This window comes from Rossellomorea sp. GCM10028870, assembly GCF_042666755.1.
Taxonomy (GTDB): Bacteria; Bacillota; Bacilli; order Bacillales; family Bacillaceae_B; genus Rossellomorea.
Genome location: NZ_JBHTGN010000001.1, coordinates 1,224,379 through 1,282,049 on the forward strand (window position 1 = coordinate 1,224,379; position 57,671 = coordinate 1,282,049).

The following is a 57,671-nucleotide window of genomic DNA, read 5'->3' on the forward strand; positions in this document are numbered from 1 at the left end:
GTTGATTGTGGATTTTGACCTGTGATAATGTTTCCGGCCACTTGGATATGATCGGTCCAATTTGCTGTAGCAACAAATTCTGCTCCAAGCTCGCGCAATCGTGTTTCTAAAAGGAAAGGCATAAAGCGATCTAGTGTCGTTTCCTTCTCTTCTTCATCTGTAAAAGCTGTAACTGCTTTCCCTGCTACTAATGGGGTTCCATCTGATAATTTCACTCCGACTAGTCCAGCGGGTCCGTGACATACAGCCGCTACCACTTTATCCCCTTCGTATAATTCTCGAATGATATCTTGAAGTTTTGAATTATCCGGCAGATCAAACATCGTCCCGTGCCCACCTGGTAAGAAAATAGCATCAAATTGAGAATGATCTATGATATCTTCAAGTTTCAACGTGTTTTCCAGATACTTCGCTGTGTCTAATATGTCTTGAGGGGTATCCCCCTCTAAGCTGCGGGCATCAACCGGTGCTTTTCCACCCAGTGGACTTGCTACTGTAACGGAATACCCTAAACGAGCAAATTCAACATATGCTTCACCAAATTCCGATAACCAAAGTCCTGTTTTATGATCCTCATTCATCTTGTCAGCCGTTGTAACGACCATTAATATATTTTTACTCATTATTTATCCCTCCAAATTTATATTTGTTTACCTTACGAAGTTAATTGTAATGGGGGATGATACATAATACAAATTAGTTAATTTGGTTATTAGTATAAATATATTTATAGCTTTAGTCGAAAAGTTTTTATACTTGTGGGTTCTTACCAGTGACGTTGACTCTACTTCAAATTCAGACTATATAAAAAAGCCCATCCTTTTAAATAAGGATGGGCTTCTTTGCCTACACATTCAAATCCCGCTTATCATAAAACACAAACGTAGATACTGCCAGCACGCCTATCAAAACAACTGATATTCCTACGAATCCCGATTCCAAACCACCATCCATCACATTCTTCGCTTCAAAGTATTTGAATGGTGTGAGATATTTCAAGCCTTCGAGTTTTCCGCTCAAGTCTATGGCAAAGGAAAGGATGAAGGTGGCTAATAAAACACCTGTTGCTAATGTAGCGGCTTTTCCAGGCATTTTGGTCAAAGCTGCAATCGCTGTTCCGATTACTAAAAATAGTACTTGTAATATAAACATTCCTACCATGGTCATTCCAATATCGCTGATGATGTGCTCTCCATCACTATAGCTTCCTACTATGAATAAAGAAGCTGACCATGTGATGATCAACAGAATCCCGACTTGCGTGAGAGCTGCCAACAATTTAATCACTATGATTTTCTTCCTGGGCAGGGGTTTAACAAACAAAAACTCTACGGTTTTATCCCTTTCTTCCTTTGAGATGATTGTTGCACCAATCATTGCAGCATGAATGGTAGAGAGCAACACTATATACAGAAAGAGCACTCCATAAAATCCACTGGCCGTCGACATATCGAGACTACCTACGCCTAGAAATGCTTGGAGTGATTTAGGCATTTGGGCCATTAGCTCATTCATGGATTGACCTGAAGAAGAGAATCCTGCAAACTTCCCCATCCCCGAACCGATCAACGCTACCATCCCTATGCACCAAATGATGAGGGATTTGCGGTGAGCCTTCATTTCTCTAATATATACGTTCATCTTGTTCCCCTCCCCTTATACCGTATGGATATCTTTTTTGTTGTAAATAACGAAGCTTCCGATCAGTGAAAGGACAATCAAGAAGATCCCTAAGATCAGGAATGACCATTCATATCCCTCTTGGTTCAAGATATAGCTATAGTCAAAGTATTTAAATGGAGAAAAATAACGAGTTGTCTCCTCAGCAGCTGCAACCATACCAATTAGAAAAAAGGCAAACACGACGCCAAGCGATAAGCTGATTACCGATTTCACCTTTGGAAATACTACGGCAATGATGATTCCGATGGCAAACATAATCAATTGGGTGAATAGTAGAGTTAGAGAAATCAGCAAGAATACATACAGACTGAAATTCTCCACTTTTACCACGTTCGCCACAATGACTGCTGCAACCACATACACGATATTTGTAAAAAGCAGCGATGTTAAAGCTGCGAGTATTTTAGACGCAAGGATCTTCGTCCGGGTAACTGGTTTGGTCAATAGAAAGTCGGCTGTCTTTTCACGAATTTCCTTAGAACTAATTGAGATTCCAAGATTCATGGCTTGAATCGCACCGCATAGTGTGATGTACAAAAAGATATACGAATAATAACCATTTAGAGAACCGATACTGTCGACCTGAATACCTAACGCTTTTCTCACTCCTTCTGGGAATCCTTCCAGGAGTTTCTTAAATTCATCAATTTCTTTAGATATAGAAGGAAACATCGACATAAACAGGATCACTAACACAACGAGTGAAACGGTCCAAATAAACGTTGACTTACGATAAGCCTTCAGTTCATACAGAAAGATATTCATAGAGTATCAAGCCTCCTTTTCGTAATAGTGCATGAAGATTTCTTCTAAATCCGGCTCCTCTATCCATAGATTGGCAATTTGGATAGAGGAAATCTTCTTCATCACCGAGTTGATATCCCCCCTGAACAGGAAGCTGACATGATTTTGATTCACTTCAAGATTGCTCACGCCTTCAAGCTCGAAGTATGATTGATCTACATCACTTATTAATTCAAGTTTGAATTTTTTATGGTTGTTTTCTTTTAACGTACTGATCTTTTCGACTTGAACGATTTTTCCTTCTTTAATGATCGCTACTCGATCGCATAGTCGCTGAACTTCACTTAATATATGAGAAGAAAATAGAATGGTGACTCCCTTCTTATTTTCAGCTTGAAGCAGTTCGAAGAATTTTTGCTGCATTAATGGATCCAGTCCTGATGTTGGCTCATCGAGGATAATGAGTTTAGGTTCATGAAGCAACCCTTGAATGATTCCCACTTTCTTTTTGTTTCCAAGTGAGAGATCATCAATCTTCTTCGTTAAATCTAAGTTCAGCACTTCGGCCAATTCTTTAATCCTCTTCGTGCAGTCTTTCTTGTAGAAACTGGCAGAATACTTGAGGAGGTCCATCACCTTCATATTGTCGTAATAGAATACTTCAGATGGTAGATATCCAACTTCCTTCGCAATCTCTGGAGCGAACTCAACACAATCTTTTCCAAATATTTTCGCACTGCCGCTCGTCGGATGAATCAGCGAAAGGAGGGTTCGAATCGTCGTAGATTTCCCTGCCCCGTTAGGACCGATAAAGCCAAAGATTTCCCCTTCTTTTACTTGGAAACTGATATCCGTAATCCCTCTCGACTTTCCATACGTTTTCGTTAATTCATTAATTTCAATCACATTCATGAATCTCATCCTCACTTTCCAACTGTCTATTTGTAAAATGATGCCTTCAATAATTCGATGTAGGAATCAACTTCAGCCAGCACTTCTTCTTGTTTAATTTCTTCTACGGATAGTGTCTTAGCTTTTTGCTGTTGTTGATTGGCAATTCCTTCAAACGTCCAATAAATAATTTGAATCGCTTTTTTCACATCGACGCCTTCTTTGAATTTAGTTGTATCTATGTTCGAAAATAATTTTGCAAAGCTGTTCTCCACCATTTTGGCTTTAATCTGTTCGATATCATCTTTTACTTCCGGTGCTTCTTCGATAAATGCACTAGTAAGAAAATTTATCAGATGTGGGTAAACGGCAAAAAGCTCAAACTTTATCAACGTTACTGCGCGAATCGTAACGAAAATATCGCGCTCGTTCCAGTCAATACGCTCATAAATCTTCTCAGTGAATAAGTCAGCTAGATGTTCATACAGTGAAACATACAAATCCTTTTTGCTATTAAAATAATGAAATAAAATTCCCTTTGATATCTTTGCTTCCTTGACGATCTCGTTTGTTGAGGCATTTTGGTAACCATTCTTCGCAAAAACTTGAGTTGCTGCATTAATGATCCTTTCTTCTTTCTCAGGATCTAAGTTCAATGTTTTAAACAATACTTTCTCATCCTCCTATAAAGGGACAGGCGTTTGACCATATTGGTCAATTTCATTATAGTCATTTTTGACCAATTTGGTCAATGTTATTTTTGTATAATAGTAGCATTTTCAAAAAAGGTCATTTGAAGAATTAGAGAAGCTATTCCTTATTAGTCTCCTCAAATAAAAAAAAAGCTCATGATTTAAGAGCTTTTTGTAATCGTTACGTGCTAATTCTTGATGATTCTCAACTATTTGAGAAAACTTACATTAATCTCGTAATAAACATGGTAGCAATCCCAAAATAGATCATAAGAGACAAGATATCGTTGATTGTTGTAATTAAAGGACCGGAAGCTACAGCAGGGTCAACATTAAACTTGTATAGAATCAGTGGAATAATTGTACCTGCCAACGTTCCAATAACTAGTGTGATGAGTAAGGAGCTCCCTACTACTGCACCCAATATGACATTTCCTTGCCAAACAAATGCAATGATGGATATCATCACCGCGCATGTCACTCCAATGATGATGCCAACCGATAGCTCACGGATGATCAGCTTCAGCACTTGCCCGAAATCTAAGTCATTTGAAACCAGGCCCCTTACGACTACAGCAAGTGATTGAGTTCCGGTATTGCCCGTCATACCAGCAATCATGGGCATAAAGAAAGCGAGTGCCACGACTTGCTCTAGTGTTGCGGAAAACATATTTATAATGCTTCCTGAAACGAGTCCAATGAATAATAACAGAATCAACCAGGGTAATCGACGATAGGCAGCTACTAATGGTTTGGTATTGAAGTCAATTGATTTTCCTGAAGCTGATAACTTTTCTATGTCTTCATTTGCTTCTTGAATGACCACATCGATAATATCGTCAACGGTAATGACACCAGCCAATTTCCCATCTTCCTCAATGACCGGGATCGTAATGAAATCATATCGACTAATCATTTTTGCTACTTCTTCCTGGTCAGTATAGACATCTACTTTTACCACTCTGCTGTACATAATCGTTTCAATTTTATCCTGCAGTTCCCCTAGTAACAAATCTTTGTAAGAAATAACGCCGATTAGTTTTTTTTCTTCATCGATCACATACAGGTAGTTAAGGTATTCAGCCAATTCGGCGAAATCCTTCAGTTTATCAACCGCCTCACGGACTGTATAGTCCTTCGGAATCCATACATAGCGGTTGTTCATTATTCTACCAGCCGTTTCTGGGGGGTAATTCATTAAATTCATAACGACTTGAGATTCCTCTTGATTCATCTCTGACAAGAGTTCTTCAATCTTCTCAGGTTCAAGGTCTGTTAATAAAGTAGCCAGATTATCGTTTTCCATTAAGTCCAGGACTTTGGTTGATTTTTCAATCCCCAGCTTTTGTAACACCACTAATTGATTTTCTTTATCGATTTCCTGAATGAATTCAGTTAATTGCTCTAATGTTAAAAATAATAGGAATTTGTTTTGGTGTTTAGAAGGTACATTTGAGTATTGCTGAGCTATGTCATAAGGCTGCAATTCTTCTATTATTTCGAGAAACGCATTTTTTTTACCGTCTTTGAGGCTTTGGATAATGGCAAGTGTGATTTCATTTTCAGTCATCGACAACGTCATATGTTTACTCCTTGCTATAGAGTTTATTGCTGCTCACCTTAACACCTTTTCATGTTTTTGATTTGGATTAACTTACATTGACCTATTGCAATGAACGACTCCATTGTTTGTATGCTCTTTTCACTACCAAAATTAGAAATAATAATAATGGAATATATACCTGAAATGGCATATGTACATATAACGGAACAACTTTCAGTCCTATTTGTAGATGCTGTGTAAACCCTTCAGCCATAAAAACCGAGCTTGAAAGAAGGGCTGTACCGGTTAGCAATAAAAAGAATTTTTGCTTCTTGATTCGAAACAATCTCTCAAACCCGTACATTCCTGCAAAAAAGAAAAGGGTGATTTTAAAATAGACACCTATAATGAAAATCCCCAGGGCGATAGGATCTAAACGTTGGATTATTTGGGCAATATTCACTTTTTCTATTGCTTCCATAAGGGGGAATTCTGTGTTTTTTCCTATAGTTGGCCCGAGTACACCTAAGATGACACTCATGGTTACGATGAGTACTGTACCACTAAATATTACTGCAAAAAGCCCTGTCTTCAATACCTTTTCCTTTCGATTTAAGAATGGGAAAATCATTGTAAACACGATTATTTCGCCGAAAGGGAATGTTAAGGTTAAGGGAAATGCTGTTTTTAAAACGGGAATCCATCCTTGCTCAAGTACAGGCTGAAGATGCTCCAATTGCGGGAGGCGATCGATAAATACGAATATAAAAAACAATGAAGCGAGGATCGTTAAGATAATGAAAAATATATTGCCTGTTCTCGCAATAACCTCGATTCCTAAGTAGTAAGCGTATACCACCAAAAGTACCATGAGTAAATTGATCACCATTAATGGTGTTTGACTAAGTGTGGTTGTGATGAGGAGGTCTCCGAAATCCCGCAATACCCTTCCCGCAATGTAGAAAAAATAAAGAATATACATAAAAGCAATAACTTTTCCAGGGTATTTCCCTACTATCTTTTCCACATATTCGGTTAGTGGAAGATTGGGATACTGTTTAAAAAGGTATTCATACAAAAGGAAAAGAATGATTCCCCCTATCATCGCCAATAGAATCACCAACCATGCATCCTGATTTGCATCAAATCCTAGTCCGACGATGATTGAACTTCCCAATTCAAACAAGAAAATCAATACGAATAACTGGATTGAATTTATTTTATATGTTGTGATATGACATCCCTCCCTTACACCCACACAGTAAAAAGATTACAACTACTCAATAACTAAACGTTTCTTTTGCCTTGTTCAATGATGTGTATTACTCTTCTCTTAGTTATAACCTATCTTTTCATGTTTTTTTCTTAAGAATGCAACAATCAATAGAAGCAAAGGTAATAATACGCTAAATGTACTGTCATAAAATGGCCAGTATTTTGAAATCGTATCATTAAAATAGGCTGCATTTGGAGAAATGACGATTGAAAGTACAGTGATAATCATACCCATAGGATAGAGGAGTACCTTGTATTCCTTTATTCTTACAATTTGGGCTAATGCTACGTTCAAAATATAAAAATAGAACGTAATCTTATAATAAGTGGTTAAAATCCACATGACGGCTAATATCACTTCTATCCTTTCCAAAAAATCACCAATCCTGATTATTTTGGCTAAAGCAAATGTAGGATAAAAAGACCTTTGTGTAAGATCGTATCCCAGAATTAGAATCGTAAAAGCAATGATAATGACTAATACAAGCCCCCCACATAAAGAACCTATGAGAAAGCTTTTTCTGATCTTTTTTTGATGATTTACATAGGGTAATACCATTAAAAACACTACTAACTCCATAAAAGGGAAGGCCACCACTGTAAAGGCACCGTTAATGACGGGTTTTATCCCGCCCTCAAGAATAGGCTGCACATTCTTCAAATCAATTAATGGAACAAGTGCTATAACAAATACTATAAATAGGAGCGTAAAGAAAAAGAAAAAAATTTCTCCTGATCTCGCAATCACTTCGATACCCAGTCGTGCCCCCATGACGATAATGACTACAAATAACAGGTTAACCATTAACACAGGTGTATTAGTCATGATATGTGTTGTTGTAAAATCCCCGATTTCTCTTACATGTGCTGCAACAGAAAGGAGCGGGTAAAAAATAAATAGAATCGAAACAACAATTCCAGGCCACTTTCCAAGGATTTTTTCGTTATATTCCACTAATGTTAAATGAGGATATAGTTTCCCTACCGTACCCAATAAATAGACGACAAGTAAACCAATTAGTAATCCGAGAATCGCTGATATCCAGGCGTCTTGTTTAGCTAATGCAGCTGGTATTGCAGGTAATACCAGAATAGAATCTCCAATGGTAATGAGTGTTACAAGTATAGTAAACTGAGGAAGATCTATTTTTTTGTTATCCAAAAGAATTTACACCTCATTTACTATGAATTTAACATCGACGTGAGCAAATCACTGAAAGGTTTATATACAATGCTGAGTACGTCCAAGGGATTTGGGATACTGATATTTAAACCTCTTGCTATGCTTAATCCAACTCCTATAACGAGTAGAACAGAAAATACCCATAGCTCTCTTTTAGCTTTATTTTTTAAAAGGGAAGGTACTTCAGCCATAATAATGAGGATAGCTACAATAACAATTCCCAGCGTTGACCACATTATGGTCACTCCTTCATTTCAGGTAAAAATGAGTTTCCTATCTTACCTAAACGGCGAATTTTTATATCAGCTTTCACATTCACTTCAAGGTCTGTGAAGTGTTTTTCATTCCAATCCTTTTTAAGCTTTTTCCATAATTCAGGGTCAGAACGATGAATGATATCCCCGAATCCGAAAATATCCACTCCGAAATCTTCCTGAACCGTTTTGATTGTTCCTTTAGTAAGTTTTATAAAACTTTCCTCTGCTAGCTTCTCTAACTCATAAATAGTTTTAGGTTTTGTTAAATCAATTGCACATTTCACTTCCCCTATATTTCCTTCTGCCTCGATCGAAACATCAATCTTGGGTATTCCATTTTCTACGTCTCCTTTCACTTTCGTTTTTGAATGTATAACTTCGAAATTCAATTCCCCTTCACTCGGACACTGGACATTAGCCACCGTGTTTTTTACATTATCCGTTATGATGTTATACCCTCTGCTCTGTTCCTCGTTTAACCATCCCAACATTCGATCTCTCTTGAATACCGCTATTCCGGAATATTTTAAATAGGCTGCAGGATTAATTTGTTCAATGTTCTGAACATTATCTCCAATAGAAGGATCACCAATAATTTCAATACCTGTCAGTATAGGACTCTTTCCTTCTGTCACCAAGCTCCGGATAAGTTCATGTAAGGTAACGGAAGTTGTTGGTGCCCATGTCTTCTCTGAAGTTTCCAGAGAAGACAGCATATTATTTGAGGGTATTTTCTCAATTGTAGTTAACATAGATAATATATTCTCAGCAGTCGTTTCCTTGGCAATGACGATATAGAAATCCGTCCGATATTCATGGTCCCTTGCATAAAAATCCAACACTTTCCCTATTCCTTCTTTGGCCAGTTCTTCCCCGATGACAAGGATTCGGAGATGAGAATGATAAATCTTTCTCGGACTGACGGTCGTTATTTCCCGCATTGCTTCAAATACGGTTTCTTCTGTCCCTGTAAAGAGGGTTACGGGTATTCCAGAAGTCGCACCTGCTTTTAAAGCAACTTCACTTGGAATAACAATTTGTGTAGATACTTTGTATTTATCATCCTCTTTATCGATTCCTTGTCCTACACTTATGGCCAGTTCATTTAACTCAACCCGGTTCCAACAACCTGTAGTAAAAAGAATCAAAAGACAAATGCAAAGGAGAGTTATTGTTTTCCCAATCATCTAACAACCTCCATCTATCTTTTATTGATTATCTGGCGGGGTTGGAGCCGGACTATCTTCGCGATTCACATTTTGCTGATTCATTAAATGTGGACGTGAAACCAATCCCCAGTGCGGGAATCTGAATAGGGAATCCTTTTGATCTTCAACATTGAACGGCCCAAAAGGACTCATATAAGGAACGCCGAACGAACGTAAACTGCATAAATGGAGTATCATTGCTATAAATGCAGCGGTAATCCCGAAAATACCAAATGACGCAGCCAGCCCCATAAATATAAAACGAATCATCCTGATGGAGATACCCATATTGTTAGATGGTACAACGAAACTCGCGATTGCTGTAATAGATACTACAATGACCATTGCAGCGGACACGATTCCCGCTTCTACCGCTGCTGTTCCAATGACCAATGTGCCAACAATCGAGACGGCTTGCCCGATGGCTCTCGGCATTCTTATACCGCCTTCCCGTAATATTTCAAACGTCACTTCCATCATTAGTGCTTCCACAAAAGCAGGAAATGGAACACCTTCACGCTGAGATGCGAGACTAATAAGGAGTGGGGTGGGTATCATTTCATGATGATACGTAGTAACAGCAATAAAAATTGAAGGAGCTAATAAAGCAATAAAAAAGCTAATTAAACGAAGAAAACGTATGAGGGTACTAAAATCCCACCTTTGATAATAGTCTTCAGCAGCTTGGAAAAACTGTGTGAATAATGAAGGCACCACTAAAACAAAGGGAGTACCATTTACCAAGATGGCTACACGTCCTTCTAATAGGCAAGCGGCAACTACGTCTGGGCGTTCTGTGTTATATATTGTAGGGAATGGAGAGAATGTCTTATCTTCAATCAATTCTTCAATATAGCCGCTTTCTAAAATCCCATCGATCTCTATTCGATCAAGACGTTCTCTTACCTCTTCCAGCACTTTGTCATTGACGATCCCTTTAATGTACATAACAGATACCTGCGTTTTTGTGACTTTACCAATCCTTTTAGACTCTACCCAAAGATTATAATCATTGATTTTTCGTCTTATCAAAGCTGTATTTGTCCGTAAAGACTCCGTGAACGCTTCCCTCGGACCTCTAACAACAGTTTCCTGAGTGGCTTCTGATACCTCCCTGTCCTTTCCTCCACTTAAATCAATCGTGACTCCTCTCTTAAATCCATTCATTAATACGATGACGTGCCCAGAAAAGAGTGAAGAATATAATGTCTCAAAGTCATTTAAATCTTGAATATTTCCAACAGCAACAACAGAATCTCTCAAACGATCCACCAAATCCATCTCAGAATGATCATTTATTTCATAATCAAAATCGATCATAAGAGATTCTAAGATAAAATCATTGATTGATTTTGTGTCAACAATTCCATCTGTATAAATGATTCCTGCATCCATACATCTTTCTTTTCCTATTTTAATTTTCCTTATGACTACATCATCACTATTTCCAATTGCTTTTGAGATGGAATGTAGATTTTCTTCTAGGTTTGCATGTAATTGATTCACTTTTGAGGAATCCTCGTTTATTGTGGAGGTCGAATCTATCTTTTCTTCCTTATTAGTTTTTGAACTGCGTCGCATGAATTACACCTGACTTTATGTACAAATTTTCAACATGTTTCGGCAAGAAAAATCTTACATCATTTCTCTTAATAAATCACAAGCACTTTGAAAAAAACAACCATATCTTCATCGCATGAAACTTTCTATTCTTTCCCATTTATCATGCTTATTTATTTCTTATTTATTCGTATGCTCGTACCCTCATTGTAAAATTCAGCATGAGTATAAATATAAAAGGTGGGGCTTCATTATAGAAGCCCCACCTTTATCATCCAACGTTTTAAACTGATAATATTCCTCTAAGCTCATCTTCCGTGATGGAAGAAACGATTTTTTCATCAGGATCGATCACCTCTTGAATGAGGTGTCTCTTTTTTTCTTGCAGCTCATTCATTTTTTCTTCAATGGTGCCGCGGGCGATGAGCTTGATGACTTGCACCTCATTTTTTTGACCCATGCGGTGGGCTCTATCGGCTGCTTGCTCTTCGACAGCAGGATTCCACCATGTATCATAGAGGATGACGGTATCGGCACTTGTTAAGTTAAGTCCCGTACCTCCCGCTTTCAACGAAATAAGGAACAGGTCGCGCTCGCCTTCATTAAATCTGTTGCACATGCCTACCCGCTCTTCAGAAGGAGTTGATCCATTAAGGTAAAAGAAGGTCTGTCCCTTCTCCGAAAGCTCTCTACCGATGAACTCAAGCATTTTAGTAAACTGTGAAAAAATCAATACCCTTCTGCCTGAAAGCCTTGATTCTTCCAAAATCTCCATGAGCTGAATAAATTTAGCCGATGTTCCCTCGTAGCCCTCGACAAATAAACCTGGATGACAGCATATTTGTCGAAGCCGCGTAATACCAGCCAGAATTTTGATTCTGTTTTTCCTCAAAGTATTTTTATCCAAATGCTTAAGTGTATCGTGACGCAGCTTGGCTAAATAAGCAGCGTACAATTCCTTTTGAGGAGGCAGCAGTTCCGCCGATTCCATGATCTCCTGTTTTTCCGGAAGTTCTGACAAGACATCTTCCTTCATCCTGCGCAGGACAAACGGGCGTGTTCTTTTGGCGATATCTTTTTTTGTAAGACGACTATAATCCTTAAGTCCTCGAAATAATCCCGGAAATACTACGTGAAAGATTGACCACAACTCTTCGAGTGAATTCTCAACAGGGGTGCCGGTTAATGCAAAACGGTGATTGGCTATAATCTTCTTTACACTTCTTGCAGTTTGCGTTATTGGATTTTTGAACGCCTGAGCCTCATCATAAAACACCGTGTGAAATTTCTGTTGCTCGTACCACTTGATGTCACTTCGAAGTAACGGATAGGAAGTGATGATCACATCGACATCCTTTAACCCTTTCTGCTTCTTCCTTCGTTCTGATTGATTTCCATCCAGAATCACTGCTTGTATTTCAGGAGCAAACTTCATAAATTCACTTTGCCAGTTATACGTGAGGGACGAAGGACAAACAATCAGAACCGGAAGTTTCAGCGTCCTAATCTCTTCTAACTCCGAAACGATATAAGAAATGCTTTGAATGGTTTTCCCTAACCCCATATCGTCGGCTAATATCCCCCCCAAACCATAAAAGGCCAGCGTTTTCATCCATAGATAGCCGGTTTTTTGATAATCCCTCAAAAGTGTGTTCAAGTTTGGTGGAACGGAAAACTCCATACTGCCGGGGTTCATGATATGTTGTAGGAACTCTTTATATGATTCCCCTAATTTGAACGTGTGGCTCACATCAACTGAATCCATTAGTTGAAGACTTTGATGCAATGGCAGCTCAAGTCCCTTGATTAAATCATTTTTTTCCGCTTGTGACGTATGAAGAAATCGCTGGATGTCTTGAAACTCATTGGATTCCAGTGACAGAAGAGACCCGTTTCTCATCCGGTAATATTTACGTTTTTCTTCTAATGCCTCAAGGATCTCCATGATCTGTCGGTCAGGAATCCCATCCATTTCAAACTTGAATTCCAGCCAGTTCATTCGTTCTTTCTTCACCTTGACCTGGATTTTCGGACCTTTATTTCCTTTAAAGACACGGTTTCTCACTGCTGTAGTTGCATAGATTTGGACAAGCTTCTGAACCTTCGCCACACCATAGGTTAAAAACTCATATTCTAAATCTTCATTGTGTAAAAAGTAACCGCCTTCTGTTTTTCCAAAAGAGAACTCTTCCATTAATTCAAGGATGGCATCTTCTTTTTCAACATCCCTGATTAACACAGAACTTGAAGGGGGTTCCCTATTTTCCAACGGGTAAATCACTACATTTTCGTAATGAAATTCAAGTCCGGCGAGCAAGCGATTCTTCACCCGGTCAAGATACAGCTTTGCAACAAGCGGTGCACTTTCCAACTTTCTGGAAATGTCGTCCGAGATTGTTACCTCTCCCAATTTCTTTAATCCAATCGCTACTTTCTCTAGAAAGACGCCTATTTGGGTTTGAGGAATGGGAATCGAGTCTGTTCCTGATTCGGTGAGAAGTCGCTTTAATTCGGATAGACGCTTGCAATCCCTGGTGTCCAGTTGGGTCAATGTTCCTTTATGAAGAACGACTTGATATTCATCCAGGACGACCATATTGTTTAACCCGGTTATGTGTAATCGATAGCTTCCATTCTCAATTTGACCAAATTGGAACTTTAATGGAAGCGGGGTCTTCAATAGTTTGATCCCCTCAACTGTGTCCTGGCTTTGCTCTACTTTGACCCCTGGCGCCTTTATAAGTAATGGTAAAAGCCGCTCCCATGATGATGGTGGTATAAGTAATTGTTCACTATTGTTCATTTCAGACGAAGAGTATATTGTTTCTTCCTGGGACACTTTTATAAGCTGTTGAATCACATCATCGGTTTCGATTGCAAAGCAATGAAGTTGTTGATTGAAAATAAATGATTCTGAAAGATGAAAGGGAACTCCTTCTTTAATGCTCTGAAGAAACCCTCTAACCTGTTGAACCATGATAGAGTGTATCGTTAATTCAATCCCGATCATAGCTCCACCTGTTATTAAGGGTACAGGCTTAATCATTATTTCACATTGCAAAACTTGTCTGTTTTCAAAATGCCTCTGGTGACCAGTGGATCGTATGGGTTCATCGTGAAACAAGGTGAAAAATTCTTCTGTTACTGCCCGTTCTTGGCTATTTCCATTACGTTGCTTATATTGAATGGCGAGTAGGACAGCTGCGATATGTTGACAATCTTTATCGAAAGATGCCAGTTTGGGGCAGCTGCACTTTGCTTGGATTTCTCCATTAGCTCTCCCTGTAACGGTTACGTGGAAATCTTCCTCTCCCATAACGGTCGCTCCACAATAATTTGAACTGAACTCGACTATCTTGACTTTATTAGAACGGTAATAGCCCACTCCCCTTTTGAAAGAAACGGTACCGCATCGTTCTTTTATGAGTTTTTGTTGTATGACCTTCAATTGTCTGGTTCCTTCCTGGAAATGTTTATATGTATGTTCCCTGATTGGATTTCTTCAATATTCTTATGATAACAACAATAGGCAAATTTAGAAACAGTACATCATCGATTGCTATTTTAATAGAAACGTATATTCCCGAGGTGATCTACATAGACTATAAGGGAAGCGATCCGACAGAAAAAAAAACCGAACTATGAGGCCAGTCATAGTCCGGAAAAACTTATAAGGAGCCCTCTACTTTTCAATATGATTCAACAACGAAATGATGAAACTTCCTGCTTGAAATATGAGCATGAAAATAAAGTAGTTCTCCACCGTCCTCACCCCCTTCTAGAGGAACGCTCGAGTAAAATATTTGTCCCCTGTTGATATGTATGTAGGATAGACTCAATTCATGCGTTTTTTTGTTGTGAATTGTGTGTACGGTCAGAAGGAGGAACTCCCGGATTATCTTTTTACGGATAATCCGGGAGTTTTTTCATTAGTTAGGAGGTTTTTGATGAATTTTTATTGGATGAGTCGTAATCTTGTTGAAATCGACTCTTTTGATGAAGTTTTGTTAGCTGGATTAGCGAATGAGAAAATTTTATCAGCGAAATTTTCATTTTATCAGCGAAATCCAAAATATATCAGCGGAATCTTCATTTTATCAGCGAAACCCAATTTTATACCTAAACCACACCCAAAATACCGTCTTTTTAATGAAAGTTATGCTTACATAATATTTTCTATTGCATATGGAGACTTTTTTATGTAAATTAGTCAAGTATGTTTAATAGGAGGTATCATCATGAATCAAATACAAAATACTCAGCGAGTTCAAATAGCATCAGCCGATCCATCTGCTATTGGACTTTTTGGACTAGCTATGGTTACTCTTGTCGCTTCTTCAGCGAAACTTGGATGGACGGATGGAGTTTCATTTGTATTACCATGGGCAATTTTCCTTGGTGGAATTGCACAGCTGATTGCATGCTTTGGAGATGCAAAACATAATAATACATTCGGATTCACTGCATTTGGAGCATTCGGCTTATTTTGGCTTGGAGTAGGAACATCCTGGTTAATTTCATTCGGTGTGTTTGGAGATGCAGCGGCTGCTGCAGTCGACCCACGCCAACTGGGGATTGCATATATCGGCTATCTGATTTTCAGTATTTTCATGACCGTTGGCGCCATGGAAACACATAAGGTCTTGTTCATTATTTTTGTCCTGATTGATTTCCTATTTATCGGGCTTTCGCTGTCTACACTTGGAATTGCACCTGAAGCCATGCATAAATTAGCGGCCATTTCTGAGTTGTTCATTGCATTATTCAGCTTTTACGGCTCTGCTGCAAGTGTGTTGAACACCCACTTTGGGAGAGAAACACTTCCAGTAGGAAAGCCATTCGGGATATTTAAGTAACTGGAAAAAGAGATAGATGAAATGCTCATCTATCTCTTTTTCCATTATTTTTTCAATACGGGAATCAGGATGCCGAAATGAGGCTCCTCTAAATCCCGGTCACTGGGGGTATCTTTCATGCTTGATGGGAAGATCATCGAAATATTCAACATTCGGTTCTCTATAAGGTTGGTATTCGCTCTCTTTGAACCATCGATAAATACGATGATACGTATGGCCCATATCTTCGCTTTTTTATGGTGGGTCCTTTCCCTCCTCAAACCCACTCCACAAAAAAACACCCATCCAGGCGGTCACTTCATCTGGCTAACCCTCTCTCAAAAGCTGCTAAATGATTCTGTGAAGCATCTCTCAATTGTGTAAAAACAAACCTTACATCTTGAGGAAGATTGTAAGTCAGGAATTTATTATACATAGCTATATTATCAATTTCACCCTGTACTCCTGCTGCGTATGCACTCTTAATCGAATCTGGAGTTAAAGTATAAGCTTGAGAATGATCTTCAGGCAATGACACACCATAGCGCTGGAATAGGGTTTGCAAAGCTGTAATATGTCGCAGCTCGGCTTCCTTTATTCTTAAGAAGGTTCGAACATTACCGAAATTCTGTATGATTCGATCGTATCTAGCCTGAGCGAGATATTCGTCCTGCAAGGCATAAACGAGCATTTGAGGAACAGTGAGTGAAGTTGCCTCAAGTGCTCCTTTTGCGCCGTAATTCATCTGCCTCTCCTGTCTCCAGCTTCCTTGGTTCTTGATAAAGTAAAACAAAAACCAAACGGCATGATTCTGTTCATCGGCAGCAGCACGACGGAATGTTTCCTTAATATAGGTATCTTTGGCTCCATCGGCAATCTCTAGATAGAAATCAACCGTTTCTTGCTCGTCTTTTATGGCAAACTCAAGACCTATTTTGTATGAATCAGGACAACCTTCTTGCAATTGAGGAGTGGGCGGGACTCCTGTTATATTCGTATAGATATCACTGAAAGCTTTGAAATGGCGCATTTCATCATTTCGGATTTCTCGAATGCGATTTTTCTCTTCTTCGGTTGGCGCCAATTTAGCAAGTTTTTTATAACAAGCGATCGCACTATATTCTCCGTTAATTGCCTTTTGTATATCTTTTATCAGTGAATGATTCTCCTGAACCCGCGAGTAACCATCTAAATAAAAAGGTTTGAATTGACGATAAAATTGATAAGGATTCATATAGAAAGACACCTCTCTTTTCGGTCTGTCATTAAGTATCTTATGACTTCAGCCTAAATCGGGTGTCTGGATATTTTCACTTTACCTCTTCTTATGTACTACTTCATACGCCTCCAGAAGATCTTTCACCAAAATATTATTGATCCTCATTCCCTCCATCTCACAATCTATTAACCTAACATCATTCAGATTGCAACTTTTAAAATGGCTTCCTTTAAGATCACAGCGCTCAAAACGTACAGGTTCACCTTCTTCTCCAAGAGTCGTGTCATGAACATACACGCCCCCTAAAGACACATGGGCGAATTCACTATGTGAAAAATTCAAATCAGGAATCAGGGATTTTTTAAAATTAATATTTTGAAAGCGGGTTTCACTGAGATTGCAATTGCTAAATTGAGCTCCCTTTAGGTTACTGTTGCTGAATGTTAAGTGACTGCCGTTGATTCCATAGAAATCCGTCTCCGTCATATTGCTCTGTTCTACTTGCAGCCGAGAAAGGTTCCCTTGTCTCAATGTATCACCTTGAATGAGAATCTCCCTCGTATCAACTTCTACTGTAGCATCGACTTGGATACATTTCTCATAACAGAATTCATCTTCTGATTCAAAGATTTTCTTGTACCCCATCTTCTGATAAAAGGCATGATTATTCAGCTGCCGGCTGGATGTCTCAAGTTCCCACGATATCACCTGTGGAAACTCCTCTTCTATTAATCTTATCGTAGAAGAACCAATTCCTTTCCCCTGGAAATCCGGATCGACAAAAATCCGATCGACTCTCGCACGGTGCTTTCCTGCCAATGTGACAATCACGCCTCCAACAAGCTCTTCTTGATATAGGATTTTGAAATAATCCAATTCACAGATCATATACTTTCCCATCTCTATGGAGTCGTAGCCAGGTGGCTGAATATTGTAATCGACGATATTCTCTGCATATGAAAGCCATCTTTCCTTTTCAGCATTGAACACTTTTCTCTTTATATCTGTAAGGATTTCTGCATCTTCTATTCGTGCTTTTTCTATAGTGATTGTACTCATTTTGTTTCTCCTCTTTATCTCAAATTAATTGGTCATTAGGTAACAGATCTGCATTGTTTTTCAAATAACGGATTGCCCCCTTCATTTCTTCTCTTCGAATTTCAATATATGGAAAATTATAACTTAAATATTGCGATTCATGAAGAGGAGAACGGACAATTATCTCAACTACCTATTGTTAAGGTACGCAATTTAGAATCTGCGTTGAAGTATATTGGCTTTCATTTAACCGAAACCCCGACTCATTGATTTGAAAGTAGATCTTCGCAAACTCTCTTTATTACCATATCAATAAAAGAAGTTTAAGCCCTGCGTTAGAAAACGAGGGCTTCATTTTTATTTTTGACAACATTCTTTTTTCACATTTTCATCTTTTACTTCAACCAACTTCACTTTGCAGCAATCCATCTTTTCTTTCTGACCCATCAAACTCTTTAACCATTTCATATTGACCACCTCCTTATATAAAGTAAAATAAGAATCCCGACATAGTAGACATCATGAGGACAGAGCCAATAAATGCAAAGACAAGCTTTTTCTTAAAAATGCTATGGAGTAAAGTTACCTCAGGAAGGCTAGCTCCAGCTGATGCAATCATTAGGGCCATTACTGGTCCCAGTGCCATTCCTTTAGCAACGAGAATTTGCGAAATGGGAATCATTGTAGAAAGTCGGATGTATAACGGAATTCCAATAATCGCAGCTATTGGCACAAGCCACCAATTCTCTCCTCCTAAATAGGTTGTAATCCATTCTGTTGGAACAGAACCGTGAATAACCGAACCGATCCCTGCCCCGATAATAAGAAATGGATAGACATTTCTCATAAGTGTGAGTGTTTCTCTTATTGCTTTCTTAATGTCGATACCACTCTCAGGGGCTGAGAAATTTTCTACCATGACATTTTTTAGTTGTCTTTCAAATCCAAATGCACTCAGCGCAAATCCGATGATAATAGAAAAAGAAGTGGTTAAAATCGTATAGGCAATGGCTACTTTCCAACCCAGTAGGTAGGTCATCAAGGTCAATATCGTTAAATCCAGAACAGGTGAGGCAAAAAGAAAAATCATCACAATGGGAAATCGGACTTTGTTTCGCAATAGATTTGCGACAATAGGGATTGTTGAACAGGAGCAAAATGGTGTGACGAACGCAAAACCAACAGCAATCAGAGCACTCAACAGAGGATGGCTTCTATCCATCAATACCTCCATCCTTTTATAGGGAACAAATCCTTGCAGTAGATGAATAACAAAGGAAATTCCGACAAACAGCACAGTTAGTTCAAGGGCAATACTGATGAAATCTTTTAATATAGTCATTTTGACTACCTCCATTTTGTTTAATCAATTTTTTTTGATTAAATATCGAATATTATTTATCAACTTTTTTTGATTAATAAATCGAATTAAAACAATCTCTTTCTCAAAACATCTGCCTTACCCTAAATCAATTTTTCTTGATTAATTAATCATAAAGAGATTGAGCATCTTATTCCTTCCTAAACAAACAGCAAAGTTGTTCTGATAACAAGTGATTCAATTCAGTGTGATTTAATGTATAGTAACTCCACGTGCCACGCGTTTCTTTCAAGATCAACTCAGCTTCCATTAAAACCTTCAGATGGTAGGAAAGTTTAGATTGGGGTAAGTCTAATTTATCCGATAAGTCACATACGCACACTTCTCCCATTTCAGTAATTTGGTGCAGGATAAATAACCTTTTTTGATCTGCAAGTGCCTTGAATTTTTTTTCGTATTTACTGAAGGTTGAATCCAGTGATATATTTTTTAATGGACTTTGTTTATTCATGCTATCTGCTCCTTTTAAATCAAATTTATTTGATATATCCTCACTATATGCAAGAACTTCCATTAAGTCAACTAATAAATCAAATATATTTGATTTATTAAAAAATTTGAAAGTCATCTATTCTTGCTGATTAGACGACTTTCATACGGAGTTACATTATTCTCAGCTTTTTATACTTCCTCTTCCCTACCTGCACAATCATCCCTTCTTCAATCTCTACTTCTAAATGCATATCCAGTACCTTTTCTGAATTGATTCTGATTCCTCCATTTTGAATCATCCGCCGCGCTTCACTCTTTGAAGCTTGCATATTCAGCTCAACAAGTAAGTCGATAATGGACACTCTACTTTCACCTGTCCACTTTATCTCTGGAATATCATCAGGCAGTGCTCCTTTTTGAAATATTTCCTTAAAATTGTTTTCAGCTTGCCCGGCTGCTTCTTCGCCGTGGTACATGGACACGATGGTTTTTCCTAAACGTATTTTGGCATCTCTGGGGTGGAGTGTCCCTTCGAATAATTCCTTCTTTATTTTCGATTTCTCATCTAAAGATAAGTCCGTGATCAGGTTGAAGTATTTCATGATCAATTCATCGGGAATCGACATCGTCTTCCCAAACATTTGGTTAGGATCTTCATCAATTCCAATGTAATTATGTTTTGATTTTGACATTTTATCTACCCCGTCAAGGCCTTCAAGTAAAGGAAGTAATATCACCACTTGTTTCTCCTGGTTGTAATGCTCCTGAAGATGTCTTCCCATCAACACATTAAACTGCTGGTCAGTTCCGCCGATCTCCACATCACTTTCTAATGCCACGGAATCGTATCCTTGCATTAACGGGTAGAAAAACTCATGAAGCGAAACTGGCTTCCCTGTTGACAACCGATTAGAAAAATCGTTTCTTTCAATTAATCGAGCAACCGTGATTTTCGATGATAAATGAATCACATCTTCAAGATTCAACGATGACAGCCATTCGGAATTGTAATGTAGCTCTACCTTCTCTTTGTCGAGGACTTTACCAAATTGCTCAAAGTAAGTTTGGGCATTTCTCTTCACCTCTTCATCAGTCAGCTGCTTCCTTGCAACAGACTTGCCAGTTGGATCACCGATTTTACCGGTGAAATCCCCGATAATAAGCTGAATGATATGACCGTTTTCTTGGAACTGCCTTAATTTGTTCAGAACAACCGTATGACCCAGGTGAACATCGGGAGCGGTTGGGTCTAGGCCAAGCTTGATTTTCAATGGTACTCCTGTTGCAATTGACTTGACTAGTTTTTGCCTTAATTCTGCTTCTGGAATGATTTCATGCACTCCATTTTTGTAGACGGTTAACTGCCTTCCTACTTCTGCCTGTTGTTCTTGTGAAAGTGAGTCCCATTTGTGTTGCATGATCATTCCTCCTTGAGTTTGAATGAATTAATGTGAGTTTGGTCGAGTTCGCTGATATATCCTGGATTTCGCTGATAAAACGAAAATTCCGCTGATATATTCTGATTACAGACGACTAATTTGTGACTTCGCCGTTATATTTCCGATTTCGCCGTTAAAACGAGAATTTCTACGTTATTTTTCACATGTGGCCATTATCCACTCTCCTCAACTAAAAATCACACCAAAAAACCACGCCCCTAAAAAAAGGGACGTGGTTAACGCGGTACCACCCTAATTGAAGATTTCTCTTCCACTTCATACGGATAACGGACCGGCCGTTCTCTGCTACTAATGGTTCACAGAGAATGTTTAAGGAGGTAATTCGCGCTTATCTTTGTACTGATTCCCACCAGCCATCAGCTCTCTTCACCAGGGAGATAAGTCACTACTCGTTCCTATCATGACATGTAAGATTATGAATTTTCATTTATTTTACAGAATAATGCCATAAAATACAATAATTATTTTTTATCCCTTCACAATACCCATTACAAACCCGTCGTAGCCTTTAGATCCGACGGTTTGAACAACCGTTGAATCAATACGGGGCTCTTTAGACAACATATCAACAAAGTGGCGAACACCTTGAACACTTTCATCTTCACTGTTTTCATCGATTACTCTTCCATCTCGTACCACATTATCTGTAATGATCACAGCTCCAGGTTGAGAAAGCTCGAGTGCCCATTTTAAATAATTTGCATTGTTTTGTTTGTCTGCATCAATAAAAATGAAATCAAATTCACCTCCAATAGTCGGCAACGTATCCAAGGCAGCACCTACCTTAATTTCCACCTTTCGATCCATTCCAGCGTTTTGTATGTTTTTTGCAGCGACTTTTGCATGTTTTTCACTATATTCCAAGGTTACAAGATGGCCGTCCTCTGGCAGTGCACGGGCAAGCCAGACCGTACTATAGCCACCAAGGGTCCCGATTTCCAATATTCGTTTCGCTCCTTTAAGCTGTGCAAGCAATGAGAGAAACTTCCCTTGATTCGGAGAAACACTGATTGCAGGCAGTTCTGCTTCACTATTTGCTTTCAATACCGTGTCCATAAGTGGATCTGATACTTGAAGTTTACTCGTAAAATATTGATCTACTTCTGTCCATGCATTTGTTGATGCCAACATCATCACTCCTTAGTATGTATCATTCATAAATAATAATAGCATAATTTACCATATAAATATTTATATCACGTAACTTTTTATCTCTCAAAACAAAGTTTACCTTAATGAAATCATCCTATTCGGGCATAATAACCAAAACAATTTGTCTTGGAGGGTTCATTCTTGCATACCAATGAACAGGCATTATCCATTTTTGCACTTGGTGGAATCAATGAAATCGGAAAAAATATGTATGTCATACATCATCGTGATGATATTGTCATCATTGATTGTGGAGGTAAGTTTCCTGATGAAAGTCTTTTGGGAATCGACTTAATCATTCCTGATGTCTCTTATTTGGAGAAAAACAAAGATAAAATTCGTGGGTTAATCGTCACGCATGGCCACGAGGACCACATAGGCGGCATTCCTTATCTTCTAAAAAAAATGAACATGCCTATTTATGCTACACATTTCACCCTGGGACTGATCGAACTAAAATTAGAAGAGCATAGGCTGATAAGAGATACAAAACTTGTAACCATCGACTCAAATTCAAACCTGAATTTCGGAACAATCGATGTTTCGTTCTTCAAGGTCAGTCACAGTATTCCGGATTGTTTAGGTATCGTATTTCATACACCGGAAGGAAATGTCGTACATACTGGAGACTTTAAGTTCGACTTAACCCCTGCCAATCATCAATACTCAGACATTCATAAAATGGCGAGGATCGGTGATGAAGGAGTGTTAGTTTTGCTTTCTGAAAGCACGAATGCGGAGCGCAGCGGCTTGACCCCTTCTGAACAAATGGTGGGGAACCACATGGATGAAGCGTTCTTGAAAGCCACTGGAAAGATCTTCGTCTCAACCTTTGCTTCCAATGTCAACCGGGTCCAGCAGGTAGTAGATGCTTCCATCAAGACAAACAGAAAGCTGGCATTATTAGGAAGAAGCATGATCAATGTGGTTTCAGTAGCCATGGAACGCGGGTATTTATCGGTGCCTGACGGGATGCTGATAGATGCCCGTGAAATTGATGCATTACCTCCCGAAAAGGTAGCGATTTTATGTACGGGAAGTCAAGGTGAGCCTATGGCCGCACTTGGTCGCCTATCGACTGGAAGCTTCCGGGACGTATACGTTTATCCAGGTGATACGATCATTCTGGCTGCTTCACCTATACCTGGAAATGAAAAGGACGTATCTCGAATTCTGGATAATTTGTTTCAACTTGGTGCCAACGTAATTTACGGAAGTGGAAGCACAACAGGCATGCATGTATCAGGACACGGGTATCAAGAAGACTTAAAACTCATGCTCACATTAATGAAGCCGACCTATTTCATTCCTATACATGGTGAATACCGAATGCTGCATCATCATCGAATACTCGCTGAATCGGTAGGAGTAGAAGCAGGAAATACTTTTATAATAAAAAACGGTGAAGTCGTCGATATTCAGAATTCCACTGCCCGCCAAACCCGTGCCATTCCTGCAGGGGATACCTTTGTAGATGGCTTAAGCGTCGGAGATATCGGATCCATAGTTTTACGGGATCGAAAACAACTTTCTGAAGATGGAATGCTTATCATTGTCATTACCCTTAGTAAATCGGAACACACGATTATTTCTGGACCTGATACCATTTCAAGGGGATTCGTGTTTGTACGAAACTCAGAAGACCTCTTAAAGGACGTAAACCATCTCGTCAGGAAAGTAGTAGATGAATTGTCTGCAGAAAATATTCGGGACTGGAAAGAAATGAAACAGGCAATCAAAAAAGACGTAGGTCAATACCTATTCAAACATTTGAAGAGGAAACCAATGATTTTGCCAATCATTATTGAGGTGTAGTTGGAACTGCCGGGTGCTTATGTGCCTGGCAGTTTTTAATAAAAAAAGCACCCAACAAAAGTCAGGTGCTATCCGATCGATTATTTCGCTACCTTGTTTCCTTCATAAATCTTCACATCTAAAGGAGCCGCTAAATACTCCGGTGCTCTCCCAACAAATGAAGAGAAATGCTCACTCGCATTGTGAGTCTCAACGGCAGCAGCATCCCTCCACGCCTCTACCATTGTATAGACACTTTCTCTTTCAGTATCTTTCATCAAGTCATATGAAATGTTTCCCTCTTCTGCTCTCGATGCTGCTACAAGTGGGCGAATCTCTTCTAAAAATGCTTGTTCTTTGGTTGGATTAATTTGAAATTCTGCATGAATAATAATCATATACTTTCTCCTCTTTTCTTATTTTTATTTCCATTCTGTGATGGACTCTACTGGCAGGCGAACAGATTTGTAGCCTGCATCTGCCGCTTTTCCGATTGAAATCAGCATGACTGGATAGTAACGGTCTTTGTCCATACCGTATGCTTCAGCAATTTGATCTTTTTCATATCCACCAATCGGATTTGTATCAAATCCGTGAGCACGTGCAGAAAGCATGAGCTGCATGGATACTAAACCTGCGTCGATGAGGTTCATTTCCCTGAACTGTTCAGTTGTCATCATTTGTAGTAATCCTTTAATAGATGGTAGCTGTCTGTCTCTTACTTCTGCAGGCATATACCCTTCTTCTACTGCTTTATTGTAAATCTCATCCGCATAGTCAAGGCTGTTCATATCTACAAATACCGCAATCACTGCAGATGAAGTTTGGACTTGCGTCTGATTGAATTTCGCAAGTGGTGCAAGTTTTTCTTTCCCTTCTGGACTATCGATGACTACAAAACGCCATGGCTGCAAGTTTACAGATGATGGTGCAAGAGTGGCTTCGGTTAGTATCTCTGTCATTTCTTCTTTACTGATTTTCACAGACGGGTCATAATTACGGATGGAACGGCGCCCTGTGATGATTTGGTTAAAATCATTGATTTTTGTTTGATTCATGATGCATTCTCCTTTATGAGTAAAATTTAGTATTCAATATCCTGAACATTATCCTGAATACGATTAAGCATGTCGGATAAAACCGAACGTTCTTCTTTTGTAAAGCCTTTAAAAACTTTAGAGATAAAGATCTCTTTCTCTTCACGATAAGCTTCTATTTTCTGACGGCCTTCCTCTGTCAGCCGGACAAATGTAAACCTGTTATCATCAGGATTTTTACGGCGGGAGACCATCCCTTTTCCTTCAAGCTGCTTTAAGTGTCTCGTCACGGCTGCACTATCAATATTCACTTCTCTTTGTAGAGCCGTTTGACTGATTTCTTCCACTTCAAACAACTTGTGCAAAAGATCCAAACGAGACTGACTAATTCCGGTACAGCGCTCAAACTTAGGACTCATTTGCTTATATATATCATTTAATTGAACGATTATCTTCTCTTCTTCACGACACGAGTTGGACAAAGCATCCTCCTCCTCCACTTTAATTGAGGGGTCAATCATTGACCTGTCAATTAATATAATACATAAGGTTTTATAAGTCAAACATATAGTTCTTGGGAGAAAACCCTAATGATTTTGAAGGAATCCTACATACAAATGCGGAAAGTCTGAAATGAGTTAAAACAGGAGATTTTTTCTGAATGAAAAAGGAAAAGGCAAGGTAATGAGGGAATCTCCTCTCTTACCTTGCCGTCTATATGCACTATAAAAACACTAATTATGTCATTTGTGTGAATTTACCATACGGAATTTCACAGAAAAAGACTTACTCCTTTGGTTGGTCTAACGCTTGGTAGGCAGCCTGGTATTTTCCACCTTCTGCAACCTCTGAATGATACAATGCTTTAAGAGCAAATGTACGCTCTAAATTCATCTCATCCATCAATACTTTCAGGCGCGCTTGCAATTCTTTATTATCTTTGATTAACAGTTTCATTTGTGATTTCATATATTTCATAAGGCTTTAACTCCCCTTTTCTAGTTGAACAATTCATCAAGTATAACATTGCTTATCACAGTACTAAAGGGATTTCTTAAGGAATACCCTGTTCACATCCTTCACTTCACACCCATTGGCAAGAAATGTCCGGATCATCGGAGCGTTATTTTTACTCGTCCCCCCAATATATTTTTTTGCATGAAACACACTAGCTAACAGACTAAGTGCCAGTTTATGTAGAATCTTGCTCTTTCCCTTGCTTCTTTCATCAGGAATCAATCCGAAATAAAACAGCCTTCCCTCATCTACCGTGCCCGGTTCTATATGTGGTATCATGACGCCAATTGGCTGATCACCTTCATAAATCGCAATACAGGAATCCTTATAGCTGTCACCCAGTTCGATTGCGACACTTTTCATTTGTTCTGGCATAGTTAAACGAGATGGAGCATTAAGAGAGCCCTCCATAGAATGCATCCAAATATGAGCAAACTCTTTTTCTGAAATCATATGTAAATTTTTCAATGTAAAAGAGTGTTTGATTTCCGACTTCTCAAGCTTTTTATGCACAGTCACAAATTCATCAACCAGGTCATATCCATTTCCCTCTAGATACTCATCCACTTCTCGGGAGAATGTTTGATTCACAAGAATCTTCAAGTTAGATAGGGAATGATAGGGCGTTGTCTGATCCAGGTAACTGACGAGTTCTTTCAGTTCTACAGTGGTCAAATCATTCGTATTCTCAATGGTCGCATAGTCGTTACCTTGAATGATTTTTATTTTTTCGATGAATGGCTTTTGATGTTTATTCAATGTATAGTCCTCCTTTTCTATCTGCTACATATTCATCATCTGAAAATAAAATCACTCGACACCGGTTTTTTTCCGACTTCCCTTGCCCACACGGATAATTGACCAATATGATGGATCTCATGGGTCACTACATGCTGCATAACTTTTTTGTATGTAAGTAGGTATGTTTTACCTGACCTTGATGTCATATTGAGTTCTTTCTTTCCATAGGCGGGAGTCCATAATGACAGAAAGTTTTCCGTTTGCTGCCTGGTCGTTCCTGAAAACTCAATGACTTCGTCAAGTGTCGAAATAGTATGTAAATCCTTTTTCATCACGGGTTTCCCTTGTAATTGATTCATCCAAATTTGCTCACAGTCCGCTACATGAAAGAGATTCTTCAGGATGCTCCCCATCCCGCCTATACGCTCTTTCGTCAGTTCATCCGGATCAATTTCCCTGCACCAATCAAACCATTCTTCCCGTATTTGCCAATTATAAGAAAAAAGTTCTAACATGCCCTCAACCTCTCCTTTGTATTTTAAGAATTCTTAAAGCCGTACTTCCTTATTCAGTGAACAATCCAACCACAATGATTCCTATGGCATTCAATGCAAAAAAAGTCCCGTATATCATCATGACCATGCCTGTTCCAAAACCAGAAGGATCAAATGGACTTACGGATAAACCAGTCAGGATAAAAACCACGGGTGTGAGAAGTAAACATACGACTCCATACCAAATTCTCTTCTTTTTATTCTTCCCTGCCAGCTTCATAACCATAAAGTTGGTGAAAGCTAAAATCGCCATAATGATCATGAAGAACAGAAATAAGACGCCCCAATCAGACAAAAAACCCCTCCTTATTTCCTCTTAATATACGCATCCAAATGGCCCCCCCAACTTAAAAGGGGCTTGCCTCTATTCATAGATGATCCCCTCAATTTCAGCTTAGAAAGATTTAAGTGAAAGGAAAAATAAGATGCCATTGATTACTCCCAGACTTAACAAAGTGATCAGTAAAAACGTTCTTCCCCACATTTTTTTAAAATATAAATATAACAATCCAAAAATATGAATCCTACCGTGATCAGACATAAAAAGAATTCTCCCATCATTTTCCCATCTACATGAATGCCCTCCACACGAACCCATTCAAATTTATGATTGAGATCCAGATGGATAGAGAAGAACATGAATCCCCACCCAACAAATTAAAAATTCCCAATAAACGAATGAGCGAGTACATACTCATCTCCTTTTTTGGATGATTATCTACAATCGATTCATATTCCAAAATGTTTTTTTGTACTCGCAATCCCATAAAAAAATCCTTTCTGCCTGTTCTTTTCTAGTAATACGAAAAAACAAACAGAAAGGTTTCAAATTATTCCAAATATATTATTAACTGGTAAAAACCCTATCTCCCAGATGTTTCCCCAAATAAATACCACTTGCAGCTGCCTGCGATAAGGAATGGGTTTCCCCCGAGCAGTCACCAATAAGATACAGATTTGACACATCTGTTTCAAAGTTCTTATCCGTCGGTAATTTCGGTTCATAATACTTCGCATCCAACCCGTAAAGAAGCGTATCATGGTGTATCGGTTCCCCAATAAGGCTTTCCAAAGAAGCAAAAAATTCCTTAAGCGCAATACTATATAATTCCGGAACCTCTTCCCTAAGATTCCCACATTCCGCTTTGAGGGACGGATCTACCAGATTCCCCTCTAGCGATTCTGTATTCCTATGTAATTTGAAATCTTCCAATCTCTGAACGACAATCCGCTCTTTTCCTTGATTGATCCCTCCTATAGTGCTCACTGCATAGTCCATTGCCTCACCATGGGAATGAAAATAACGCGGAACGAACAAACTGAAGTTCAAATTTGCACTTGGTATATCTTCTTCACGGGCATTTTGTCCATCAGGCATCACTACGCCATGCTGGTGCTTCCGTATGATCCTCCCTCGCGGATTCATACAATAGGTCGTCGCGCTGAATGAATGCCTTTCGATTTTCAGCTTCGTTTCAAACGTATCTTCTAATATCGATTGAAGCTGATCACCTTTCATTTCCACCCGAACCCCCATATCCAGACGTGTCTTTCCTGGAAAAAGTCCAAGTGATGCTGCTTGTTTTTTCATCCACGTGCTGCCGCTCATTCCTGTACCGATCACTAATTTCTCTGTCGTAAAGTCAACGCTATTAGCTTTCAAGTGAAAGCCCGCATCATGTTTTGAAATTGTCTCAACTCGTGTTTCAAAACTAAACGTAATGTGATTTTTGAGCACTTCATACATTCTTTGAAAAATATCACTCGCTAAACGTGTTCCTAAATGACGGACCTCAGTTGAAAGAACCTTCACGTCCACCATACTGGCTCGTTTTGAAAGCGTATCATTTTTCGTGCTATAGGACGGGATGATGTCACCGCCAAACTCACAGAGAATATCGTCTACTTCCTTCATCAAATCAAGTGTGGTTTGGTCTCCGATTTTCCTGCCGAGCTCTCCTCCGAAATCATTCGTGTAATTAAATTTCCCCTCTGATTTTCCAAGACCCGCAAACCCAATGTATTTACTGCACACTCCTTCACACGTACACACGCGCCCATCATCTAAACCGCATGTACGTTCACTCAGCTTTTTGCCGAGATCAATCATGTGGATGGAGATATGTTCATTGTGCTTCATCAAGGTGTAAGCGAGAAACACACTGCTCACTCCTGCTCCGATGATCGTGATGTCATAATGATTCGATTGCATCCTCTGCTCCCCTTTCTTAGTTGTAATCGTGCTTATGCCACTTTATATTAAAACGGTTAAAATCGATCTTTTTTAATTTCTCATTCAATTGACTTTCAGTGATTCTATCTGAATTCTCCCCACCAATGTGGTCTCCATTTCCATCGTACCATAAAACAGAGTTGTGGGAGGTCCGTCCCTCTATTTATCTTTCAAACTGTGATGAAGGTATGGAATGGAAGCAAGTGTCGAGATGGCTCCAGCTAGAACGATGGTCAGATCTGTACCTATTTCTTTAGCCAATATTCCTGCTAGGAATGCAGCGAGGGGCATGGATACCCAAGTCATGAGGCGGCTTGTAGCCTGCACCCTTCCCAATAAGTGATCTGGTGTCAGCGTTTGCCGGATTGTGATGATACAAGGACTCATCATTGAAGCACAAAAGGTCCCTATTGCGTTCATGGTCACAAGCCAGAAATAGGTTTCTGCCAGCCCGAAATAGAGAATCGAAAGTCCTCCAATGACAGAGGCCGTAAATAATATGCTCCGATAAGAAAACCGCTTCCGAAAAAGGTTTGACGTAACCGCGCCAAGAATGGCACCTACTCCACCCATTGATAATAACCCACCAATCATGACCGTATTTAAACTGATGGAATCTTTTAAGTGAAATACCAGTAATGTGAGAAACAATGTAGTTCCGAACACAGAAGATACCATGGCTAGATTGGTGTACAAGATTGGCTTGGTCTTTACAACGAATTCAAATCCCTCCCTGATCTCTCCCCATATGGAATGCCTTGATAAATCTCTCTCATTTATCTTCATCCGGAGACTCGCAATGGCAAGAAAAGATACCAGGAAGCTGACGCTGTTCACTACCAGGGCATATCCTGGATTCAAAAAGGATATAATCAGCCCTCCCAAACCTGGTGCCAGAAAGACCGCTAAATTAAATATCCCGGAATTTAGTGAATTCACAGCTTGAAGGTCTTCTCTTCTCACCAGGCTTGGTACTGAAGCAAATTGAGATGTATTGTATATTTGGCTTAAACATCCGATACCAAACACAATGGGATATACCATCCACATCTCCAGTACCTTCAAGATAAATAGAACCCCAATCATCCCGACAAGTAAACATCTTCCTAGATCGCATAAAAGCAGGAGGTGCTTCCGGTTGAATTTATCGGACATGATACCGGCGAAGGGCTGCAATAGAATCGGCAGACGTTCAAGTGCCGCCACAATACCCATACTCACAGGTGATCCAGTGAGGGATAATACCATTAGAGGAATTGCGATTAAATAGATTTGATCTCCGAAAAATGAAATCAGATTCCCACCCATGAATCGGAAAACAGGATAGTTTTTCTTTAAGGGCGGGAAATCTTCCACTTGATTTAGTCTGACCGCACGCTCACCCATATCATTTCCCCCTTTTAATCCTCGGCTAAATACTGCATTAATTCATTCGATAAAGATTGAACCGCATTCTCCTTCAGGCGATACTTCCCATCCAGAGTTTCGACCAGCCTTGCGGACCTGAGTATTTTCAAATGATGATGGACCGTCGACTTCCCCATGTTCAGCTCATTCGTGATTTCCTGAAGTGTACGATCTGACCCCTTCAGCAATTTCACCATTCTGAGGCGCGCTTCATCCCCAAGGGCTTTATGCTTTTGGACCAGAAAATAGCTTGGCATATCCTTATCATCCGGATAAATGCTTTCATTGGCTACGGGGTAATAAAACACCTTGACTCCTTCAACATCTCCTTCTACGTTCCAAGGACGATAAATCGATTGGGGGATCAACAAAACTGTATGCACTCTTGGCTCGGGCAAATAAGTGATACCTCCCGTTGCCCATTCTACTAACGCTTCGGACTTTAGATTTCCACTCATCTTTTCCTTGGATTGTTTATCCCTTTCCAGTATTTGAGATAGTGTCTCTTTATGAGGAATGATCACTTCTTTATACCACCCGGTCATGACACTCTTCAGGTGGTTCCTAAGGTCATGAACATTTGTGGTGCAGATGAATTCAATATAATCCGGAAAAAACGGGTTATCCTCTGTCTGCTTTTTCAATCTGTTTCTTGATGACTCATCTCCTTCTGAAGCATGCGTTCGAAGTTCTTGAAATTTCATCCCTATGTATGGAATGCAGATGAATCTTAGTCTTTTATCTTCCAACCCATCCAGAAACATGATAAATTCAGATAAATCCCGAAACTCTTTTTGATGCAACAAGAGAAGTAGGGATTTCCAGGTATTATTCTTTTCAGCGTATTTCAAATCCCCTATCAACGGTTCAGATAAAGATCTCATTAACTTGTCCCATGACTCTTTTGGTTTTTCAAACGTATCGATAAGCCTTGTATTTGTGATGGCAGCAATCCCCAAAGCGCATTCCCAAAGAAGAGAAGCCTCAATTCTTACTTCGTATGTCTCTCTTTTTCGGCTGGTCGTATGGAATACATCCAAATTGGAACACCTCAATCCCAAAAATTTCTTCCTACCATTTATTCTATATTTATAGAACGATAAATTCAACATATGTTGAATATTTTCTGGAAAAGTAGCATATTTTTAATAAAACATTGTTTCTTCGCTGCTTATTGGATAAAATGACTCAAATCTTATGTGATTATTAGCTGTTGTTACCAAATATGGCTTTTCGTACTGGCATTCATTAATATTAAAGTCGTTCGATAGAAGAATTGCGTCGTTTTCTTTCTTAATTGCGTCAAAATTAATTTTATTGCGTCTATTAAACGGAAATTGCGTCAGGATCGAGTGGAATTGCGCCAAAATAGTGGTTAATTGCGTATTTTAACAAAATATGGAATAGAATCTCATATTCAGTCTCAACAATCAAAAAAACACACAAATTCCACTCAGGAATTCATGTGCTTCATTTAAAAAAGTATTAAGATTTCACTTTGTCTTTTTTAATTTGCTTACTTCTTAACTGACCGCAAGCTGCATCAATGTCCGTTCCTTGTTCCACTCGGACCCCACAGTTGATTCCATGTTCAAGTAATGTACCGTAGAATTCGACAATCGCTTCTTTCGTACTTCTTTGATATTGGTTGTGTTCGTCAACCGGGTTATAAGGTATCAAGTTCACATAAGAAAGGTGACGCTTGTTTTTCAGCAGTTTGGCCAGCTGAATGGCTTCTTCTTTATGATCATTCACATCACTTAACAAGATATACTCAAAGGTAATGCGTCGATTTGTTTTTTCTAAATAGTAATCAATAGCTGGCATTAATTTCTCTAACGGGTATGCACGGTTGATCTTCATAATCTTCGTACGCAATTCATTGTTTGGTGCGTGCAAGGAAACGGCCAGGTTGATTTGAATGTTTTCGTCGGCAAATTTGTAAATCTTATCTGCCAGACCACTTGTTGATACGGTGATATGACGCGCTCCGATGGAAAGACCTTTTTGGTCATTCACCACCCGGAAGAAGTCCATCATGTTATCGTAGTTATCGAATGGTTCACCAATTCCCATTACAACGATATGACTGACTCGTTCTCCATTTCCTGCTTCATCCAAGTGATGTTGGACGTTCATGATTTGTTCAACAATTTCACCGCTTGATAGGTCCCGGTTCTTCTTGAGTAGTCCACTCGCACAGAATGTACAACCGATGTTGCATCCGACTTGAGTCGTCACACATACACTCAGTCCGTAATTGAAACGCATAAGAACTGTTTCTATTAGGTTACCATCCTCAAGTTTGAACAAGAATTTGATTGTGCCGTCCTTAGATTCCTGTTTAACCTCTTGAGTGAGTGTATGAAGATAGAAGTGATCGTCGAGCAACTGTACACAGTCAGCGTTCAGATTCTTCATATCGGTAAAGTTTGTCACTCTCTTTTTATATAACCAATCCCATACCTGAGCCGCACGGAACTTCTTTTGACCGTGCTCGACCAGCCATGTTGTCAGTTGATCTAATGTTAATCCATATATGGATTTCTTTTCCATTTAAAACCCTCATTTCGAAACTCTACAATTTTCTACTTATCTATACTACTTAAAGTATGGCAATGTTTCAAGGGATTTATAAGTGTTGAGAAGAATTGGAATTCCGTAATATAGTATAAATACAATGAAAAAATACGCCGAGACTCTGCCCAGCGCATCCTTCTAATGATTGATCCTTTGAATGAAATCATCCAATTTTTCTTTGTCTTTGAGCTTTTCATTACACTCATCACTATCCTGGCAGATGTAATTTCCTTTCTTCACAAAGGTTCCTTGAGATGACGTTTTCGATTCAGACATATAAAACCCGATGCTTCCGAAGCTATTGCAAATCGTACAAATTCCTTTTTTGCTGCTGCTTTTGAAGGTACCTTTGAATCCTTTTAATTTACCTTCATACTCAGCAACGATATATTTTCGCTCCTGTCCGTAATCATTCCAGCCTAAATAGGAGAGATCCCTGAAATCGATATTTGCCCAATCAGGTGTCTTTAGCTTTTTCACTTTCGGGAATAACTTTTTCAATGAGGCATCAGAAACAGATGGAAATGGAATCACATAAGACTTTAATCCAATTAATAAATCCTCCGCGTGGTCAGTATCACTGATATCCCCGATTGGATCAAGTATGTCCTGTTGAGCTTGAGACAACCCATCAAACAAATTTGTCACCTTATCTTTCACAAGTCCTTTCAACGCTTGAAGTACACCTAGATCATTCACTGTTGAATATCCATTGATCAGCACCTGAGTCTGATACGCAATGAAATTATATTGATCATTTCGAATAAATGGTTCCATATTAATCGCTCCTAGAAACATTTGTCTCATCATCTTAAATGGTATGTTCAAGATGAGTCAAGGAGCACGGGCATTCCGTGCAACCTCATTAATAATATATAACGATTCATGGCAGAAAGATATGTTGAGTTTGGTTCAGAATCAAACAATACATAAAAAAGCACTGACATAAACATCAGCGCTTTTTGTACACGATTTTCTTAATTGTTTCTGGTGAAAGATAATGATGAGCGGCTAATTCTTGAATCGTCTTTCCATTCAAAAAATCCTCTTGGATCTTAACATTTCGTTCATCAATTGCTTTTCTACTACCAGAACGGCTGCCCCATTTTCGGTATTTCACCTTAGGTTTAGGTATATAAAGGGTTTCCCCCTGTACATATTTCTGGATTTCAACAAGAAGGGATTGTGGTAAAACACTCTCCGCTTTTACATATTTCATTTCAGTCAGCCCCTTATTTTCTGATAAATAAAGTAAATAAGGTGCAAAGCCGACTTACTAGAAATGTACTTTAAGGGCGATCAGTCAGCGTCCACCCCATGCAAAGTATCGCCTTTCTAATAATAGGCTTTGCATGAGACGCTTGGGACTCTGGCAAGATTGTTCTCATTACCATGTCACCACCTCCTTTAAGGTCTCCTTCATTTTATTCTATTATAAAACAAATGCGGTTGAATCACATTATGATAAACAGCCTTACTTTGACTCCTCCCTAAAAACACAACATATGGTATAATCTTCTAAATATCTTAAAGGAGTTGTTCCCATGTTTTCATTCACAGTAGATCAAGAAATCTCGATCGAGCTATTTCAACAGCATCACAAAGAGGAGTTATACGAACTGATTGATTCAAACCGGGATCATCTTCGCAAGTGGCTTCTATGGGTTGATAAACGCCGGTCTCCTCAGGATTTAGAACCGATCATCCCCCTTTGGATTCGGAATTACGCGGATAATAACGGATTCGATGCCGGGATACGTTATCGAGGGGAATTAGTCGGCATGATCGGGCTGCATTATATTGATTGGAAAAGCAAGAGCACCAGTATTGGTTACCTTCTTTCGGAAGAAGCACAAGGAAAAGGGATCATTACCCGAGCCGTGTCCTCTCTATTAAACTATCTATTTATTGAAATGGGCCTCAACAAGGTAGAAATCCAATGTGCCATCAACAATAAGAAAAGCATCGACATCCCGAAACGATTAGGATTTACCAAAGAAGGAATCTCTAGAGATGGACAATGGCTATATGATCATTATGAGGATCTTGTAACGTATAGTTTATTAAGGAGAGATTGGGTTAAGTCTTAAGGAGCCAATCTTTCCGAGGGCGATACTCCTCATTGAAATCGCCCTTCTATTATCTTCACACACAACCTAGGGTAAGACTAAATTGCCTCACCCATATTCAAAGCTTTATATGAATGGATCGATTCCTACCCTGCCGTATTAAATAAAAATAATTTCTTCCGTCCCTCTGTATTCTCTTGGAGAAAGCCCTACATATTTTTTAAACGTACCACTAAAATAATTAGGTGTATTGAAACCAAGCTCTTCAGCAATATACTCAATTGTATGGTTGGTATGACGCAAAAGCCACACAGCACGCTGAAGACGAACAAAGGTGACATATTCAACAAAATTCCGTCCTGTTTCTTGTTTAAAAATCCTGCTGAAATACGGTACACTAAAATTAATCTGTTCAGCTACTTGTTTTATTGAAAGATTATCTGTACAACAATGAGCTATATAGTCCGTACATTTTTGAATCTGCTGGTCCTTTGTGATTTCTTCATAATAACGAAGGGTTAGTCTCTCATATGGTGACGTACGCCGTGCTTTATATGCTTCCCTGTATGAATGATGAAGGAGAAGTGGTTCTCGATAGATGGATCCTACACCAATATAAAGATGGATCCCATACTCCCTTTCTAATTCCCCAATCGCATCAAGTATTCTGGCTTCCCCTTGTTTCCAGTGTTTTAAGGATCCGTACTTTGAAGGAATCCGAATGAGCATTAGTAAGTGTTTACGATATGATAGAAAAGAAACCCCTTCTTCCTGAAAGCGCTTTCTTAAATGACCTTGAATAACCATAGATGCTTGCCACTCTTGCTCTTCTTTCCAGGATGTGCATCTAGTGAACCCCTGAATAAAACACACCACATTTGGCAGCCCATCCATTGGAAAGAGAGGTCGGGATTGAATCAATTCCTCCTCAGAATTTATTTCCCCAGAAAGTAATCTTCGTAAAAATGCTTCTTGAAAAGGAAACGTGTGGTTCCCTTTCTTTGGTTCCGGATGATGACCCAAGACATTATCACTATTCAATATATGACCCTCACTTGAAATACCCCCTATAACTTGCTTTAACATTCGAATGAATTTATGTTTCTTTACAGCCTTGACTAGTAAACTGCTTAATTTTAACTCCATTGCAAGGGGTGAAGTATATAATAATGATGGTTCCAGTAAAGGAATGATTTTACATTCTTTATGACGTTTTTGAAATCGATGTATTTTTACCCAATCAAGCCATGTGCTTACTTCAAAAATTGCTATATGTATATGAGACGGTTTCACTTCCTCCTCCACCAGTGCAATGCTTCCCATAAATTCTTCGGTAATCCAGTCTTCCAGCTTTTCATATTCCATTTGATCTTTTACGACTAGCTTCATTGAATACACTTTGGCTTATATCCTGCCTTTCTATGATACATAATGATGTCTTATTCTAGTTTCAATTATAGAATAAAAATTAGATTATATTAAATATTTGTATATTTCTGATAATTTATTGTAAGGTATATATTCTTCTTATATCGTAAAATCAATTTTATACTATCTTATTGGTAAAGGAGGACAGTAATCAGTTATCAATAATCAGCAAAAGCACAAACCTTAAGGAGGGGTCTTTAATGGCTGGAGAGTATTCAGAATATGACTATGTTGCTGCAGACACTATAGATGTCAGCGAACTTGAACCACTCGATCCGGAAACAAGAAAAATCATGAAGGGTGAATTCAGTACTGGAATTAAACTTACGCTATTTTATTATGTTTTTATCTTATCAATCCCGATATTGAATTGGTATGCAGATGGTTTTATGTTCTCACGTATGTGGGGTGGTATGACGTATAGCTGGTTTTTCACAAGTATCGTGGCCATGGCGATGGCTTTCATCATTGCCTATGTACATACTACTCTTTATGAGAAACGTTTAAAGAATCATCGCCACATTCCCACTCACTCCAGCACATCTTCTGAGGAAAGGAGAATCAATTGATGGGTGTTTTACTAGAACCAAAATTCCTATTAACGCTCCTCTTAATGGGGACGATTGTTTATATCACCTATTTATCAAAAAGAAATGCTACCGCTTCTGATTATTTTGTTGGTGGTAGAAGCTTTGGCTGGTTTACTAACGGTTCAGCTATAGGTGGAGACTATTTAAGCGCAGCCACATTTCTTGGTATTGCCGGTTTAACCTATCAGCTTGGGTATGATGGAGCTTATTATGCATTTTGCTTTTCTATCGGTTTGACTCTTTTGGCTATTTTCGTAGCAGGTCCACTTCGTCGATTCGGCGCCTATACAGTGGCAGACTTTTTAGCGTATCGTTTTCACAGCAAACGTGCACGCCTCGCAGCTGTTGCTGTGGTTTTAGCCATTTCAGGCTTCTATGCAGCCCCACAGTTACTTGGTGCTGCGCAAATTTTAAGTATGTTCTTTGGGACAAGCTATGAATTTGGTATCATTTTCACTTGTTCTGTCATGATTTTTTACGTTGGAACCGGTGGTATGAAGGGTACTACACTTAACCAGGCTCTCGAACTATGGATTCGTCTTGGTGCCTTTCTTCTTATGGTTGGTGCTGCTATCTATGGTGGACTCCATTACCAGGAAATCCTGGCTTCGATTAATGAATTTAAAGGGGTTATTTCAGGAACTGCTGGTTTTACTACTGATGGAAAGGATATACCTTTTGATGGTGCTGCTTGGACAGGTACCGGTAATTACTTTCCATCATTCTGGCAAACCATATCAATGACCATCGGACTTTCACTCGGTACGATTGGACTTCCGCATATTTTGCTTCGTTTCTACACAAACCCTAGTGCTAAAGCAGCTCGTAAGTCCGCTCTTATGGCAATAGGTATTGCAAGTGTATTCTTTTTCTTTGCCGTATATCTCGGAGTGGTCGGGCGCTCGATTTTTCTAAGCGGAGACACAGATCCAGGTGTTATGAAAGACCTTTTAGCCGGAGGAAACAATATGGTTGTTCCTTCTACTGCCCAGGCCCTTGGTGGGGAGTGGCTGCTTGGTCTTGTTATTGCAGGGGCATTTGCTGCCGTCTTTTCAAACCTTTCTGGTTTATTCATTGCAAGCTCCGGTGCATTGGCGCATGATTTATATGCAACATTCTTCCGAAAAAACATTACAGAGAAAGAACGTGTTTTAGCCGGAAAGGTTTCGATTATCATTCTTGGTATTCTATACGGTGCTCTTGGTCTAATGGTAAAAGAAGCTTCCATCGGCCATCTGGTGGCATTGGCGTTTACTGTTGCAGCGAGTACGTTTACACCAATCTTCATCCTGGGTATATGGTGGAGGGGTATGACAGAGAAAGGTGCAATTGCCGGTCTTGTTATAGGTCTAATTGCTTCTATGTACATGATTTTCTTTAAAACTACCCTACCTGAATTTCTACAGTTTAATGTACCCGGATTAATAACGGTGCCGGTTGGATTCCTTTCTGTGTATATCGTTTCAAAGATCGATCGCAGAGTACCTGGAGATGTAAACGAATTCATGAAAAAAGTTCATTCTAAAGAATCCGAAGCTGCTTAAATATAAGTAGTTGATAAAAAGACGGTTACAATAGATGAAGCATGGTCTTAATGAAGACCATGCTTCATCTATTTATATTTTCCCATAAACACACGTATCCGTTAACCGTTCCCCATCTACCGAAAGATCCTCATTTCGCAGAATCCCTTCCAGCATATAACCAAGCCTTTCAGGAACCGCCCTGCTCCTCGCATTTGTGGATTCACATCTGATCTCTACTCTCTTTCCCTTTAATTCGGTTAAAGCAAAATCGGTCAATTTCCCAACCGCTTCCACCATGTAACCATGCCCACTCAATCTTGTATCAATCCAATAACCGATTTCGAATTTAGGTACACTCCAATCGATGTTATGAAAGCCTGTTGAACCGACAAATTCCTTTGTATCTTTTCGGAAGATGAGATACCTCAGACTTTCCCTTGTTAAAAATTTCGCGTGAGCTTCACGGGTGTTTGTTTCCGTATCTTCCACTGAAGGCTCATTTTGTGCAAATCCTAACCAAGGTTTCAACTCAGATAGAGAAGCCTTGATGGCTGCATTCACTGCTCTGCCGTCACCTGGCTGAGGCATTCGTAGTTCTAATCTTTCCGTTTCTAACACTGGTTGAACTTCAAGTAATACAGGGTTCATATAAAACACTCCTTTTATCAAAATAAAAAACTCTCATTCTCAAGAAATAATTCTTGAGGACGAGAGTATGTCTTTCGCGGTACCACCTCAGTTCGTTGACATGTCACCATACCAACCTTTTCGGATATACGTATATCCTATCTCTATAACGGGAGATCCCGATGTATTCACTGAGTAAAATAGCTTCATACATAACTCCAAGTCTTTTACCATAATGATCATGATGGCCCTTTTTCAGCTAATAGAGCTCTCTGTTCATCAATTTCTTCATTATGATTCTCTCTTCATCGTCTAATTGGAAAATTTTTAAATTAATGAAATTATAAGGTGATGACATCTTATTGTCAATATACCTGGTATACTATTACTCTAGTCTTTCCAGCCTATACTAAAAATTAATAATACTTTATAATAAAGGAAAATCATACACCTGGAGGAGAAAAATGACTCACCACACAATTACTACATCAATTGGTAATCAATTGATTGAGAGAAAACATGAAGTCGCCAATACCATTTTCTCAGATCTTATAGCTTCTTATCCAACACATTACATAGAAGCAAGAAGAACTGAAAGCCTTCCTTATTTTGAGCAGCTTATCGAACTTATAGGTGAAGGCTTGTTAAGGGGAGAAAATAACTTAGATAAATCAAGTCAGTGGGGAAAAGAAGTTGGAAGACTTGCTTCAGGACAAGGGGTGCCTTTGCAGATGTCCATAAGTAAATCTTCATTATATAAAAAAGTTATTTTAGAAGATATCGTTTTGAACAATGAAGCAGCAATATCTAAAGAAACCTTACTTCAAATCACGAATGATATCGATCACACATTCACCACAATGATTTCTGCTTTCTGTGAAGCTTATAGTGAGTATGCGGAAGAGCAGCTGAAAATATCCGAAGAGAAGTATTTGTCCCTATCCACTCCAGTCGTTCCCATCTTCTCCGACTTGGCAGTATTGCCTCTCATTGGTCAAGTGGATGAAGTACGTGGAGAAATGATGGCAGAGCATGTCCTTCTGGAGTGCAAAAAGCTTTCCATTCATAAACTTATCATCGATTTATCCGGTGTGTATGAAGTGAATCCTTTGTTTCAACAAGGTATCATGAAGTTGATTGATAGTCTTAAATTACTTGGAATCGAGCCGATTTTATCGGGAATGCGCCCAGAAATGAGTATCGAATTTGTCCAGATGGGTATAAATATTTCAAATATGAAAATCTATCAATCATTAAATAAAGCAGTAGAAGCTCATTAAAAATGATCATGCATGAAAGAAAGGACTTCATTCACCGAAGTCCTTTTCATATTAATGATGTTGCCCTCCGCCCCCTCCTTCTTGATGACTATCCTCCTCCATCTATTTCCATTAAAAAACAGGTCCGTTCCTCAATAATTTTAAAATTGATGTTGGGAAAATACGTGACTGTTTTCCTATGGGCATTTTTGTTTTTTAGGGAGTATTGAGGAAAGTTTTCTTGATTCCAGGTGTTTTTTGTATTTGCTTTGATTCACTTTCCTTATATTTACAAATACTGAATTTTCGCCCTATTCTTTTTTTTTGAAGGGTTTGCTAGAATCCTAGTTAGCAAGAATCATATACATAGTTTTCTTTCACACATTCTTAACAATTCTTGTGAAATTTCATAAAAGGGGGTATTTTCGCAAGCAGGCGTTTTGACACTCAATTCATTTGTCGTTGAACCACATTCATTCAAAAAAGAAAAACGGAGGAATGCTATTATGAAGTTTAAAAAAATTGCTGCTTTATCTTTAGCTGCATCACTTGCTCTAGTCCCTAGCTTCGGAGGAAGTGCCTTTGCACAAGATCAAAACCCTCTCGAGAAAGCTCCTCAGAAGACATCTGTCAATAAAAGCCTTGAAAAAGGCAGTTATGTAAAAGGTGAAGTTATTGTTAAATTCAAAGATGGTGTGACCAAGTCTGAAAAAGGAAATACCCTTAAAAAAGTGAATGCATCTGCAGTAAAGGAAAAAGATACTTCGAAAAAGCCATTTGAGGTATTAAAAGTAGGAAATGTTGAAGCAACTGTAAAAGCATTAAGCAAAAACCCAAATGTAGAATACGCAGAACCGAACTATACCTTCTCGGCTACCTGGACCCCAAATGATTATTACTACCAAGGCTATCAATACGGACCCCAAAACACGTATACACCTAGTGCATGGGATCTTGCACGCGGGAGCAGCGGACAGGAAATCGCCGTTCTTGATACAGGTGTAGATTACAATCACCCTGATTTAGATGGTAAGACGATTCGTGGTTATGATTTCGTCGACAATGATTATTATCCAATGGATTTAAACGGACATGGTACACATGTAGCTGGTACGGCTGCTGCTGAAACGAACAACGGAACCGGGGTTGCCGGTATGGCCCCTAATACAAAGATACTTGCCGTTCGTGTATTAGACGCTAACGGAAGTGGATCGCTTGATGATATCGCGGCAGGTATTCGCTACGCTGCAGATCAAGGCGCAGAAGTTCTGAACCTTTCCCTGGGTTGTGACTGTAATACTACAACGTTAAAAAGTGCAGTTGATTATGCTTGGAACAAAGGATCCGTCGTCATTGCCGCTGCTGGAAATGACGGAGTATCAACAACGTTTGAGCCAGCTTCTTATCCTAACGCAATTGCTGTAGGAGCAGTTGATTCCAGAGACCGTAAAGCTTCTTTCTCAAACTATGGAACATGGGTGGATGTAACCGCACCTGGAGTTGACATTGCTTCTACCGTACCTAACAATGGCTACTCATACATGTCAGGTACATCGATGGCTTCCCCTCACGTTGCAGGTTTAGCAGGATTACTTGCAGGGCAAGGACGAAACAATGTTCAGATCCGTCAAGCGATTGAACAAACGGCTGATCCGATCAGCGGTACAGGTTCTTACTTCCAGCACGGAAGAATTAACTCTTATGATGCTGTAAGATACTAATAAGTAGTAAAGCACCCCTAAACCTATTGGTTGAGGGGTGTTTTACAATTATTGAATCTACTTCCCCAACAAAATTAAAGAAGTCAAATGCTATGAGACTTGAAAGTTAACAAGATTGATAATCTCCTGGATGGCCTGGACTAAACCCCTCACCTTTTATAACCCGACCGACTATATGAAATATGCCCCAAATTTAAATAAAAGTATTTTATCTTATAAAAAGTTTCGTTTTTATGAAAATTTTCCTGAATAGGACCATTAGTTGTCTACTCTACACCCTCAAAAAGTCCTGCATTTTCTCAATACCGTATTCTTCTTACCTATGATACTCTATTTTTGACAGAATTTTTAGAAAAAAAGAGGAGGAATCGGTTTGAGAAAGAATAAAATCATTAGCATGGGGTTATCCGTCGGTCTACTGTCTGGAATGATGGCAACTGGGAGTTTAGCTGCACCATCGGAAAATGCTCTCTTTCAAATGAATAAAAAAGAAGGAACACCGGAATTTGTTTCGGGACTATTATCTGCTCCATCCGGAAAAAAGGCAGAGACCATCGTTCTTTCCTTTTTAGAGAAGAACAAGGCAAAATTCAAGCTTTCTGATGAGAAATCGGACGAGCAGTTCAAGGTGTTGACTGTTGAAAATGATGAACTTGGAAATAGAGTCGTTCGCATTCAGCAAACTTACCATGGGGTACCTGTTTGGGGGTCCACACAGTCAGCAGTCGTAAAGGAAGATGGTACACTTCAAGCTTTTTCCGGTACTGTCGTAGCTGACCTGGATCAAAAGATCACCTTATCAAATAGGAAAGTGAACGCGAAAAAAGCCTTAACGATCGCTAAGAAAGATCTTGGAATCGATCCAAAATTAGAGAAAGAGGCTAAACCGGAACTGGTCGTCTACACAGATGGTGATTCTGCTTCCTTTGCATATTTCGTAAACCTGAATTATTTAGAACCGTCTCCTGGTAACTGGAACTATTTTATTGATGCGAAATCTGGAAAGATATTAAATAAATACAATGACATGCATGAAGTAAGCGGAACAAATCAAGTAGGAACCGGCAAGGGCGTAATAGGTGACACAAAACCGTTGAACACAACCCTTTCAAGTGGCAAGTACTATTTGCAGGATAATACCCGGGGCAATGGTGTGTATACATACAACATGAACAACCGTACCTTCTTCCCTCAATTCTTCTTACCGGGCACTTTGTGGTCAGATAGCGATAATATACTAAATGCTTCATATGATGCTCCTGCTGTTGATGCTCATTATTTCGCAGGTGTCACGTATGACTTCTATAAGGATAACTACAATCGTAATTCCTATGATAATCAAGGCGCACGCCTGGTCTCTTCAGTTCACTACAGCAGCGGCTACAATAACGCCTTCTGGAACGGATCTCAAATGGTGTATGGTGACGGGGATGGCACAACATTTGCCCCACTTTCAGGAGGCATCGACGTTGTGGCCCATGAATTAACTCATGCGGTGACAGACTTTACTTCTGACCTTGTGTATCAGAACGAATCGGGAGCCTTAAACGAAGCGATTTCAGATATTTTTGGAACATTGGTAGAATACGAGAATGGATCGAATCCGGATTTCGAGATTGGGGAAGATATTTATACACCTGGCACATCCGGTGATGCCCTCCGCTCCATGAGCAACCCTGCTAAATATGGTGACCCTGACCACTACTCTAAACGTTATACCGGTACAGGGGATAATGGAGGTGTTCATACAAACAGTGGAATTATCAACAAGCAGGCTTACCTATTAAGTGAAGGTGGTAATCATTATGGAATAATCGTTCCCGGAATTGGCCGTGAAAAGCTTGGGGATATTTATTACCGTATGAATACAGTGTACCTGACAGCTTCCTCAACCTTCAGCCAGGCAAGAGCTGCAGCTGTCCAGTCTGCAACCGATTTATATGGAAGCACGTCTGCAGAAGTAAATGCTGTGAAGCTATCATTTGATGCAGTAGGAATTAACTAAAGAGTTTGCCAGACCAGCAGGGATTTTGTCCTTTGCTGGTTTTCTTCGTTGGAAATTGTTCATTCATCATCAAAAAAAGCCTGTTACTAAGTACAAAAAGCACCCAGAACAGGCTTATTCTATTTAGGAAGACCTTAACAACAGCCGCTATTTCCTATTGGGCAGGTCATTAAAGAATGCCATGAGGTCAGTCCCTCTATTTCTGTTCACTTCCCAGTCTCAGCGAATGTTTTGATGCGATCGCTGATTTCATCACGAACGCGTTGGAAGAATGCCCATTTCTCTTCATCCGTTCCTTCCGCTTTTGCCGGGTCATCAAAGCCCCAGTGCTCACGCTTGACATGAGGAGGGGTCATTGGACATTTATCAGCTGCATCACCACAAAGAGTGACGACTAAATCCGCATTGTTCAAAATTTCAGGATCGATAATGTCAGAAGTTTGGTTTGAAATATCAATACCCGCTTCTTTCATTGCTTTTACTGCATTAGGATTTAATCCGTGCGCTTCAATACCTGCACTTTTCACATCCCACTCTTCTCCTAAATGATGCTTTGCCCAACCTTCTGCCATTTGGCTGCGGCATGAGTTACCTGTACATAAGAAGTATAGTGTTTTTTTAGACATAATAATCGAGCTCCTTTTGTTGTAAGTTTTAAGATATGATCATTAACCAGATATATAAACCAATAAGGGTAATGAGTAATGTTGGTACGGTTAAAATAATTCCTGTTTTAAAATATTGCCCCCATGAGATTTTTACGCCTTTTAATGATAAAACGTGTAACCATAAGAGGGTTGCCAGTGAACCGATCGGGGTAATTTTCGGACCAAGATCAGAACCGATGACATTGGAATAAATAAGGGACTCACGAATAACTCCTCTAGTGTCTGTATCCATAATCGCAATCGCATCGATCATAACGGTCGGCATATTGTTCATGACCGATGACAGTATCGCTGCAATGAAGCCCATGGAAATCGTAGCGACGAAAAGCCCTTGATCAGCTGCAACTTGGATAACGTCCGTTAACACATTCGTCAGTCCTACATTGCGCAAACCATACACTACCACGTACATTCCAATCGAGAAGAATACAATCGCCCATGGAGCACCTTTAATGACATCTTTCGTGTTGACGGCTGAGCTTCTCCTAGCCATTAGTAAGAAGAAAAACGACACAATACCTGCGATGATCGATACTGGAATGTGCAGTGATTCACTGATAAAGTAACCAACAAGCAAGATACCAAGCACAATCCAGGATAGCTTAAACATACGCTGATCTTTAATCGCTTCAACCGGTTTTTTTAGCTGGCTGGAATCATAATTTTTTGGAATGCTTTTTCTAAAGAACAGATACAGCACCAGGATGCTTGCAAACAATGAGAAGAAGTTTGGAATGATCATTCTTGATGCATATTCCACAAACCCGATATCAAAGAAATCGGCCGACACGATGTTCACAAGGTTGCTGACGACAAGCGGCAATGAAGTCGTGTCGGCAATGAATCCACTTGCCATGATAAATGGAAACACCATTTTTTCTTCAAAATTCAAGTTTCTCACCATTGCCAAAACAATCGGAGTCAATATCAACGCAGCTCCATCATTCGCAAAAAATGCTGCGACAACCGCTCCTAATAGGGAAACGTACACAAACATTTTGACGCCATTCCCTTTTGCTGCCCTCGCCATATGTAAAGCAGACCATTCAAAGAATCCAATTTCATCTAAAATTAAAGAGATAATGATAATAGCAATGAATGCTAAAGTAGCATTCCATACTATTCCTGTCACAGCCATAACATCCTGGAAGTCGACAACCCCTACAATTAAGGCTAGAACCGCTCCTCCACAGGCAGACCAGCCAATGGACAATCCTTTTGGCTGCCAAATCACAAGTATCAATGTGGCGATAAAAATCATGGTAGCTAAAAATACTGAAAACATGGGAAACCCTCCTCCTAATGACAAGAAATGCGTAATCCTTGCTTTTCTAAAGTTGTTAATCGATCATCCTGATTAGGCAAGTGTTCTAACAAGCTTTGAACAAACGGATACGCTTCACTTTCTTTGTTAAGAGAGTAAAAGACCCATTGACCCCTTCTTAATTCCTTCACAAGTCCTGCATCTTTCAATTTACGAACATGCTGTGAGATGGCAGGCTGACTCATTTTGAATATCTCGACAAATTCACACACGCAGCAGTCATTGGACTCTAATAGTTTCACCATAGTAAGACGGGTTTTATCCCCTAGAAGCTTTAACATTGTTGCCGCCCTTTCTATTTCTAGCATTGATGTAAGCATGTAAACACCTCCTCAAGTGCCAATATTATTAGCATATTATTATTTACTTATATTAAGGACAATAAGAACCATTTAAAAGGTTCATATATAAGTTGTTTCTTATATAATAAAATGCTTATATGCTTATTTCAAGTGAAAGTTTAGTAAAGTAGAAAAACTCTTAATCAAAATGACCAAGAGTTTTTCTAAATATCCCACTAATGATTAACCACTTTACCTAGTCCACCCGGCTTGTTATGCACAGCCAGTTTTTCTATTAGCCTATTACTTTCAGCATTTAAACCTGTTACATTTGCCCTTACACCATTTTGATGATATTTAATGACGATTTTATCAATTGCCCCTACCGCTGAGTCATCCCATAAGTGTGCATGAGTTAAATCTAGAGTTACTTCTTTTACATCTTCATTGAAGTTGAAGCTTTCAACAAATTCTGTTACAGAAGCAAAGAACAATTGTCCTGAAACACGATAGACTTTTTTATGCTTATCATCGGATATCATGCTCGTAATCTTCACTTTTGAAATTTTTGATGCAAAGAAGATGGCACTCAAGATAATTCCGACTAGAACTCCTTTTGATAAATCATGTGTCAATAGGACAGTTATTACGGTCGCTAACATTACAACCGTATCGGTTATTGGTGTTTTATGAATATTCTTTAAAGAAGACCAGTCAAATGTCCCAAATGACACCATAAACATTACCCCAACAAGGGCAGCCATTGGAATTTGAACTAAGAAATCATTCAGGACGATAATAAGGATCATTAAGAAAACTCCCGCAACAAAAGCAGACAATCTCCCTCGCCCGCCTGATTTTACATTGATGACGGATTGTCCGATCATCGCACAGCCTGCCATACCACCAAAGAAACCTGACACAATGTTGGCAATACCTTGCCCTCTTGCCTCCTTATTTTTATTACTCGTTGTATCAGTCATGTCATCTACAATAGACGCAGTTAAGAGTGACTCGACCAATCCAACAATCGCGATCGATAAAGAATAAGGAAAGATGATTTGCAGAGTTTCAAATGTAAATGGGATGTCAGGAATCAAGAATATGGGCAATGTTTGAGTTAGTTCACCCATGTCTCCCACGGTACGAACCCCACTTCCTGTTACAACAGCAAAAATCGTAACCGCGATAATGGCCACCAATGCTGAAGGCACAGCTTTTGTGAAACGTGGAAGGATGTAAATGACTCCAAGTGCTGCTGCAACCATTGCATACATGATCCATGATTCACCAACAAAATGAGGTAATTGTGCCGAGAAAATAAGGATTGCCAAAGCGTTGACGAATCCTATCATAACGGAGCGTGGTACAAATTTCATTAAACGCCCTAGCTTCAGGACACCCATGACAATTTGAATCACACCCGTCAGGATCGTAGCAGCAAGTAAATACTGGAGACCATGATCAGCTACCAGAGTCGTCATAAGCAAGGCTGTAGCACCCGTTGCAGCTGAAATCATTCCTGGACGTCCACCCACAAATGCAATGACTACTGCGATACAGAAGGAAGCGTACAATCCTATCATCGGGTCTACTCCTGCAATAATTGAGAAGGCAATCGCTTCCGGGATCAATGCCATCGCAACGACGATACCGGACAGTACATCTCCTCTAACATTTCCAAACCATTCATATTTAATTTTTTTACTTAAACTCATAATGCACCTCTTCCTAATTATCTATGACTTTCAACTCTCATGAAAGTCGGGGCCGTTTAACACAAAGGACATTATATAATGGATCATTTGATTTGTGAAATGATAATGAAAGCGCAATCATACAGTTTTATCTTCCTATTACTCTGGATTTCATCCATAATCTGATCCAGTTCAAATACGTGTAAAATATATCTTAGATATCTATAAAGGAAATTGAATAAAAATATAGAACTTAATACGAAACGCTTTCATCGGATGGAGGAAATGCAATGTTCAAACACATTCTTCTCGCAACAGACGGGTCTGAACACTCTTTAAGAGCAGGAGAAAAAGCGATCGCTCTCGCAAGATGCCATGAAGGCTCTAAAATAGCTATTGTTTATGTAGTAGACGGGAAGCAATCAAAGGAAGATGTTCTTAACCATTGGGGACTTGATGCAACAGACAAACGGAAGCAGAAACTGCAATTGATAGAACAAAAAGCCAAACGTGAAGGCATCGACTATGAGATTATCTTTTTACACGGAGAACCAGGTCCAGCCATTGTTGAGCATGCGAACAAAAACAACTTCGATGCAGTAGTGATTGGAAGCCGTGGATTAAATGTATTTCAAGAAATGGTCTTGGGAAGTGTAAGCCATAAAGTCGCTAAAAGGGCTAAATGTCCAGTGATGATCGTGAAATAGAAAAAGACTTCCTAATAGGAAGTCTTTTTCTATTTACTTATATTTTTATTCACTTTCACTACGATTATATGAGCTTTCAGGAAGCGTATCCCAGAAAGAAGTATCCGCATTTTCAATTGACCCGTCAGCAATGGCTTTTGCCGTAGCTTCTAAACTAATAACAGCTTGCTTGATAAGGTAACCATTACTCTTTTGACCCAGAACATAATCATCGCGGTAATGATCAGCCATTCCCCTCATTTCAAAAAGAAGGGTTGCAATCCCATATTCTACCGCCAGTCCGTTGCGGCTAATCGTCGGTGCTGTGCCACCGATGTATTTTGATAACGTACCGAATCCACGGCTTTCCACCGTGTTATAAAGGACTGTACCAAGCTGTTTTGATTTCTCCACTACTTCAGGATCCACTTCATCATTTGTAGGATAAAGGATAGATCCTGATACGAGTTCATCTGTATCTCCAAGCGTTGTTTCGGCTCCTTGATGATGAAGATCGATCATATAATCAGGCTTGTATTTTTGAAGAACGTTTTTATGAAGAGCTTGTGTTTCCGGTTGTTTCCGGTCCACATGATCACGATTTAAATCGACTTCGTTCGCATTGTAGCGGGTGTGAGTTCCCGATACATAATCCTCCAAGGAGAAATTAACGTCCCCTTCTGCTCCATCCACATTTAATCGCGGAGCAACCAATATATTTACGTTCTCAAGCATTTCTTTTACTTCTTTTGAGTTCGAAGTAAGATGCTTGATGAACTGAAGGGCACCTTCAGTCGTCAATGTTTCGTTCCCATGCTGCTGAGTTAAGTAAAGGATTGTAGGGTTGTTATCATTGGTTCCAAATTTCGCAAGATAAAGATCTCGTCCTTTGACGGATTGACCATACACTTCTAATGATAGAGCATTTGATCTCTGATCTAATTGTTGAAGCATGCTCACCATTTCTTCATAATTATGAAGTCGCTCGTTTTTGATCGTCTCGTTCCCATTATATCCTGGACCATTTGCAAGTGCAGATGCGCCCGGTGCAGAGAAAGCGATTCCTGATGCTACTAACACACCCGAAAGTGCACCAACCATTAATTTCTTTTTCATTATGTATTCCTCCTTTTATTTCGACTCCCTAATTTATTTAGAGATTAATGGATTGAAACCCTTTTCCATTTGCAAAAATGAAACATTAGAACTGAAATACGGAACTGCGTGTGGATAAAAGTTCCTATTACTTTTCTGAAATTGTTGACTTTTGTCAAACTAATGGAGGGAGACTATATGTTCAGTCCTGCTTTTCCATTAAAAAAGAAGCTAATGGAACATCAGCTTCTCACCTAAAGTATTTCAACCTATCCTACTGTCCATAAACGGCCCCTGAAGCATCAACGTAAATGGTTTTAATGAAGGTTCTTTGGAACGTATTTTTGTCACCGCTTCCTTTTACATCAATGGTCACATTATAAACTCCTTCTCCAAGTTTCGGAAGTTTTAATGAGTCGTTCTTTGTTTTCACCTTACTCTTCTTCAACTTACCATCCTTATAATATTCAATAGTCATGACTGGTCTAAGGTTTAGCTTACTTTCCTTGGCTTTCAAGCTGATTTCATCCTGTGCTAAATGGATACTCAAAGCATCATTCATCACGCTTTCAAAAGACACATGTAAGAGATATTTTTCTGCTGAAGACGACGATGCGTCAACCGTCCATTCCCCTGGTGCCGGATCTTTAACAGTAACAGTATGATGATACGCACCGTTAAAGTATTCACTTTCATCCTTTTTTACCTTGAAGATTGAATTTGCTTTTTGACCAGGATCTTTAAGGATTAATTGTGATGAAGAGCTATTGCTTATCCAATCAAATGTTACGGACTTAGCCCCCTGTTCAACTAAGACCTTTTCTAGTTTCTTTCCACTATATTCGCCTCCCCTAATATAAGAGGCAGCGCTTTCTGCACCTTTTCTCTCCACAACACTTTGAGCGTTAAAGCCTGACGTTTTGGTCGCTTCATTCAAATAATCTTTGAACAAATTAAAGGTAGAGGAACCTTCTTTGATAGTGAAGTGATCCCAGCCCCCAACTCTCAATTCTGTGCCATAGGGAAGTCTCGAACTATTTACTGTAACGGCACCATCGTTGCTTCCATAAGCACTAAGATACAATCCACCCCAATAAAGAGAGCTTCCGAAGCTTCCCCATTTTGTCCCGCCAAACGTATAGATCGGATTTCTATTTACATTAGGATGATGATCCGTTTCAGAGCGAAAATAACTCATATATCCTGTTTGCAGTGAATAGGTGGCGTCATTCTTACTTCCCAGAATACCTGTCAACCATCCTGCCCAACTGCTATAAGCAAGATCTGCCAGTTGAGAACCATAATGTGGCGTGGAAAGGGTGATCACCCTTGAGACATACGGATAGGCGCCATAGTGTACAAGTGCTGATTGCGTATCGATGCCCCCTTTACTGTGGGCCACAACTACTACCTTTTCACCGTAATAATCGTATATGTTGCGTATTTTCTGGGCCAGGAGGGCACCGTTATCCCACATATTCTTTGTTGGATACAGATCGATAAAAGCGGTTTCATAACCATTTTGAAAGGCTGTGTCATACATATTATTTCCATTCCACCATGTGTTAGAAGAGCTATTTAATCCGTGAACAAAGAGGATTGGATGCTTGGAAGGGGCCACATACGAGGGAGTTGTACCTACATACCACTGTCCGGGAACTCCAGAAGGATCATCACCCCCGAATGAACCTGCCTGGCTCCAGGACGGCAGCAATAAAAATAGTGCAAAAACGCTCATACAAATCTTTTTAATCATACACTCTCTCCTTTTCCATTGAAATAAACCTGTAAAGTATATCGACGGAATCTAGAAGATATAACTGATGTAACAGAATTCGGGAAGAAAGAACTAAAATATGTTCACGAGTCTGTTTTTTCACATAAACAATCATGATTAAGATCCTGAATCTTAGTCATTTCTATATCACGCTATTTCCTTCCAATAGCTTTCACCAATATTTGAATCATAATAGTAATTCGTATGTCCACGTAACCAACTTCTTCTCTAAATCCCCCCCACTCTATGAAAATCCCTGTTAAAATGATGGTATTACAATAAATTGCGAGGAATGTGTTATGCCTGATTGGTCCTATCACAGAATATTCAAACCCGTTTTATCCAAACTCCCTGCTCATATGTCGAGAGAGTTTATACATAGAGGAATGAGTACAATCGCTTCTCTCCCCCTTGGTCCTCACATTATCAATTTTTTGGGACGAGAAGAGTGCCCCCCTCAACTTAAAATACAATTTAATGGGATAGAGTTTGCCAATCCTGTTGGTCTATCCGGTAAAATTGACCCGTTACTAACCGGTACATCTGCATTTACCCATTTGGGATTTGGCTTTATTGAGGTTGGTCCGGTAACGATACAGCCAACAGAATCGTACCATCCCATTACGAATCATAATGAGCAGCGTATTCAGTTTTCGCATCCCCCCGAATCCATTGGATTAAAGAAGACTATAGAGAAATTAAGGAAGATTAGAAAAAGACAGCCATTCATCTTACGCTTGTCGGGGACACCTCAAGAAATAACCATTATGATGGAACAATTAGATGTATTGGCAGATGGTTATATTGTCGAAGGTGATGAAATTCACCCTACAATACAAAGTAACAAACCGATTTTCATCTCAAATCCAACTTTAGATCTACTCTATAAATTGAGCGTTGAAGATATTTCAGGAATCGTTGTGGAAGAAGATGAATTCAAGACTCTCCTCTCAACTATTCGTACGTATAAAAAGGCAATCCCAACTCTCTCAATCATCACTTCAGGTGGAGTTCATGAACCAGGTCAGGCGCTATCTCTACTGGATGCAGGGGCAAGCCTCCTTCTTCTTTCAGATGGATATGTCTTTTCAGGTCCGGGCTTGACCAAACGCATTAACGAAGCATTGCTGGATGATTTGAACGATCAGATCCCCCCTCAAAAGGGATGGAAATCTTACTGGTATTTTGGTTTATTTATTTTTATAGGTGGACTCTTAGCCTTCCTATTTAGTTTAACGTCAGTGATTCTGCCCTATGATGAACATTATTTGGGGATGAAGAGGGAATCGATTGCTGGATTCAACGACCGGATTGTAAAATTTATGGCTCATGATCGGATGACGTTAGCAGGTACAATGATTTCTGGAGGGATAGTGTATATGCAGCTCTCCTTCCATGGTGTTAAAAGAGGTCTCCTATGGGCCAAACGATCAATAGACATTGCTGCCATTACAGGATTTCTGGGAATTTTCTTATTTATAGGGTATGGCTATTTTGACTGGCTTCACCTTTTATTTTGGTTCGTTTTGCTACCTTTTTACGTATATGGCTGGATTCATACAAGGGGGATAAATGGAACTCCCTCATCCCGAAATCGAAGAAATCATAATATATGGATGCAATCCCTGTATGGTCAGCTTGCATTTGTCGTACTTGGATTTTCTTTTGTTCTTGGTGGTCTTGTCATTTCTTACTTTGGGGTTACTTCTGTTTTTGTTCCCACGGATCTTCTTTACCTCTGTATGCCACCGGAGATTCTTCATGAGTTCAATCAGAACCTCATTCCCGTTATTGCACATGATCGAGCGGGATTCGGCAGTGCTTTACTAAGTGTGGGATTACTAGTCTTAACTCTCTCACTTTGGGGCTTTCAGCAAGGAAATAAGTGGGTTTGGCAGACCCTTCTGATAGGGGGGCTTCCTGCCTTTATTTCGGGCATATATATTCATTTTGCTATCGGGTACACCTCGTTTACCCATCTTCTGCCCGCCTACTTTGCCATTGGCTTATTTTTGATTGGCTTAGTCAAGACCTATTCATTTTTTTATCATGATAGAGATATTGGTGAACGTTAGCTGTATCCATTGCGGATATGGCTTTTTATATTCGTAAATACCTTTTGTTAAGAGTTTGTAAATTTGCCGTCAAACCTTTGAATCAGCACGCTTTTTATGTTACAGTCTTTGTGTAGAATTTTGATATCGACTTTCGATATTGAATTTCGATTTGAATAGTAGGAGGTGTTTACTTGGAAGACAAAGTATTACGGAAACTCTTTCTAGGGTTTATCCAGATCCATATACTCCATCATGCCAAAGAAGAGCCTATTTATGGGACGTGGATGTTAGAAGAATTAAGAGAACATGGATATAGCATAAGCTCCGGTACACTGTACCCTATTCTTCACTCAATGGAGACTGACGGACTACTAACAAAAGAAGAGAAAAACGTGGAGGGAAAGATCAGGAAGTATTATTCCACTACAGATAGAGGCAATAAAGTACTCAGTGAAGCACGAGATAAAGCTTATGAGCTATTTAAAGAAATTAAAGACTAACAAAGAAGGTGAAATGATAATGAAAACATCTAGAAGTTTAAAGACCCTGATTGAAATACTGATTATTTCAACAAGACTGGGCCTTACTTCATTTGGTGGGCCGGTTGCCCACTTAGGATACTTTCATGAAGAATATGTTCGCAGACGAAAATGGATGGATGAAAAAAGTTACGCAGATCTGGTCGCTCTTTGCCAATTTCTCCCGGGTCCTGCTAGCTCTCAAGTTGGAATGGGCATTGGTATCATGCGGGCAGGAGTGCTTGGAGGAATTGTTTCATTTTTAGGCTTTACACTCCCTTCTGTCATTGCATTGATTCTATTCGCCATCATTCTTCGAGAATTGGATGTGGCAGATGCCGGGTGGATACACGGGTTAAAGATTGTCGCAGTTGCAGTCGTTGCTCATGCTATTTTAGGAATGGCAAAAAAGTTGACGCCTGATTTAAAACGAAAAGCGATTGCATTGTTTACTTTAGTGGTTATTTTATTATGGCAAACAGCGTTTTCACAAATCGGGGTCATTCTTCTTTCAGCTTTCATTGGATTTTTACTCTTTAAACAACATAAACCCGACGAAGAAGCCGGAATTGACTTCCCGATTACTCGTAGATTCGCAGTGATTTGTTTAGTTATATTCTTCGGATTACTATTTCTTCTTCCGTTCTTAAGGGAATTGACCTCCCTTGAATGGATCGCTTTATTCGATAGCTTCTATCGTTCCGGGTCATTGGTTTTTGGTGGAGGTCATGTTGTCTTGCCTCTGCTTGAACGGGAGTTTGTTCCTACCGGATGGTTAACGGAAGAAGCGTTTTTGGCAGGGTATGGTGCAGCCCAGGCGGTTCCAGGTCCTCTCTTCACCTTTGCAGCTTATATTGGTGCTGTAATTAATGGATGGAAAGGCGGAATACTTGCTACTTTCGCTATTTTTCTACCGGCTTTCCTACTCATTTTAGGGACTCTCCCATTCTGGGATTCTCTCCGTAGGAATCCTAAGATAAAAGGAGCTCTTATGGGAGTGAACGCTGCTGTTGTTGGAATCCTGATTGCAGCCTTCTACCATCCGATATGGACTTCCTCCATTCTTGCTCCCCAAGACTTTGCCTTTGCTGCGGTTTTGTTTAGCATGCTGGTCTTTTGGAAACTTCCACCTTGGATCGTCGTGGTGACAGGAGCAGTGGGTGGACTCGTTATGGGTTTTATATAATTCATTAAGTTGACTTTGTAAGGGACCTGGTCCTAGCATTTTGATATTATGGTTTTAAGGAAACGGTTTTGCACAGTGGTAAATAAAAAATGATCCAGGCAATGAATGCCTGGATCATTTTTTTATCTCTTAATAAATCGATACGTCAGATATGCGATATACAGTGGTGTGGCGATGTAAATCAAATAGGGAAACTCCTCATAAGTCCCTTTGTAAATGACGAATAGTAATGCTCCAATGAAGAGCGTCACGATTGTTCCGTATTTAGGTAAAGGCACTTCCTTGAGACTGGGGATTCGTATACGGCTCACCATGAGAAAACACATTGCTGTGAAAATGACCGTTGTCACGATATTTGGAATAAAGTTTCCAAAAAGGGTGAGAATCGCAAGGATTCCACCTGCTGCCGTAATCGGGACACCTACGAAATAATGAAGAGAAGATTTCGGCGGACTGGTATTAAATCTCGCCAGTCGATAAGCACCGAATAATGGAAATAACCCTGCTACGATAAACCCTAATAATCCAAATTGAAAGAAATATGTATAATACACAAGAAAGGAAGGTGCGACTCCAAACGTGACAATATCAGCTAATGAATCTAATTCCTTTCCTAGTACACTATCAGCTTGCAGCATTCTCGCCAATCTGCCGTCCATACTATCTAGCATCATGCCAATGATAATTAGTATTGCTGCGTTTTTAAATTGTCCGCTTGCGGCAAACCCAATTGATAAGAAACCGCAATACAGATTTCCCAACGTGACCATATTGGGTATTTTTTTCGTTAGTTTCATCTTTTATCCTCGCTCTGCCAAAAATTCTGTTACTACTAGCATATCATGTTCCTCAAAATCATAAAGGATTGTCTTAAAAAATTGATTAAAACTTTTTATAAAAGTACTTTTTTCCATTTACAATCTTGCTAATTAAGCCATACTATAAAATGAGTAACAAAGTAAACGATTACTGGTGATGATTTCATGATTAGAAAAAAGCTTAGAGAATTCAAATGCCTTACTTTAAAACTTTTACGTCTAAAAGATAATGCTCACAGTATTGCATTAGGATTCACGGTCGGTTTATTAGTGAATTTTGTTCCTTCCTTTGGTATAGGTCCAGTCATATCAACGGCGTGTGCAAAGATTTTTAAAGGAAATCCATTCGCTGGATTAGTAGGTGGAGTCTCCTTGATTTGGGCGTTCCCTTTATTTTTCTATCTGAATTTTCTTGTAGGCCAT

General features: G+C 39.4%; 55 protein-coding genes and 1 other annotated feature (2 of these 56 only partly in view). Of the genes, 14 read left to right on the forward strand and 41 right to left on the reverse strand.

Translation table 11 applies throughout. From position 1 onward, the window contains the following. The 12 genes from ACFQWC_RS06450 to ACFQWC_RS06505 form a co-directional block, all read right to left on the reverse strand. Nucleotides 1-623, reverse strand: the 5' portion of a protein-coding gene (locus ACFQWC_RS06450; protein WP_299741241.1) for a type 1 glutamine amidotransferase domain-containing protein. 40 nt of this gene lie to the left of the window's left edge; only the first 623 of its 663 coding nucleotides appear in the window; its start codon is at nt 621-623; the stop codon falls past the left edge of the window. 223 nt (nt 624-846) lie between these two features. Then, on the reverse strand, nt 847-1,641 hold the full coding sequence (locus ACFQWC_RS06455) for an ABC transporter permease subunit (protein WP_341357927.1): 795 nt from the start codon (nt 1,639-1,641) through the stop codon (nt 847-849). A 15-nt stretch (nt 1,642-1,656) separates the two neighbouring features. Next, a complete protein-coding gene (locus ACFQWC_RS06460) occupies nt 1,657-2,448 on the reverse strand; it encodes an ABC transporter permease subunit (protein ID WP_299741239.1) in 792 nt (263 codons plus the stop codon). A 6-nt stretch (nt 2,449-2,454) separates the two neighbouring features. Further along, complete coding sequence (locus ACFQWC_RS06465; RefSeq protein ID WP_377106590.1) at nt 2,455-3,339, reverse strand: ABC transporter ATP-binding protein; 885 nt, start codon at nt 3,337-3,339, stop codon at nt 2,455-2,457. A 26-nt stretch (nt 3,340-3,365) separates the two neighbouring features. Continuing rightward, nucleotides 3,366-3,986 (reverse strand): TetR/AcrR family transcriptional regulator, encoded by a 621-nt coding sequence (locus tag ACFQWC_RS06470; protein WP_299741237.1) that lies wholly within the window; start codon nt 3,984-3,986, stop codon nt 3,366-3,368. Between the two features lie 247 nt (nt 3,987-4,233). Next, a complete protein-coding gene (gene mgtE / locus ACFQWC_RS06475) occupies nt 4,234-5,592 on the reverse strand; it encodes a magnesium transporter (RefSeq protein ID WP_299741236.1) in 1,359 nt (452 codons plus the stop codon). 82 nt (nt 5,593-5,674) lie between these two features. Continuing rightward, nucleotides 5,675-6,811 (reverse strand): GerAB/ArcD/ProY family transporter, encoded by a 1,137-nt coding sequence (locus tag ACFQWC_RS06480; RefSeq protein ID WP_377106592.1) that lies wholly within the window; start codon nt 6,809-6,811, stop codon nt 5,675-5,677. 75 nt (nt 6,812-6,886) lie between these two features. Next, nucleotides 6,887-7,990 (reverse strand): GerAB/ArcD/ProY family transporter, encoded by a 1,104-nt coding sequence (locus tag ACFQWC_RS06485; RefSeq protein ID WP_377106594.1) that lies wholly within the window; start codon nt 7,988-7,990, stop codon nt 6,887-6,889. A 20-nt stretch (nt 7,991-8,010) separates the two neighbouring features. Further along, nucleotides 8,011-8,247: a hypothetical protein gene (locus ACFQWC_RS06490; protein ID WP_377106596.1), complete on the reverse strand. Its 237-nt coding sequence runs from the start codon at nt 8,245-8,247 to the stop codon at nt 8,011-8,013. Between the two features lie 5 nt (nt 8,248-8,252). Further along, nucleotides 8,253-9,455 carry a Ger(x)C family spore germination protein gene (locus tag ACFQWC_RS06495; protein WP_377106598.1) on the reverse strand — a complete coding sequence of 401 codons (1,203 nt, stop codon included), beginning with the start codon at nt 9,453-9,455 and terminating at the stop codon, nt 8,253-8,255. A gap of 21 nt (nt 9,456-9,476) precedes the next feature. Beyond that, nucleotides 9,477-11,057: a spore germination protein gene (locus tag ACFQWC_RS06500; RefSeq protein ID WP_299741231.1), complete on the reverse strand. Its 1,581-nt coding sequence runs from the start codon at nt 11,055-11,057 to the stop codon at nt 9,477-9,479. A gap of 262 nt (nt 11,058-11,319) precedes the next feature. Next, entirely contained in the window at nt 11,320-14,484 is a 3,165-nt protein-coding gene (locus ACFQWC_RS06505) for an SNF2 helicase associated domain-containing protein (protein WP_377106600.1), read from the reverse strand. A 499-nt stretch (nt 14,485-14,983) separates the two neighbouring features. Here ACFQWC_RS06505 and ACFQWC_RS06510 point away from each other — a divergent pair, with 499 nt between their 5' ends. Next, nucleotides 14,984-15,241: a hypothetical protein gene (locus ACFQWC_RS06510; RefSeq protein WP_377106602.1), complete on the forward strand. Its 258-nt coding sequence runs from the start codon at nt 14,984-14,986 to the stop codon at nt 15,239-15,241. A 33-nt stretch (nt 15,242-15,274) separates the two neighbouring features. After that, on the forward strand, nt 15,275-15,892 hold the full coding sequence (locus tag ACFQWC_RS06515) for an acetate uptake transporter (RefSeq protein ID WP_299741228.1): 618 nt from the start codon (nt 15,275-15,277) through the stop codon (nt 15,890-15,892). Nucleotides 15,893-15,936: 44 nt separating this feature from the next. On the opposite strand, the gene ACFQWC_RS06520 is transcribed toward ACFQWC_RS06515, so the two are convergent. The 7 genes from ACFQWC_RS06520 to ACFQWC_RS06550 form a co-directional block, all read right to left on the reverse strand. Further along, the gene (locus ACFQWC_RS06520; RefSeq protein ID WP_299741227.1) at nt 15,937-16,152 is read right to left on the reverse strand and encodes a hypothetical protein; all 216 of its coding nucleotides are present in this window, start codon (nt 16,150-16,152) and stop codon (nt 15,937-15,939) included. Nucleotides 16,153-16,190: 38 nt separating this feature from the next. Continuing rightward, entirely contained in the window at nt 16,191-17,105 is a 915-nt protein-coding gene (locus ACFQWC_RS06525) for a ferritin family protein (protein WP_377106604.1), read from the reverse strand. 81 nt (nt 17,106-17,186) lie between these two features. Then, nucleotides 17,187-18,149: a GNAT family N-acetyltransferase gene (locus tag ACFQWC_RS06530; RefSeq protein WP_377106606.1), complete on the reverse strand. Its 963-nt coding sequence runs from the start codon at nt 18,147-18,149 to the stop codon at nt 17,187-17,189. A 460-nt stretch (nt 18,150-18,609) separates the two neighbouring features. Then, nucleotides 18,610-19,470, reverse strand: a complete 861-nt coding sequence (locus ACFQWC_RS06535) for a permease (RefSeq protein ID WP_299741224.1) — start codon at nt 19,468-19,470, stop codon at nt 18,610-18,612. A gap of 169 nt (nt 19,471-19,639) precedes the next feature. Beyond that, complete coding sequence (locus ACFQWC_RS06540) at nt 19,640-19,960, reverse strand: ArsR/SmtB family transcription factor (RefSeq protein WP_299741223.1); 321 nt, start codon at nt 19,958-19,960, stop codon at nt 19,640-19,642. A 151-nt stretch (nt 19,961-20,111) separates the two neighbouring features. After that, a complete protein-coding gene (gene tyrS, locus ACFQWC_RS06545; protein ID WP_377106609.1) occupies nt 20,112-21,359 on the reverse strand; it encodes a tyrosine--tRNA ligase in 1,248 nt (415 codons plus the stop codon). 244 nt (nt 21,360-21,603) lie between these two features. Then, nucleotides 21,604-21,812 (reverse strand) — a binding site (T-box leader). A 57-nt stretch (nt 21,813-21,869) separates the two neighbouring features. Continuing rightward, complete coding sequence (locus tag ACFQWC_RS06550; protein WP_377106611.1) at nt 21,870-22,535, reverse strand: O-methyltransferase; 666 nt, start codon at nt 22,533-22,535, stop codon at nt 21,870-21,872. Between the two features lie 159 nt (nt 22,536-22,694). Here ACFQWC_RS06550 and ACFQWC_RS06555 point away from each other — a divergent pair, with 159 nt between their 5' ends. Further along, the gene (locus tag ACFQWC_RS06555; RefSeq protein WP_299741221.1) at nt 22,695-24,368 is read left to right on the forward strand and encodes a ribonuclease J; all 1,674 of its coding nucleotides are present in this window, start codon (nt 22,695-22,697) and stop codon (nt 24,366-24,368) included. A gap of 80 nt (nt 24,369-24,448) precedes the next feature. Here ACFQWC_RS06555 and ACFQWC_RS06560 read toward each other — a convergent pair whose 3' ends face one another. The 13 genes from ACFQWC_RS06560 to ACFQWC_RS06620 all read right to left on the reverse strand — a co-directional run bounded on the left by ACFQWC_RS06560 (nt 24,449) and on the right by ACFQWC_RS06620 (nt 35,135). Continuing rightward, nucleotides 24,449-24,745 carry a putative quinol monooxygenase gene (locus ACFQWC_RS06560; protein WP_377106614.1) on the reverse strand — a complete coding sequence of 99 codons (297 nt, stop codon included), beginning with the start codon at nt 24,743-24,745 and terminating at the stop codon, nt 24,449-24,451. A 24-nt stretch (nt 24,746-24,769) separates the two neighbouring features. Then, a complete protein-coding gene (locus ACFQWC_RS06565) occupies nt 24,770-25,405 on the reverse strand; it encodes a nitroreductase family protein (protein WP_299741219.1) in 636 nt (211 codons plus the stop codon). Between the two features lie 26 nt (nt 25,406-25,431). Continuing rightward, nucleotides 25,432-25,866: a MarR family winged helix-turn-helix transcriptional regulator gene (locus ACFQWC_RS06570; protein ID WP_377106616.1), complete on the reverse strand. Its 435-nt coding sequence runs from the start codon at nt 25,864-25,866 to the stop codon at nt 25,432-25,434. Between the two features lie 304 nt (nt 25,867-26,170). Beyond that, nucleotides 26,171-26,362, reverse strand: a complete 192-nt coding sequence (locus tag ACFQWC_RS06575) for a hypothetical protein (RefSeq protein ID WP_148993760.1) — start codon at nt 26,360-26,362, stop codon at nt 26,171-26,173. A 63-nt stretch (nt 26,363-26,425) separates the two neighbouring features. Next, complete coding sequence (locus ACFQWC_RS06580) at nt 26,426-27,160, reverse strand: hypothetical protein (protein WP_377106618.1); 735 nt, start codon at nt 27,158-27,160, stop codon at nt 26,426-26,428. Nucleotides 27,161-27,195: 35 nt separating this feature from the next. Next, on the reverse strand, nt 27,196-27,657 hold the full coding sequence (locus ACFQWC_RS06585; protein ID WP_377106620.1) for a DinB family protein: 462 nt from the start codon (nt 27,655-27,657) through the stop codon (nt 27,196-27,198). Between the two features lie 49 nt (nt 27,658-27,706). Next, entirely contained in the window at nt 27,707-27,991 is a 285-nt protein-coding gene (locus ACFQWC_RS06590; protein WP_299741215.1) for a hypothetical protein, read from the reverse strand. Nucleotides 27,992-28,543: 552 nt separating this feature from the next. Then, nucleotides 28,544-29,908: an NAD(FAD)-utilizing dehydrogenase gene (locus ACFQWC_RS06595; protein ID WP_299741214.1), complete on the reverse strand. Its 1,365-nt coding sequence runs from the start codon at nt 29,906-29,908 to the stop codon at nt 28,544-28,546. Between the two features lie 180 nt (nt 29,909-30,088). Continuing rightward, complete coding sequence (locus ACFQWC_RS06600; RefSeq protein WP_299741213.1) at nt 30,089-31,315, reverse strand: MFS transporter; 1,227 nt, start codon at nt 31,313-31,315, stop codon at nt 30,089-30,091. Between the two features lie 14 nt (nt 31,316-31,329). Beyond that, nucleotides 31,330-32,376, reverse strand: coding sequence for an ArsR/SmtB family transcription factor (locus ACFQWC_RS06605; RefSeq protein WP_377106623.1), 1,047 nt, complete (start codon nt 32,374-32,376; stop codon nt 31,330-31,332). Between the two features lie 445 nt (nt 32,377-32,821). After that, nucleotides 32,822-33,892: a dual-specificity RNA methyltransferase RlmN gene (gene rlmN / locus ACFQWC_RS06610; protein ID WP_299741211.1), complete on the reverse strand. Its 1,071-nt coding sequence runs from the start codon at nt 33,890-33,892 to the stop codon at nt 32,822-32,824. Nucleotides 33,893-34,054: 162 nt separating this feature from the next. Beyond that, nucleotides 34,055-34,693 carry a FusB/FusC family EF-G-binding protein gene (locus ACFQWC_RS06615; RefSeq protein WP_377106625.1) on the reverse strand — a complete coding sequence of 213 codons (639 nt, stop codon included), beginning with the start codon at nt 34,691-34,693 and terminating at the stop codon, nt 34,055-34,057. 175 nt (nt 34,694-34,868) lie between these two features. Then, entirely contained in the window at nt 34,869-35,135 is a 267-nt protein-coding gene (locus ACFQWC_RS06620) for a CD3324 family protein (protein ID WP_299741209.1), read from the reverse strand. 325 nt (nt 35,136-35,460) lie between these two features. Here ACFQWC_RS06620 and ACFQWC_RS06625 point away from each other — a divergent pair, with 325 nt between their 5' ends. Then, entirely contained in the window at nt 35,461-36,006 is a 546-nt protein-coding gene (locus ACFQWC_RS06625; RefSeq protein WP_299741208.1) for a GNAT family N-acetyltransferase, read from the forward strand. Between the two features lie 138 nt (nt 36,007-36,144). Here the strand turns inward: ACFQWC_RS06625 and ACFQWC_RS06630 are convergent, their stop codons facing one another. Continuing rightward, entirely contained in the window at nt 36,145-37,374 is a 1,230-nt protein-coding gene (locus ACFQWC_RS06630) for a helix-turn-helix domain-containing protein (protein WP_377106628.1), read from the reverse strand. Between the two features lie 239 nt (nt 37,375-37,613). Here ACFQWC_RS06630 and ACFQWC_RS06635 point away from each other — a divergent pair, with 239 nt between their 5' ends. Both ACFQWC_RS06635 and ACFQWC_RS06640 read left to right on the forward strand, forming a co-directional pair. Continuing rightward, nucleotides 37,614-37,982: a hypothetical protein gene (locus ACFQWC_RS06635; RefSeq protein ID WP_299741206.1), complete on the forward strand. Its 369-nt coding sequence runs from the start codon at nt 37,614-37,616 to the stop codon at nt 37,980-37,982. Next, entirely contained in the window at nt 37,979-39,547 is a 1,569-nt protein-coding gene (locus tag ACFQWC_RS06640) for a sodium/solute symporter (RefSeq protein ID WP_377106630.1), read from the forward strand. Before ACFQWC_RS06635 ends, ACFQWC_RS06640 begins: the two co-directional genes overlap by 4 nt. Nucleotides 39,548-39,619: 72 nt before the next feature. Here ACFQWC_RS06640 and ACFQWC_RS06645 read toward each other — a convergent pair whose 3' ends face one another. After that, nucleotides 39,620-40,177: a GNAT family N-acetyltransferase gene (locus ACFQWC_RS06645; RefSeq protein WP_299741204.1), complete on the reverse strand. Its 558-nt coding sequence runs from the start codon at nt 40,175-40,177 to the stop codon at nt 39,620-39,622. A 443-nt stretch (nt 40,178-40,620) separates the two neighbouring features. Here ACFQWC_RS06645 and ACFQWC_RS06650 point away from each other — a divergent pair, with 443 nt between their 5' ends. The 3 genes from ACFQWC_RS06650 (at nt 40,621) to ACFQWC_RS06660 (ending at nt 45,141) form a co-directional block, all read left to right on the forward strand. Next, nucleotides 40,621-41,436 carry an STAS domain-containing protein gene (locus ACFQWC_RS06650; protein ID WP_341357909.1) on the forward strand — a complete coding sequence of 272 codons (816 nt, stop codon included), beginning with the start codon at nt 40,621-40,623 and terminating at the stop codon, nt 41,434-41,436. Nucleotides 41,437-41,921: 485 nt separating this feature from the next. Next, the gene (locus ACFQWC_RS06655) at nt 41,922-43,136 is read left to right on the forward strand and encodes a S8 family peptidase (protein WP_299741202.1); all 1,215 of its coding nucleotides are present in this window, start codon (nt 41,922-41,924) and stop codon (nt 43,134-43,136) included. A gap of 397 nt (nt 43,137-43,533) precedes the next feature. Beyond that, nucleotides 43,534-45,141 carry a M4 family metallopeptidase gene (locus ACFQWC_RS06660; RefSeq protein ID WP_377107259.1) on the forward strand — a complete coding sequence of 536 codons (1,608 nt, stop codon included), beginning with the start codon at nt 43,534-43,536 and terminating at the stop codon, nt 45,139-45,141. A gap of 206 nt (nt 45,142-45,347) precedes the next feature. On the opposite strand, the gene arsC is transcribed toward ACFQWC_RS06660, so the two are convergent. The 4 genes from arsC to ACFQWC_RS06680 all read right to left on the reverse strand — a co-directional run bounded on the left by arsC (nt 45,348) and on the right by ACFQWC_RS06680 (nt 49,132). Beyond that, entirely contained in the window at nt 45,348-45,767 is a 420-nt protein-coding gene (gene arsC, locus ACFQWC_RS06665) for an arsenate reductase (thioredoxin) (RefSeq protein WP_341357908.1), read from the reverse strand. A gap of 28 nt (nt 45,768-45,795) precedes the next feature. Next, the gene (locus ACFQWC_RS06670; protein ID WP_377106633.1) at nt 45,796-47,094 is read right to left on the reverse strand and encodes an arsenic transporter; all 1,299 of its coding nucleotides are present in this window, start codon (nt 47,092-47,094) and stop codon (nt 45,796-45,798) included. Nucleotides 47,095-47,108: 14 nt separating this feature from the next. After that, nucleotides 47,109-47,453: an ArsR/SmtB family transcription factor gene (locus ACFQWC_RS06675; protein WP_341357907.1), complete on the reverse strand. Its 345-nt coding sequence runs from the start codon at nt 47,451-47,453 to the stop codon at nt 47,109-47,111. A gap of 197 nt (nt 47,454-47,650) precedes the next feature. Continuing rightward, complete coding sequence (locus ACFQWC_RS06680) at nt 47,651-49,132, reverse strand: SulP family inorganic anion transporter (RefSeq protein WP_299741198.1); 1,482 nt, start codon at nt 49,130-49,132, stop codon at nt 47,651-47,653. A 269-nt stretch (nt 49,133-49,401) separates the two neighbouring features. Here ACFQWC_RS06680 and ACFQWC_RS06685 point away from each other — a divergent pair, with 269 nt between their 5' ends. After that, complete coding sequence (locus tag ACFQWC_RS06685) at nt 49,402-49,818, forward strand: universal stress protein (RefSeq protein WP_299741197.1); 417 nt, start codon at nt 49,402-49,404, stop codon at nt 49,816-49,818. 45 nt (nt 49,819-49,863) lie between these two features. On the opposite strand, the gene ACFQWC_RS06690 is transcribed toward ACFQWC_RS06685, so the two are convergent. Then, nucleotides 49,864-50,913: a M14 family metallopeptidase gene (locus tag ACFQWC_RS06690; protein WP_299741196.1), complete on the reverse strand. Its 1,050-nt coding sequence runs from the start codon at nt 50,911-50,913 to the stop codon at nt 49,864-49,866. A gap of 253 nt (nt 50,914-51,166) precedes the next feature. Then, nucleotides 51,167-52,648 carry an esterase/lipase family protein gene (locus tag ACFQWC_RS06695; protein WP_377106636.1) on the reverse strand — a complete coding sequence of 494 codons (1,482 nt, stop codon included), beginning with the start codon at nt 52,646-52,648 and terminating at the stop codon, nt 51,167-51,169. Between the two features lie 320 nt (nt 52,649-52,968). Here ACFQWC_RS06695 and ACFQWC_RS06700 point away from each other — a divergent pair, with 320 nt between their 5' ends. The 3 genes from ACFQWC_RS06700 to ACFQWC_RS06710 all read left to right on the forward strand — a co-directional run bounded on the left by ACFQWC_RS06700 (nt 52,969) and on the right by ACFQWC_RS06710 (nt 56,430). Next, complete coding sequence (locus ACFQWC_RS06700) at nt 52,969-54,744, forward strand: dihydroorotate dehydrogenase (protein WP_377106638.1); 1,776 nt, start codon at nt 52,969-52,971, stop codon at nt 54,742-54,744. Between the two features lie 173 nt (nt 54,745-54,917). Then, nucleotides 54,918-55,226, forward strand: a complete 309-nt coding sequence (locus tag ACFQWC_RS06705; RefSeq protein ID WP_299741193.1) for a PadR family transcriptional regulator — start codon at nt 54,918-54,920, stop codon at nt 55,224-55,226. A 19-nt stretch (nt 55,227-55,245) separates the two neighbouring features. Beyond that, nucleotides 55,246-56,430 carry a chromate transporter gene (locus ACFQWC_RS06710; RefSeq protein ID WP_377106640.1) on the forward strand — a complete coding sequence of 395 codons (1,185 nt, stop codon included), beginning with the start codon at nt 55,246-55,248 and terminating at the stop codon, nt 56,428-56,430. A 122-nt stretch (nt 56,431-56,552) separates the two neighbouring features. Here the strand turns inward: ACFQWC_RS06710 and pssA are convergent, their stop codons facing one another. After that, nucleotides 56,553-57,227, reverse strand: coding sequence for a CDP-diacylglycerol--serine O-phosphatidyltransferase (gene pssA / locus ACFQWC_RS06715; RefSeq protein WP_299741191.1), 675 nt, complete (start codon nt 57,225-57,227; stop codon nt 56,553-56,555). A 186-nt stretch (nt 57,228-57,413) separates the two neighbouring features. On the opposite strand from pssA, the gene ACFQWC_RS06720 reads away from it, so the two are divergent. Continuing rightward, nucleotides 57,414-57,671, forward strand: partial view of a DUF2062 domain-containing protein gene (locus tag ACFQWC_RS06720; protein ID WP_341357905.1) — the 5' portion only. It continues 219 nt past the right edge of the window; only the first 258 of its 477 coding nucleotides appear in the window; its start codon is at nt 57,414-57,416; its stop codon lies off the right edge, out of view.

Bases quoted from the DNA above. Each gene is read 5' to 3' on its own strand.
- ACFQWC_RS06645 (WP_299741204.1), bottom strand. From the start codon at position 40,177: ATGAACCCTGTATTACTTGAAGTTCAACCAGTGTTAGAAACGGAAAGA.
- ACFQWC_RS06680 (WP_299741198.1), bottom strand. From the start codon at position 49,132: ATGAGTTTAAGTAAAAAAATTAAATATGAATGGTTTGGAAATGTTAGA.
- ACFQWC_RS06635 (WP_299741206.1), top strand. From the start codon at position 37,614: ATGGCTGGAGAGTATTCAGAATATGACTATGTTGCTGCAGACACTATA.
- ACFQWC_RS06530 (WP_377106606.1), bottom strand. From the start codon at position 18,149: ATGAGTACAATCACTATAGAAAAAGCACGAATAGAAGATGCAGAAATC.
- ACFQWC_RS06460 (WP_299741239.1), bottom strand. From the start codon at position 2,448: ATGAATATCTTTCTGTATGAACTGAAGGCTTATCGTAAGTCAACGTTT.
- ACFQWC_RS06540 (WP_299741223.1), bottom strand. From the start codon at position 19,960: ATGAATAAACAAAGTCCATTAAAAAATATATCACTGGATTCAACCTTC.
- ACFQWC_RS06615 (WP_377106625.1), bottom strand. From the start codon at position 34,693: ATGGAACCATTTATTCGAAATGATCAATATAATTTCATTGCGTATCAG.
- pssA (WP_299741191.1), bottom strand. From the start codon at position 57,227: ATGAAACTAACGAAAAAAATACCCAATATGGTCACGTTGGGAAATCTG.
- ACFQWC_RS06675 (WP_341357907.1), bottom strand. From the start codon at position 47,453: ATGCTTACATCAATGCTAGAAATAGAAAGGGCGGCAACAATGTTAAAG.
- ACFQWC_RS06465 (WP_377106590.1), bottom strand. From the start codon at position 3,339: ATGAATGTGATTGAAATTAATGAATTAACGAAAACGTATGGAAAGTCG.
- ACFQWC_RS06710 (WP_377106640.1), top strand. From the start codon at position 55,246: ATGAAAACATCTAGAAGTTTAAAGACCCTGATTGAAATACTGATTATT.
- ACFQWC_RS06700 (WP_377106638.1), top strand. From the start codon at position 52,969: ATGCCTGATTGGTCCTATCACAGAATATTCAAACCCGTTTTATCCAAA.
- ACFQWC_RS06650 (WP_341357909.1), top strand. From the start codon at position 40,621: ATGACTCACCACACAATTACTACATCAATTGGTAATCAATTGATTGAG.
- ACFQWC_RS06660 (WP_377107259.1), top strand. From the start codon at position 43,534: ATGGGGTTATCCGTCGGTCTACTGTCTGGAATGATGGCAACTGGGAGT.
- ACFQWC_RS06495 (WP_377106598.1), bottom strand. From the start codon at position 9,455: ATGATTGGGAAAACAATAACTCTCCTTTGCATTTGTCTTTTGATTCTT.
- ACFQWC_RS06510 (WP_377106602.1), top strand. From the start codon at position 14,984: ATGAATTTTTATTGGATGAGTCGTAATCTTGTTGAAATCGACTCTTTT.
- ACFQWC_RS06685 (WP_299741197.1), top strand. From the start codon at position 49,402: ATGTTCAAACACATTCTTCTCGCAACAGACGGGTCTGAACACTCTTTA.
- ACFQWC_RS06630 (WP_377106628.1), bottom strand. From the start codon at position 37,374: ATGAAGCTAGTCGTAAAAGATCAAATGGAATATGAAAAGCTGGAAGAC.
- ACFQWC_RS06625 (WP_299741208.1), top strand. From the start codon at position 35,461: ATGTTTTCATTCACAGTAGATCAAGAAATCTCGATCGAGCTATTTCAA.
- ACFQWC_RS06550 (WP_377106611.1), bottom strand. From the start codon at position 22,535: ATGATGTTGGCATCAACAAATGCATGGACAGAAGTAGATCAATATTTT.
- rlmN (WP_299741211.1), bottom strand. From the start codon at position 33,892: ATGGAAAAGAAATCCATATATGGATTAACATTAGATCAACTGACAACA.
- tyrS (WP_377106609.1), bottom strand. From the start codon at position 21,359: ATGCAACACAAATGGGACTCACTTTCACAAGAACAACAGGCAGAAGTA.
- mgtE (WP_299741236.1), bottom strand. From the start codon at position 5,592: ATGACGTTGTCGATGACTGAAAATGAAATCACACTTGCCATTATCCAA.
- ACFQWC_RS06515 (WP_299741228.1), top strand. From the start codon at position 15,275: ATGAATCAAATACAAAATACTCAGCGAGTTCAAATAGCATCAGCCGAT.
- ACFQWC_RS06490 (WP_377106596.1), bottom strand. From the start codon at position 8,247: ATGTGGTCAACGCTGGGAATTGTTATTGTAGCTATCCTCATTATTATG.
- ACFQWC_RS06585 (WP_377106620.1), bottom strand. From the start codon at position 27,657: ATGTTAGAACTTTTTTCTTATAATTGGCAAATACGGGAAGAATGGTTT.
- ACFQWC_RS06575 (WP_148993760.1), bottom strand. From the start codon at position 26,362: ATGAAATATATGAAATCACAAATGAAACTGTTAATCAAAGATAATAAA.
- ACFQWC_RS06600 (WP_299741213.1), bottom strand. From the start codon at position 31,315: ATGGGTGAGCGTGCGGTCAGACTAAATCAAGTGGAAGATTTCCCGCCC.
- ACFQWC_RS06595 (WP_299741214.1), bottom strand. From the start codon at position 29,908: ATGCAATCGAATCATTATGACATCACGATCATCGGAGCAGGAGTGAGC.
- ACFQWC_RS06655 (WP_299741202.1), top strand. From the start codon at position 41,922: ATGAAGTTTAAAAAAATTGCTGCTTTATCTTTAGCTGCATCACTTGCT.
- ACFQWC_RS06620 (WP_299741209.1), bottom strand. From the start codon at position 35,135: ATGAAATATGTAAAAGCGGAGAGTGTTTTACCACAATCCCTTCTTGTT.
- ACFQWC_RS06455 (WP_341357927.1), bottom strand. From the start codon at position 1,641: ATGAACGTATATATTAGAGAAATGAAGGCTCACCGCAAATCCCTCATC.
- ACFQWC_RS06535 (WP_299741224.1), bottom strand. From the start codon at position 19,470: ATGACTATATTAAAAGATTTCATCAGTATTGCCCTTGAACTAACTGTG.
- ACFQWC_RS06525 (WP_377106604.1), bottom strand. From the start codon at position 17,105: ATGAATCCTTATCAATTTTATCGTCAATTCAAACCTTTTTATTTAGAT.
- ACFQWC_RS06690 (WP_299741196.1), bottom strand. From the start codon at position 50,913: ATGAAAAAGAAATTAATGGTTGGTGCACTTTCGGGTGTGTTAGTAGCA.
- ACFQWC_RS06500 (WP_299741231.1), bottom strand. From the start codon at position 11,057: ATGCGACGCAGTTCAAAAACTAATAAGGAAGAAAAGATAGATTCGACC.
- ACFQWC_RS06695 (WP_377106636.1), bottom strand. From the start codon at position 52,648: ATGATTAAAAAGATTTGTATGAGCGTTTTTGCACTATTTTTATTGCTG.
- ACFQWC_RS06670 (WP_377106633.1), bottom strand. From the start codon at position 47,094: ATGTTTTCAGTATTTTTAGCTACCATGATTTTTATCGCCACATTGATA.
- ACFQWC_RS06560 (WP_377106614.1), bottom strand. From the start codon at position 24,745: ATGATTATTATTCATGCAGAATTTCAAATTAATCCAACCAAAGAACAA.
- arsC (WP_341357908.1), bottom strand. From the start codon at position 45,767: ATGTCTAAAAAAACACTATACTTCTTATGTACAGGTAACTCATGCCGC.
- ACFQWC_RS06565 (WP_299741219.1), bottom strand. From the start codon at position 25,405: ATGAATCAAACAAAAATCAATGATTTTAACCAAATCATCACAGGGCGC.